This window comes from Chitinophaga tropicalis, assembly GCF_009758205.1.
In the GTDB taxonomy this organism is placed as follows: domain Bacteria; phylum Bacteroidota; class Bacteroidia; order Chitinophagales; family Chitinophagaceae; genus Chitinophaga; species Chitinophaga tropicalis.
In genome coordinates this window covers 173,014-230,684 of sequence record NZ_WRXN01000003.1, presented here as the reverse complement: position 1 = coordinate 230,684, position 57,671 = coordinate 173,014, and the positions used below count along the sequence as shown (strand labels likewise).

Here is a 57,671-nt window from a genome sequence, read left to right as displayed (position 1 = left end):
AAGCCTCAGACCTTGAGCTGCAGGGACTTGGCTGGAGCAACAGCTATGGCTCCGGTAAAGGTGCAGATACCATTACCAGCGGACTCGAAGTTACCTGGACAAAAACACCTACTCAATGGAGCAATAACTTCTTCGAAAACCTGTTCGCTTTTGAATGGGAATTGACCAAAAGCCCAGCAGGCGCACACCAGTGGGTAGCTAAAAATGCAGAAAGCATTATTCCCGATGCGCATGACGGTTCAAAGAAACATCTGCCCACCATGCTTACGACCGACCTTTCCTTAAGGTTCGATCCGGCATATGAAAAAATATCCAGGCGCTTCCTGGAAAATCCCGATCAGTTTGCAGACGCATTTGCCCGGGCCTGGTTTAAATTAACACATCGTGATATGGGCCCCCGCTCCCGTTACCTCGGCCCCGATGTACCGGAAGAAGTACTGATCTGGCAGGATCCTGTTCCCGTAGTTGACCATGCATTAATAGATGCAAATGACATTTCAGCATTAAAGGCAAAAGTACTGGCATCCGGTCTAAGCGTATCTGAACTGGTATCCACCGCATGGGCTTCTGCTTCTACCTTCCGTGGTTCCGATAAACGCGGTGGCGCTAATGGCGCACGCATCCGCCTGGCTCCCCAGAAATACTGGAAGGTGAACAACCCCGCACAGCTGCAGAAAGTATTGGATGCACTGGAAAATATTCAGAAAGAATTCAATGCTGCACAGTCTGGCGGTAAAAAAGTCTCCCTGGCAGACCTCATCGTACTGGCTGGCGCCGCAGGCGTTGAAAAAGCAGCAAAAGACGCAGGACAAACCATCACAGTTCCTTTCGAACCCGGCCGTACAGACGCTTCACAGGACCAGACCGATGTTGAATCAGTAGGCTACCTGGAACCTGTTGCCGATGGCTTCCGTAACTATCGCAGATCACAGTCTTCAGTCGCCACAGAGGCCCTGCTGATAGATAAAGCGCAACTGCTCACACTGACAGCGCCTGAATTAACTGTGCTGGTAGGCGGCATGCGCGTACTGAACACTAACTTCAACGGTTCCCAGGACGGCGTTTTCACATCCCGCCCCGGCCAGCTCACCAACGACTTCTTTGTAAACCTGCTGGATATGAGCACCTCATGGAAAGCCATATCTGCAGACAAAGAACTCTACGAAGGTATCGAGCGCTCCACCGGTAAAGTAAAATGGACAGCCACCCGCGCAGATCTCGTATTTGGCTCTAACTCAGAACTGAGAGCCATTGCAGAAGTATACGGAAGTGCCGACGCTCAGGGCGCATTTGTGAAAGACTTCGTCGCAGCCTGGAATAAAGTGATGAACCTGGACAGGTTTGACCTGGTTAAATAAATAATAAAAAAGCCTCCTAAAAACGGAGGGCACTGAAAAAGTGCCAATAAAATCAGGGCTTGTACATTTTTATTTGTACAAGCCCTTTTCCTTTCAATATTTGAGAAATATTATACTTTTTCTAAGAAATAAGCGATTCTCAGAGCCTTTAGCTCGTGTTTTTCTTCCTGCTTTTTCTAAAGGGAACTTTTTCAGTGCCCTCTAAAAACGGAGGCTTTTTTTATACGCTTAACAATCCCCTGAATCCCCTTGCAGCATAATAAGACTCTGCGCCATTATGATATAGGAAAACATGGTCGTAACGCCGGTCACAAAAGAGAGCGCCTCCAAGTTCCCTGATGGCGGCAGGAGTTCTCACCCAGCTCGACGTTTTCATATCGAAATTCCCAAGCTCCTGCAACTCCCTGTACTGCTCTTCCGTTAAAAGCTCAATCCCCATTCCCCTGGCCATTTCAATAGCGCTATTCTGAGGCTTATGTTCCTTCCTCGACTCCAGCGCGTCCTCATCATAACAAACACTTCTGCGTCCCTTAGGGCTCTCCGCTGCACAATCACAAAAAATGTATTCGCCCGTCTTTTTATCATAGCCAATAACATCCGGCTCTCCACCAGTCATTTCCATTTCGTTGAGAGACCACATTTTCTCAGCACTACCTTCCAGCCTTGCCTGAACTTGCGCCCACTCAACACCTTTATGACGTTTCATGTTCTTCTCAAAACGGGTCTTTAATATACCAAGTAACTCTTCAGCTTGTGAAGCCGGTAACTTTCTTTTATTACTGCTCATATGCTTATTGATTAACAGGAACAAGTCTTCTGTCCGCAGGCCTGAAATACCAGGATACTACAGTCAGCGCTATTAATAACAATGAAGGGAATATATCTTTCACCGGGCCGCCCGATGCTATATGCGAGAACATGGCGCCTGACATGGCAAAGAAAAAGCCCGCATAGGCCCATTCCTTCACTAAGGGGAACTTAGGGATAAGCACTGCCACAACTCCTAAAAATTTCCAGATGCTCAGTATTGTCAGAAAATAAAGAGGATAGCCCAAACGTGTAATAACATCCACTTCATCTTTCATTTTGAGGAACTGCACTATCCCGGTAGATACCATTCCCAGTGCAAGCCAGAGAGTGGCAATCCAATAAATAATTTTATTTCTTTTTCCTGACATGTTCTTGGTTTTATAGGTTATTTAATGAATACTAGTCTTCTAATCCTTTTCCATCAAGGATCTGCGGCACATATTTCTCAATCCTTGATATACGGGTTTTCGCTTGTTTGGCTGATGAAAAATAAAGGAGATATCCTCTCTGACGTCCTGGCGTTAATCCTTCAAAAGCGGTTTTCAAGGCAGGGTCCTTATCTAATTTTTCCCGGAACTCTTCAGGCATATCAAACTCTTTCGTCTTTTTAAATACCACTTCCAGGCCGGATTTCTCTATTTCAATAGCTTCGAAAACATAGGCTTTCAGGATAGATTCCATCTTCGTTATTTCCCGTAGACTGGTAAACCGTATCTGCCTTGCTGCCTGCACATTCTCCGTCTGTTGTACCAGGATACTGTTAGGATCAGGTAATAAAGCGCCTTTGAAAAACAGCAATGCACAGTATTCCTTAAAACCATGTATTAAAACAATATTTCCTCCCTGGTACGCATAACAGGGAACACCCCACTTCAATTCTTCGGTCAGTCCACAGTCAAGAACTATCATCCTCAGTTTCTCAAATTCTTCCTGCCACTTTTCCGATCTGTCCAAAAACGCATCAACCTTAGGATTCATGAAAACATTCTTTGCCATAGTACATTATTTTAGTTTGCTTACTACTTCCTGCAAACGGTTATGTGCCATATTGATGCCCTGTTTGAAAGGTAACTTCAGCATCTGGTCCCTGAGAGCAACAGACCTGTACACTATATGCATAGTGAGCTTGCTGGTATCCTCAGTAAGTGGTTCAAATTCCAGGAACTCAAGCTGCACATCGAAAGGAGCATTTCCCATTTCAAATGTCCGGGTTATCTTCCTGTTCGGCACAAATTCATGATATACCCCATTTGCCTGGAATACCACATTCCCGTTAGGATCGCTCGTTTCAAACTGCCAGCCGCCATGCTTTTTATTCTCCAGCTTCACCACTTTCGTTCCCATCCATTGCTCTACGATCTCCGGCTCTTCATATGCTTTAAAAAGTAACTCCAATGGCAGATCAAATTCCCTCGTTATCACCAGGTCATGTTTACCCTCCTCAGCATTAATTTTGGTTTTCAGTTCCATACTATTTTCTAGGTTTGTAGTTCTTCATAATAGCTTCCAGCTTGTTAAACCTGTCATCCCACATTTTGCGGAACGGCTCAATAAAATCGGCTACTTCTTTCATTTTTTTTGCATTTATGTGATAGTAGATTTCCCTTCCGTTTTGCTCCTGCGCAAGTAATTCACACTCAATAAGTATCTGCAGATGTTTAGATACTGTTGGCCTTGCCGTATCAAAGTTCGCGGCAATGGCGCCGGCCGTCATGGAATGTGAGGCCACCAACAGAAGTATGGCCCTTCTTGTCGGGTCTGCTATAGCTTGAAATACATCTCTCCTTAAATTCATTATGTAGCTATTTGACTACAAATATATGTGTAGTCATTTAACTACACAAATTTTTCTTTTGTGCAGGGCCTGGTCCTACATACATATGTATTACACGTAAAAAAATTTTTAGTTCAGGGGAATAAGCTCACTTCATTTTCCGGTCAATCTTGTCCTTCGTGGAAGCAAGGAGGCTGATAGCCTGCTGCAAACGGTCATACGCCAGGCTGGCATCCAGCGCCATATCCTTCTTACTTACCTCAAGGCCTGACAGAAAAGCCTCCAGGTATGACAGGAACCGGGCGCCATCGCTATTCAATACATTATAGATCTGGTCGTTCAGACGGTCTCCTTCCGCCCTTAATTCGTTATTGGTAAGATCAGTAACACCCCGCATCTGCCCAATGATCTCCCCCATCTGTGTCTTCAGTAATTCCAGGTTTTTCTCGTCTTTTTTACCCGGGGCAACATTCTTCCGGTAAATGCTGTCAGAAAGGTTCTTCCTGATCTTAAAGTAAATGGTGATATCCCGTTTAAGCGCTTCTATATTACGGCTAAGCTCCTTCCCTTTATCACGGGTAAAGTATTTATCTACATTCGCATCCAGGTGCTTGATCCAGTTCAGCAAATTCGCAGAAACATCCACCACAGGTGCAGATTGCGCAGAAACATATGTTGCAGACAACAGGATGATAAAGAGAAATAAAAGACGGCGGAGCATCATTTTTTTATCTGAATATAAGAAATACCGTGCAGAATGAGAAAAGAGTACAAATATTGCTCCCCCAGGCAGGGTTGGACTGTATTAATCAGGGAGATAGCCGATGATCTGTATCCGGAAGCAGAAAAAATAAAATAATATTTTAATGATTAAGGATTCCGAGAGATAAACCAATAATATGTAAAATCAATAGTCCGGTAACATTTTCCTCAGCACAACAATAAGCATCGTGCCAATAATCAGCATTTTTAACACGAACAACTTCATTACGCCTATGCATCGATGTTTTAACAAACTATTCAATTCTCCATTCTTGAGCCAAAAGCAAAAAAGCATTAGAGAAAGTATGCCGAATACTATTCTTAATGTCTTTAAGCAGGACGATTCATCTAGCCTGCTTTCTATATTAGCATTCTTCTAAAATGAGCACTTCGGAATTTTAAACATGCTCTTATACCGATTTAATATTTAAACAGTTTTTAAGATAATGGCCTTTTTGAAATATTCAGCCCTTATATACTCTAGCTAGAGAAGACAGAGAAGGAAATAATCCCCTGCTGTCTTCTCGATTTGACCTAACTGTTGAAACAAATGGGATAGTTACAAATAATGACTATCTGTAATCAATAGAGGATGTCTTCAATTAGACACCTCTTTTTTTTTCTCATTTACATCTTCCACGATTTTTGTCAGCGTCTGCCAATCCCAACCGCTAAAAACAGAGGAAATAGAAACAAGAAGTTCATTATCAATAAAAAGTTTAAAAACATCTCTTTTCCCGAACCTACCTGCAGATTCTTTTTCAATTAGAACCTCTAATTCGGATAATTCACATTTATAAGTATCAATTATGAAGAACCATCGATTGGTTTCAATAGTTACGGCTGATTGCTCAGGTATTATTGAAATACTTTTTAAACTGTTACGAGATGCTTGTAGTACTATTAGGACTAAGTTGATCCCTAATAGGTATGAAGCTGTTGGCAAGCGATGGCCCAGCGAAACTGATAAACCAATAATGAAAATAAGAAGGACATTAAATAAAGCCCAATAGATAAAAAAAGTGCGTTTTTTCCTCTGGTATACTATCATCTGTAATAATGACGCAAATACTATCTGTCCGCTTAGCCATCAAAGCAGACTCTCAAAAGCAATTTAAATTGGGTAGTGTATACTCCACAATGAATTCTTAATTAAAGCATATTAGGTGGCAAACATTTTCTTCTTATGAAGTCTGAGAGAAGCCTATTTACATAAAATGCGTTTGTTTTTTTATCAACAAAAATCCCAAATCTATTCATACAATATTCATATTGCCAATGCTCGAATTCAAATCTAACTATTGCTCTTACATCAATCGGCTTTTCATTAGATCTGATAAATCTACGGCTGGAAATAAACAAAGTATTTAATTCTTTACTATTAAGAATCTCAATCGTATCAAGGGTATTCTTGAACGTTGCTCGGAAATATTCGCAATTGACCCCTTCTGAAGTTGTAGTCATGAAATCTTCAAACTCTATTATAACCCTTTTAAGTCTATTTTTTTGAGTTTGACTGTATCCAACTACTGGTGGAATCAAAAAAATACCTAATAGCATGCATATTAAAACTTTCATTTCTTTATTTTGTAAGATACATTTATTTTTTTTTCTTCTTAGGTGCCGTTATATTAACACCGCCAAGGTTATAGTAAGGATTAATGATAGCGCCTCTATTTAATCTTGGATCATTGACAATAGTTTGCTGTTGAAACGTATGAGTCCTTCTGGTTGTTTGATCGCTTCTTATTTCATGCAGGCCTCTAGCGGTCCGTTGTTCAGTGCCTTCGATAACACGTTTCTCCTCTTTATTTTCATATTGTTCATCTGGTGTGACTTGCCGTCTTGCAAATGCTACCGGATCTGCATCATATGATGCCGCATGACCCAATTCATGGTTCAATACCGTTGTAGGAGACAACTCAGCCCCTATTTCGCTTATTTTGCCGTTTGAAGGATTCCAATATATAGTTCCTCCATTTCCTCCAACAATATTTCCTTTTTCATCGCGGACAAAATTGCTTTGGAAAGCAGAATTTGTCCCATCGAATTCTTTAACTACGTATTCTTGCTTCGAAAAGAACAATTGTGCGAGTTCCTTTCCTTGGCCATTAACAATTAAATGAATAGCTGCAAGCGCGAATGCTTGCTGGAACTGCTTTGATGTCGATTTATCGAAGATTATTGTGTCACCTAACGGATCGAAATTGCTTATTGGATTATTTTCCATCATAGCATAAGGAGACATTTCAACATTGGGTTTAGGATCAATTTGCCACCATCTTCCAATTTGAGGTCCTAGTGTTCGATAAAAAGCATCATATTGATTCATATCAAGTTCGGTTGTATGTTCAATACCATTGAATTTTAACCGATTTTCAAAATAGTCTTCCCCCTTCAACGCATTCGCACTTATCCCCGCCATCGTCAACCCAAACGGATAATAATGCGTCTCTTCCAACAACGGCCCACTATTATGCACAACAACCAGATTATCAAAAAACACATCCTCCCCACTCTCATTACTGGTGTAAATATATAAAAATCCGCTTTTTTTGATCACAGCTTTATCAGCAGACAATGTCTGCAGCTCATCCGGGCTTCCCTGTACCTGTCTAACCCCGCTATTCTCACTAACCATCTGGAACTGATCATCAAACAGCGCAAAATTGAGATATGCTTTCGGCTTATTACTCAGATTCTGGGAAGGATCAGCCGCTTTTAACGCCGTGTAATCACTACTTGTAAAGTTGTTGGCAATAGGAGAGTTGCTTCCGGTGGCAGCATGGGCACCATCACTTACATCACCACCACTAAAAGCCGAAACAATCGCTGCCAGCATATTATCCGGAGTGGTATTGGATGTACTGGTTCCTGTGCTCTTATAAAACGCTTTTACCCCTAGCTGGATAGTATCTCCTGCCATTACCCTCAGCACAAGAGACGACCCTATTTTAGCCCCATTCACAGCATTCAGACGGGATACATACGCATTAGGATTAGTAGTCGCATCGGCTGGATAGCCTGACGGCAGAGCAGAACGGGTGGCATCTATATTACTGAACAAGGCATTTTCCTTATCTGTAGCAGCCGTTTCCATAGTAGCTGCGTAAACACTGGTATCTGTCTGAGTGCCTAAGACAACCCTGATATTGCCGAGGTGGTCCTTCTCAAAATAGTCATAGGCATAATGTACCGGCTGACCGGATTTATACACTGGCCGAATACGGCCTTCTTCATGACCAGTAAATTCAAGCGTATCCTGCCGGTATACAAAACCTGCCACGTAATCAGTAACAGTTGTTTTAGAAGGAGTTACAGTATTATCAATTACCGTTTTCTTCAGCTTATTACCTGCCGCGTCATATTGATAGCTAATGATGCCTTTACCGGTGATAGTAATCTGCACAGGCAGGTTTAAGTGATTGTAAATAATAGCGCTGATCCCCTTATTCTGATCACTTACCAGGTTACCATTTACATCATAGTTATAATCATCCCCTGTATTAGTACCATTATTAAAATCACCCAGCTTGGCCGTAGCTGTATTGCTGGGATCGGCTACTGCCAGCAACTTGTTACTACTGGCCTGGTAAGAATAGTTAAGCTGATCAACAGTAGCGATACTGGTGCCAACCATACCTTTCTGCGTCATGGAATTAATATTGCCATTGGCATCATACAGTAGGTTACTCACTGAAAAATCTACTTTATCCTTCGTCCAGGCAGTACTTCCACTATTCTGTTGAGTGAAATCAGCCACTGTAAGACGGTTTACCTTATCATAGTTGTAGCCATAAGCCCGGCTGATACCATCACTTCCACTTTTCCATTTAATACCGGATATATTCCCGTTAAACTGTTTGGCAATAAATCCTTGGTCATAGTTCAACTCCTGCCCAAACCAGTTAAAAGTACTGTTAGGAGTGTTCACAAAGGCCTTATTGATACCAGATACCCAACCACGGATATTATAACTATATGTTACAGTATCCAGCTGAGTGCTGGCTCCCGTTACTCCCAGGCGCTTCTGCTTTAATTGCCCCAGTTCATCATAGCTATTAACAGCTACGATCTGTTCTGCTTCCTCATTAATTTTCTTCTTTACCTGAACCAGCCTGCCGCCGGCATCATATAAATTAGTTGTCAGCACCTTGATCTCTGGTGTCAGCATACTTCGGGGATTCTTATGACTTATATAAGTGCTCAGCACTTTCCCGCTAAAATCATAAAGACTGGTAGCCACATCACGACCACCAACACTATTTTCACTCACTACCTGGATAGTACGTCCTTTATCATTGTAATATGAACTGGTAGTTAACCATTGATCTGTTCCCAGAACACGCACTTTTGAACCGGTCACCAGCCCGCTGGTCATACTACTGGGCGTGCCCGGTAATACTTCTGCATAAGGGTTACCGCCAGCCTGCGGCTTACTGATATCACCGCTTTCAAAAGGAAGTTTGCCTGTATAATTGTAATTATCGTAATAGGTATATGTCAGTGGTGTCATATCTGCTGAAGATATACCCGGCAGGGGATTGGTTGCCATTATTGTTGTTGATCCCGATGTACCACCCGGTTGAATATTTGCATCAAAAGTTGCTCCTTCTCCTGAATCGAATCTCCCTGAAAAATTTACACTGTTTGTAGCGATAAACTGACTTTCTCCTGCATATTGACTAACATACAGGTCCGGTTGAACAGGAAAAGCATAAGTGATGGTCTCGCTGGTGGAAGTAGCAGTATTCATACTCTGTTGCAGCGTTTCCCTGGTGCTGGATGATTTGTATATGGCCGTCATAACAGGACGGTTCAGCTCATCATAAAACGTAACCAGCCATTCAGGTGTGGACTTGGAACGCTGTACAGCATCCTGCGTAAATACTAACCTGTCCCGTACATCATATACCATATGAACAGGCCCGGCACCGGGCACCTGCTTTACTATCATCCTGTTACGATTGTCATATTGATAGCTGAAACAAAGTTCCGTTGCAACATCATTGCCTATTGTCCAGTTACCCGCAATCAATTGTACCGCTTTGGGAGGGATCACAAATACAAGATTTCCCAGGTCATCATACACATAATATGTACATAACCATCCTACATGTGCAGCGCCGGGAGAATCAGCCACCTGAGATTTCTTAAGGACCACTTTCCCCTCTTTGTTTTTATATTCAATTACCTGATTCCCAGCTTCATCAATTGTAACGTTTTTGTATAGTTGATTTCCAGCATATGTACCGGTGCTTGTTGGAACAGAGGCATTCACTTTCCATACGCGAACAGAATCTGTTGAAGTATTGGAAAGGAATTGATTGATAACTGGTTTATTACCACCCTCCAACGCCCAGCTATTTCCCGGAGCGTAAGTCTTTAATATCCTGTTCAGCGGAGAGGGTTCATATTCCACCTGGCTGTAATAAATCTTCTCTCCCGCAACACCAGGATTGAGATTATTATCCTGGTAAAAGGCTTGTTGCGCCGCAAACGGATCAGTTTTGAACTTACCATCATTATTATTTCCAACCTGCTGAACATAAGGCAAATACTTATATTTTTCCCTCCCATAGGCGTCATATATCACTGGTGCCACAACATCCCGTCCCTCGGGACTGATAGCCTTCTGCACTGTCTGCAACGGCCGGCCAAGACCATCAAAATACTGTGTGCCTTGTTTTACTTCAGATAATGTACGGCTGTCAGATACCACAATACTAATATCTGAAGTGGGCATACTGGGCTCCCAGGTCCGGATATAATTAAGGGTAGATCCGGTGTAAGCAGAAGGAAGAGCTACTGCTGTCGCGGAAGTATTTCCAGTTGTAACAGGAACGTTCTGCGCAGAAATATCTCTGCTACCAAACGTACAGAGAATCAATATAGAAAAGATAGATTTTGTTACTTTGGGCATCATGGGATTGACTATTTATAAACTTCAATTATAACACGGGAAGACACAGTCCATGTCTTACTTCCGGTTACAGTTTGCTCTGTTCCATTTACAGTTGCCTTAAACTGCTGCATACCTTCCAGTTTTACAGTATAAGTGCCATTTGAAACGGATACCTTAAATGGCAATGCAGGGGCGCCTAATTCTTTAAATGTCTGCTGGAACAAAACAGTACCATTAGGAAGCGATATAGTTGCCGTAAACGGATTAACACCCGCATTAAGACGTTCTGATATAAATACATTGGCGCTGTTATCGTCAATACAGGAACCGTTTGTATTTGCATAATTCTGACCTTTGGCATTGATATCATTCTGCGCTAAAGCATTTGCAGCAGCCTGACTTGTAGCAGAAGAGTATCTGTCCGCAGGGACAGAATAAACAATTGCCGCTCCTGTATAGCCCCAGCTACAGTTATTCCTGGTAAAAGACTGATTCATCGCCACATTGTAAAAAAGGCAGGTGCCATTTGTATTAGCGTAGTTCTGTCCATTATCATTGATATCCTGTTGTGCCTTGGCATTAGCATCTGCTTTACTTATGCTAGAGGTATATTTACCTGCTGCGACGTTATAAATCATAACAGATCCCCGGGCACCATTAGTACACACAGTTGTAAAAGAGCCATTTATCGCATCATTTGAATAAGTACATGTAGCATTGACGTTTGCATAATCCTGCCCGGAATTATTGACATCCGCAAGCGCCAGGCTATCTGCAATAGCCTGACTTTCCGCAGATCTGTATCTTCCTGCTTCTACTGTGTATGTCACAGTGGCGGGTACGGCTCCCGATTCACAGTTATTCCTGGTAAAAGAGCCGGAAGCCGCACTATTGCTGAATATACAGGAGCCATATGTATTTGCATATTGCTGCCCATTGGCAGTTATATCTGCCTGTGCTTTATTATCGGCATCTTCCTGGCTGATATAGGAAAAATATTTTTCAGCTGGAACTACATATGTAACGACTGCAGCCGTTCCGGCAGAGCAGTTATTCTTTGTAAAGTCCTGCCTTTTTTCAACATTAAAGAAAGTAGAAATGCTATTTTCTTTAACAGGATTAACATATTCATAATCAGTTCTCTTTAAAATATTCCTGTCAACATCTCGTATGTTAACAAGCCTGTTGAACCCGTCATATTCATATAAGGCAATCTCATTATTCTCACCACCCTTAGCTATCATTCCAACCAGCGGGTCATAAGTAAAGGTAGACATCCTGGAATTCTGAGGATATAGCCTCATCTCGTCTATGCCGGTAGTTCCGCTGATTGTAACTGTTGCATTACCGGATGGTAGTAAGTGCTGATAATATGTCCAGCCTCCGGCTGTACGGCCAACCGTGCCGGCACTTCCGTTAGCCATGGCGGAGCCGCCATTTGACCAATAGGAGATAATGTAGCTTAAAGATTGATCAAGACCAGATTTTGTAATATTTCCATTGCTTAAATTATAATAATAATTTCCTGTGAAAGCATTTCCGGCTGTACGTAACCCAGCCAGCTGCCAGTTGCCATTTCCAGTCGATTCAAACCCTGAATACGCAATATTACCAGAAACTGCATTACTTACTTTTGCAATTGGAAGACTGTTAGCATGATCATAGATAAATGAACCGGTTATGCCACTACGTTCCTTATATTGAAGAATATTACCGGCTTCATCATATTGTTGGATAACAGCTTGTTCCTCAAGTGGATTGCCATTTAAAGCTGTTTCCAGGCGTCGTGGAGCAATTAATGACGACGAAACTGATTCATAGTTTATTTTCTTCCTGGTAAGTTCCCTGGTATCATTCTTTACCACCTTTTCCTCAACTACAGAACTGATCATATTACGAGCCACCATTTCACTGTAGGGATCAGTTACTCCACTGTTAACCAGCTCATGGGGATAAGTATAATAAGTTGTAAGAACATCTCCCTCACTATCACTGGTTTCTGTCCGGCTAACGGAAAGATGTTTATTATTGTCATAGTAATACCTGGTCAGGTTTGTCAGACTATCTCCACTCAGCATGTCATATGTCGTTTCTTCTGTAGATACTTTTTGCACCCATGAAGTTACAAGGTTATAAAATCCATAACCATAATCATATTCGAAGTGCTCTGTAGTCGGTATCGGCTCACCATTTATTTCAGTGAAGCAAGGATAAATAACTGATCTCAGTTTCTTTACACGAAGCCCTTTCAGCCTCTTGTAAAGCCTTGAGGTGTCGCCATCATTAAAGGCATATTCATCCTTTATGCTGGAAACGATCTTATAACCATTTGCAGCTCTTGCATAAACAGTTTTCTGAGACAGCAATCCCCGTTTATAACTATAATCATTTACCGGTATGGAAGTGGTTAAAGACTGAATATCGCCGCTGCTCCAGTATGAGTGATCAAAGTAATAGTCATTGGTTGAATCGGGTGCAAAGAGAAACTCGTATTTGGTATAGCCATTATCTATGCCTTCATTGTTAACGCTGTACTCCCGTACGGTACCATAACCAACACTGGAACCCTGGTTAACTCCCAGAATGGCCTGGCTGGAGCTTGTCGTCTCTTTATATATTGCGAAATCAGTCATGCATGGCCCTATTCCCGTTTTGCTTTCATAGGAGGCTACATCCTGGCCATAATAGTGAAGATATTTAGGATAAGTTAAGATATTGCCGGTTCCATACTGAAAGAGTCGTGTTGTCACCGGGAGAGGACTCTGATTGTCATAATTCGTAATAGTCTTGATACGTAAACCGCCTGCAACCGGGTCCGGCTGTGTTGTGCCTGGTACCTGTACATATCTTTGGAAATACATGTCTGCATAAATCGCGGCTTTCGTTGAGTTATCATCCGGACATCTGAATCCTGAACAGGTATTGTCGGTAGTCAAACGATACGTGCCCGCTGTTAGCGGCACCGTAATAGGCGCTATAGAAAAATCAAAAGTGCCATCGGTATTGGCCGGTATGTTTCCTCCCGGAAATTGGTCATAGGCATTCCATTCCTGTTGAAGTACATAATTGCCATCTCCATTCAGGCGCTCAAGCCGTATGTAAGGAAGCCATCCTTCCAGCTTCGAATTCGGACGACTATAATTTGCATAGCGGATAGAAATGTTTGAACCATTTTGCGCAAATGGAACATCGAAGGTTACAATACTATCATGTGCAATTGGAACTTTATAATTATAGGTAGAAGCATAAGCTCTTCCAGTACCTATTTCCGTAGTGGGAGCATTGGGAATTGATCCTGCCTGATAACGGTGCAACTCATAGTCAAAATCAGTGTAACCACCAGTAGGATATTTAATACGCCTGAGTGTTCCGGATTTAGCGGCAGATTCATTCGGTTCTCTGTTAGCAGATGTAGGAGTTTGCATCACAGAACTATTAGGCAATAAATTATTGTTCGCCGAAGCGTTAAAAAAGCCCCAATGATCCTGGGAATTAGAGAACCTGGATGGCAATCCTGTATAATAGTAGAAACTATGTAATTGCTTTTCTGTTCTTTCCCTGTTAAAATCTGACAGGGAATCCAGGTAATATCTGTCACCTTTATAAGAATATTGCAAAACAGTTTTCTTTATAGCTTTCCCGGTTTCTGAAGCTGTAACAAGGATGCTATCTAGTAATAGCCCTTGTGAAAGATCCTGTCTGGCGGTACCTGCAAAGAATCTCACTTCCCCTTGTGCCCAACTGATCGAAGAAAGCAGCCCCTTACCACGGGTAATATGCCGGGTATTCATTGGGTCACTGTTAGGAGTACCATTGTAACAGACATTCTTTAAATGAAGAATTTCTTCCCAGGTCTGGTTATTGGCAGGATATCCTCCTGGTTTCACATGAAATTCCTTTATTGACTGAGTACTTTTCATTGTATAAGCCTCAGATTTGTCGGCATATTGTAACTTAATGGTATCACTTTTATCGTTTGATACAATACGTGTGAGATACCATGCATTATCCTCGAAGTTTGCAGATGCAGGTGACTCTGTATTAATTACTTCAGATTGTTCTATACCACCTGAGACGCCATCTGATGAGCCAAATGTATAGGTCGTGCCATTTTCATCTACAATTTCCCAGATATTCAGGGCATTAGGATCAGAAAGTGGATTCCGGGTAAGTTTGAGTACATTTGCAGGAATACAGCGAAAATTACCTTGCTCATCGAAAAAAAACTTGCCAGATCTGCCGTTGAAATTGAAGAAATAAACATCCGGCTCTGTATCTATATCACCTTCTGCAACTTTCCTCAAAAAAACGAAGTCGTTTATGTCTGTAAAAGTATAGGAAGACTTGAAATATTTACCCTCACGCAGACGGGTATAAAAGCCATTCACTTCATTATCAGCCTTCCCTACAATTGTTTTTGTTATAACGCCACCAGCGTTTAATGTCCAGCCAACACCCGTCCATCCGCTGATTTCTTCAATTTTCACACCGGACGCATGATACGACAAGGATATAGGAAGAGACAGTTTGCGGCTTTTAACCTCATATACAGGTATCGAAATATCCGGTACGCCAGTATAATAACTTACCGGCCATTCCCCGAATTTTCCCAATGAGGCAGCAGTAGGAGAAGGCGGCACCACTTCCGGAATAAATCCATTACTTAAACTCCCGGGATTTGCCTGTCCGTTTGCATAATTGCAGAATGAAAAGCAGAACCCCATTATCATAGTCAAAGACAGTTGGTACTTCATGAAGAATTCTTTGTATTTGTCCACTCTTTTGTCATTTATATTTACCTGGAAGAAGCCTGTTAAGACTTTTACTTATTTCTTTTCTGTTCTGATAATGATTTTGGACGTATATAGCCCCATAACAGCCCCCAAGCGGTGAAAATTTGCTCTTATAGATAAATATTATCCCCTTAAGATTAATGCAGGAGTCACATACACACATATACGGGCATAGTAATTTTTAGCAGCAGATACCCTTCCGGGAACAAACATCTTGTCATCCCAATAGATTACGAACCAGAACAATGCCGGTTAAATTACAGTTGAATATGAATTATACAGCCAGGGCAGAGTATGTATAGGAACATTCACAAAGATTAGGCTATAAGGTTATTCTCACATTTAACTGTCGAACAAAAGTAAAAATCATCTTATAGATGAAGCTAACACTTTTGTGTCATGTTTGAATGATTAATAAAAGTTATAATGAAGATAGCTTTTCTCGTATAGGCTTATTATTTACAAAAATGAACTCCAGTTTTGCAGGCGGAGCATTCTTTCTTTATCTGAATATAAGAAATTACAGGATATGCTGCTAAACCTGGTGCCGCTGTTTAAACAATGGTACAAAGAATATCAATATTGATCCTCCAGGGTTCTTAACCCCGGAGAATCATAAGATCATTAACTACTCAACCCAGTACACTAACGTCACTTCAATAAATCCATCCGCTCCTGCCTGACCTGGGTCCAGGGTCACTGTCTTTGACACAGCGCCTTCCCAGTTACCCGGATATGCGCCGAAAGTATACGTGCCGTCAGGCAGTCCTTCAAACTCATATCCTTCCCGGTCAGTAGGATCATAATAGACACCGGTCTGTTCATTACGGGCCCAGAATCCGCGTAATCCTATGCTTCCCGTAACAGGACTGCCATCAGTGCGTACCAGCCTGATACGTACATTGTAGGTAGTGGCAATTTCGTTTTGCTTAAGGTCTTGCACTAAGAGGGTACGTGCAGGTGTAATGGCATAGATCTGTGAAACAAACAGTAGTGACAGCACACAGAAAATGAGGGTTTTTCTCATGGGTTAAAACGGGTTTTTAGGTGAAGTATCGAATTTAATGATATTACCTTATATCATCAAACAATATAAAGTTATCAAATCCTGAATTAATGCCTTCGCTCCATTAATGCTTCCTCTATATCTGAAGGATACACTGCATCCGGCATCTCACAATAAACATCAGACAGGTGAAACCCTTCCTTATACAAACGTGCCGCATTTTCAAACTGCTTTCTCGCCAGCTTATGTTTCCCAAGAGAACGGTAAACTATTCCTTTATAATAACTGGTCTCCACATAATTCCTGCACAATTTTTCCTGTTGATCAAGGTCCGATAAAGCACCTGCATAATCCTGCTGTCTCAGCTTCAATACAGCCCTGTGTAAAAAGTCGAACAACCCTATAAAATCTTTCCCTTTTGTGTAGAAAATACTATCAATACCTTTAGAGAAATAAAGCGCTGCACTGGAATAATTACCTAACTCCCGCTCACACAATGCCATTACAACATACAAGCTGTAAGTACCATCTCCCGTATGTTTGGAAGCAAAGTGAGTTAAGCTGTCAAACCTCTTCAGGTCCTCAAGAGCGCCTTCATAATCTCTCAGGAATTTGAACCGGCACCATCCCCTTACATCCAGCACCCTGCCAGGCTGCAGTGCTACTGCTTTATCAAGATACTTACGCCAGGTCGCAAAATCCCCCCTTTTCAGGTAAGGAACACTTATTTCACGCCATGCCTCTGCCCTCTCCGGGCATAACCTTATAGCACTGTCAAGATATACCTGGCTGTTCCGGGAACCCTGCGGAAAACTGCTGGCCAGGCCGGATAATTTACAGGCAAGCCTGCAGAGAGAATCCGTATAAATATCACAATTTTCCTGTGCCCTGGAAGTAAGGCTTACAAAACAGAAAAGCAGGAGCAGATACATATTCTTCATGGGCTGATACTTATTATTTTACCATTCCGTATACGGAAAGTGATATACTGATAACTGTCATATACCTTCTCCTTATAAACCGCCGGCTGCCACCCTCTCACTTGTTTTACCAGGCTGAGTAACTGCTGTGATAACGCTTCCCTGAAATGAATAGGCTGATAATCATTATCTATCTCTAACAGGCGAAAACGACCGGTATGGCCATTACAATTAATAATAAACCTCACGGTAAGAAATCCGTTCTGGTCATTGAAACTATCCTCCGTCCTGAAATTATCAAGCAGGTATTTTATGATCTCCTTTTTATGATCTTTATAGTAAGATCCCGTATTATAATATTGAAACACCTGTTTAGGATTACATACAACAAACGACGGATCGTCCTGCAGGCTGTCAAAAGGTATATCACCTACATTTTCAGGGAAAGTTTGCGCATAGGCTGATATAATAAGGACTAAAAGGATAAAGGATAATACAATGGCTTTCATGGCTGAATAGAGTTTTATGATCAGGTCACTCTAAAATCAATAGCGGCGAAGCACTATTGTGATAAAGCCTTTCAATTTGAGCTCTCCTTTAATAGTAATGAAATAATAGTAGGTACCTTCTCCTAGCGGATTGCCATTCACCCTGCCATCCCAGTCATTACTGTAATTCTTCCGGTTGTACACCATACGCCCTGCACGATCGTAGATCTTCACCTCATTGTCCGGGTACAATTCCAGGTTCTTTACCACCCATTTATCATTTATGCCATCACCATTTGGGGTCAGGATATTTGTTGCCTCAATGCCAAGTGTACCGGATACCTCCAGCGGAAAGGCTGCCGTATTGATACAACCCTCGCTGCTGGTAACTGTCACATGGTAAGTAGTACTTACCAGTGGCTTTACTTCCAGTACAGGCTCCTGCTTACCGCTTATAATACCAGCTGCATCTGCCCAGCTGTAGGTATAGTTCCCCACTCCTGCAGAGGCCGTAAGATGAACCACTTCTCCTCCCGTAATTGAAGCACCTTTATCACTGCCAATCGAAATGACAGGAAGGCTATTTACAGTAATCGTAAAAGTGCGGCGCAGAACATCTGCTCCGCCGCTGGCGGTGCCACCATTATCCTGTATGGTAACGGTGACGGTCGTACTACCGGATATCACATTTGGTTTCAGCTCGTAACTGAGTACAGCAGAACTGTTGACGCTCAACGCATCAAAGAAAGGCTGGTCCGCAACAGCGGTGATCGTATAGGTTTGGCCTGGCTCAGTAGCAGAGGCGCCGGTCAGCTGAATAGTATGGGTAGCTGTATTCGCACAGAGTACTACATCCTGTACCGGGTCCAGCGTCGGCGCCTGGTTCACCAGCTGTACATCAATAGTCACTGGTACTATACCGCTGGTATTTAAGCCGTCGCTTACAGTAACCCCTAGTGTAACAGTAGTACCTGCCAGCGTATTAAGGATAGTGCTGTTCTGTACTTTGATCACTCCGCTGGCATCTATAACAAACGCACCGCCAGCGCCATCTGTCGCAATGGTCCAGTTCAGCAACGGAGCTGGCGTTGCACTTACAGTACCCACATTTGTACCGGCAGCGCTGACCTGAAGTATGCTGAAATGCTGACCTCCGGCAATCTGCGGCGGTGTTCCGTCATAATTAACTGAAATGGTATTGGAGGCAGTGTTACCAGTGCTGGCAGAATTTACTGCTACTCCTGCCGGCAATGACACATTCACCGGTCCGTCTGTAGTTGGTGTGATCAATGCCGTATAAGTGAGGTTATCGGAAGTTTGAAGATTGCTGACGGTAGCGCTCCCCGCGCTGATCTCTGCTACGTTCAGCCCTGTCACAGCTTCTGTAAAAGTGAGGATAACAGTAAATGGTGAATTGACAACTGCCGGGGCAGTAGTGCTCAGGCTAACACCCGGCGTCGCAGTATTCACGAATACATTGGAAGTACTACCCACATTATTCACCGTGGTTATTAAGTCGTTGCTGGTAACGTCGGTGAAGCGATCTCCATTCATTAAAATTGCACTCCCCACAGCAATACCATCAAGGTCCATTTCACCACTCTGCACAGTATAGGCGAAAGTAAAAACACTTGTACCCTGCCCGCCTGTATAGGCTGCCTCTACCGGGGTCGAGCCAATGATCAAAGGCAGTGTGGCCCTGACAGGTGTACGGAATAGCCGTACTTCCTCACTGAAATGTACGGTAAAGTTTAGCACATCACCAGTCTTGTAAGCACCGTTTGCCGGTACATCTATTGATGTGATAGCAGGTGGTGTGGCGTCATAATAATAACTAAGCCTGACCTGTGTATTACCAAGGCCGGCAGCATTAAAGGCAACATCAGCAGGAACCTCCACACTCACTCCTCCATCAGAGATCGGTTTTACCAGCACCGTATACGTGATATTGTCGCTGGTCTGTAAATTACTGTAAGTAGCGTTGGAACCCGTTATGTCTGTTATGTCAAAACCCGTTACAGGATCTCCGAATGTAATAGACGCCGTCCAGGGGGCGTTCAGTTTTATCGCCCCGGATATGTTTGTAGCAGGACGGTCCAATATGAGCACACCGCTGGTACTTCCCACATTCTGCAATCCAGGTTGTACAGCATTCCCCGCTATATCTACGATAGTCGTCCCATTTAATACGATAGTATTGCCAGGGGTAATACCATCTACGTCCCTGTCAGCGCTTGCCACCGTATACCTGAATGTAAGCGAGTTGCCTGTTTGGCTGAAAAGCGTAGCCCGTACCACGGAGCTGCCTATCGTAACTTCTATATAAGCCCGGCCGCTGACAACACTGCTGATAACATTTTCGCTAAAAACCACCTGGAAACTGAGGATTTCTCCCGCTTTATAATAACGGGGGGCCGGCACATTTACCGCCACCACTGATGGAGGAACAGCATCCACATAAACAATATTACTATCCATGTTCACGGGCACTACATCTGCATTGTTGCCGTCAACATCCTGGATAGTACCGCCATTCAATTCTAATATGGCGCCCAGGCTAACCCCGTCAGCATCCAGGTCATTATTAACTACTGTATAAACAAATGTAAGGCTGCTGGAACCGCTGCCGCCTGAGTAAACTGCCCGCTTCGTCTGAGCACCAATGAGCAACTCCAGGTAAGGAACGCCTCCCCCGGTATTCACTATTACAGACTCACTGAAATTTACTGTAAAGGTGAGGACATCTCCCTCCTTATAGATGGCCGTAAGAGGCTTTTTCACGGATGTAATTGAAGGGGACTGCGCCATTACCTTCCCGGCCTGCAACGCACAGGCAAAGAGTAACAGCAGCAACAGCCTGAAAATATTAAAATTTCTTATGATAGTTGAAAAGGGATTGATCCTACGCATAGGCGATTTATTGGTATAAGCCAGGGTTGTTGAAAAGAGACTCAGAATTCACGAACTGGCAAAGCTATAATATCTATACGAAAAGAGCAATACGCAATTTAACAGATTTCGTATAACCACATGATTTTAATTGCCTGATCCTTTATAATGCTTCGCTCCAATTCATCAATCTCCCCTTTCAGTACAGTAGCTTTATCCTCTCCCCATGAGAAGAGCGGCAACTGATCTGCCTTTAACATCTTGTTTCCTGACTTCACAGGTATTCATAACGGCTTGATTTCATTTAAATATAAAGAATCTCCCTGAAAGTTATATCATCACATTTAGCTATTGCCTGAGTGACTTCTGACCCTTACTTTTGCCGGAATTACATAACCTCCTGAACATATGAAATTGCCTGCTGCCATACTTGCCATTGTAACCATTATACTATTAGGTGCATGTACACAGTCTGACAAAAAGAAGACCATCGTTTCCAACGGTAACAATGTCTCAAAAACTACCATTGATGAAGAAAAGCCGCAAAACATTGACAGTATAAGGCTTGACAGTATCTTACAGGAAGCCGTAAAAATTTGTGCGCAGGACATACACAATGAAACATTCAAAAAAGAGTATATAGCTACGATGCCTGATAGCTCCTTCCAGGTACATATCCGCATAAACAGCGGCTTTATATTTACAAAGGAACATCCTCATTTAATCATCAGAAGATATACACCGGATTTAATCTATATCAACATTTTCGCAAAAACAGGCAATGGCTTTCAACAGGTGCTTTCACACAGCGAATCACACCTTGAATATACCGGCGATACCATCCGCGACATCAACGGAGATAATTTAAAAGACTTCGTTGTAAACAGGTATGGTAGTTCCGGCTGTTGCCTGAAAGCTTTCAGCAATGTTTATTTACTGAGATCAGATAACAGGTCCTTTTCCAACAACATCGAATTCATAAATCCCACATTCTCTCCTGAAGAACATATTATCCGCGGAGTATGTTACGGACAACCGGGTGAAACAGATCTCTACAAATACAGGTGGAATAATGAAACAGTAGATACTGTGGAATATATCTCTTATGAGAAAAACAATAAAGAGCAAAAAACCGGGAAACTCATCGTATCTGACCACAGGCCATATGGCAGCAATTATAAAGTCTTAAGGCAACTTAACTCCGTTCCTGCTGAATATAAAAAGATAGAAGGCTATAACTGGTTCACGGGCAAGGGTTATTAAATTTATTCCTTGCAGTATATTGTTATTTTTTAAACTTCTCTGTCAATTCTATTTTTCTACCATCACAATCATGAACAATAACAGTATATCCCCACTCAGTTTGAGCAGGTTCAGATATCCTAATGCCGCTTGACTTAAGATTGCCAATTACCAGGTCCAGGTCTTCGACCGTAAATCCCAGCCTGGTTGTATTATCCGGTTCTGAAACACCTTTAGGTAACGGGTATATTTCAAGCACTGCCTTACTATCATGACTGGTATAATGATAGGGACCACTACCATGCTTATGATATTCAAACTGAAAACCCAGCATGGAATAGAAGTCATGCTGTTCCTGTAGTTTATCAGTTTTAATTACTATTAGCGCAATGTCAATCATAATTTTTTTTTACATATATCAAAAGTAATTAAATGTCGCCTTTAATTGTACAGCCTTAATGACACATGCTTTTGCGACGAACAAAAAGGGAATCTTATTAAAAAAAAGTACAGTACTCCTCTTCTAATACATCACGCCATAGGGTTTATATTGAGGTTTATAAATAGTTGCTGATTAACCAGTTTCAATTGCGCCAGTTACAAAGTTGTATTCAAAACAAATTAAAAAAATTCGTTTTATAACAAATAATCCTGTCTTTTTTTCTCAGCCCCGAACTATGCAAAATTTAACAGGGTTAAACAATACTATCAAAAAATGAGTTATTATTATGTAATAAAAGTTCGGGGCTATATTCTTTCTTTGAACTGCAATCTCAGTTTATTATATTTCTTAACATCTTACGGGGGAACAATGAATTAGTAAAAACGTTTATTTATATATGCTAAAATTGGGCTAACAACCACATCATCAATTATTTTTCATCTCTGATGGAACGATAGTTTACGTTATTGCAACTGCCCTATCTATGAGATTTAACGACCAAAATCTATTGAACAATGAAAAAATTAACCATGCGAATGGCCATGGCGGCAATGTTATTATTTGCCATGATATTGCCCTTCTCATTATCTGCGCAAACAGATATCGACGCGCTCATGATGTCGAAGAATGAATTTTGCATAGGCCCTATGTATAGCTACAGTAGCTGGAAAAACTACTGGGAAGGGACAAGGAAAAGAGACAATAAAAACCTGGGGACCATATCCACACAGATGGTTACCGTAATGGGCAACTATGGGATCACGAAGAAGTTAAGCGTACTTTTCGGCGCCCCATATGTAAAAACAAAAGCATCTGCCGGAACTTTGCAAGGCATGGACGGTATCCAGGATCTTAGCCTCTTCCTCAAATGGCGGCCCTTTCAAAAAGAACTGGGTAACGGAAAATTATCTGTCCTGGGTATTGCCGGAGTATCTTTCCCTTTAAGCAATTATACGCCTGATTACCTCCCGCTCTCCATCGGGCTGCATAGCAAAACAGCGCTGGCAAGACTGATGGTAGATTACAAGTGGAAAGGCTTTTTTGCCACAGCTTCTGCCACATACCTGCTCAGGGATAATATTAAAATAGATCGCGAATCTTATTATACTACCGAAATGCATAATACCAATGAGGTAGAAATGCCCAATGCCGCCAATTATAATTTCCGTGCCGGCTTCAGAAATCAACGGTGGATAGCGGAAGCTGTAGTAAACCAGTGGACCACCCTGGGCGGCTTTGACATTACCCGCAATAACATGCCTTTTCCCAGCAACAGGATGAACGCAACTACGGTCGGTACAAACTTTAAATATGTCCTCCCTCCCCTGCCGCAAATGTCAATTGTAGCAGGTGGCAATACTACTGTTGCCGGTAGAAATGTAGGACAGGCAACTACAGTCTACGGCTCCGTTTTTTATATTCTTGACTTTTCACGGAAGTCAAAATCTCCTGTACCAACCTCAAACGCTAACTGATATGAAGAGGATAAATTTTTACGCCGCTATCGCTCTGGCACTGGCAACTATGGTCTTTATCGCCTGTAATAAGGATATAGAAGGACGAACAGATAATATTCCATCTCTTTCGCCCTCCAACATCGATCTCAATGCCGGAACATGGAAGCCGGTACTGCTTACATCACCATCAGAATTTGCAGTAGCCGCTCCGGGAGCTACTACAACCCCTGATTATATTGCGCAGGTCAATGAAATAAAAGACTGGCAGGCAAACCTGACCAGCGAAGAAAAAAGAATAGTAAAATACTGGAGTGCAGGCGCCGTACTACGGTGGAACGAGATCCTGCGTGAACTGGTAGCCAAACATAACCTGCCTCCTTACCAGAATGAAGATGGCACCTATCCGGTACCCAGCGCTGCCAATCCCCTGGCATATCCCCAATTCCCGTTTGCCAATCCACCCTATGCAGCAAGAGCCTACGCTTACGTAGCAGCTGCGCAATACGATGCGCTCATCGCAGCCTGGTATTACAAAACTTTATACAACCGCCCTGCTCCTTATAAAGTGGATAGTACATTGAATGTACTTATCCCTAAATCCGATCTTCCTTCTTATCCTTCGGAAGATGCAGTACTGGCAGGAGCAGCAGCAGAAATGATGAAGCTGCTTTTTCCCGGCGATCAGGATTTTATCCAGCAAAAGGTCGAAGAGCACAAACGGTCCCGCATTATTGCAGGCGCTAATGTTCGTAGCGACATAGAAGCCGGCGAAGCTCTTGGCAAAGCAGTAGCGCAGAAATTTGTGACAAGGGCAAGAGGCGACAGGGCTGGTGCCGCTGTCGGCAACGCTGCGCTATGGCAACAAATGGAAGACGATTGTATCGCAAAAGGAGAGATCCCATGGAAAAGCCTTGAAACACCCAAACGTCCTCCTATGCTGCCTTTATTCGGAAAAGTAAAACCCTTCCTTTTCGATTCACTGACAGTTATCGCATTGCGCCCCGGTCCCCCACCCTCAACCTCCGGCGATGAGATGAAAGCAGAAGTCGAAGAAGTATATAACCAGACTTCAAATCCAACCCGGGAAGAGATACGTATCATACATTTCTGGGCTGACGGCGTCGGTACCTATACACCGCCCGGTCACTGGATGGCAATCGCAGCTGAAGACTTCATCAAAAAGGACTTCAGTGAAGTTCGCTGGGCGCGCAATATGGCGCTTCTCGCCATGGCTGAAATGGATGCTGCCATCGTTTGCTGGGATACCAAGTTTTACTACTTCAATCCCCGCCCCTGCCAGATGAATCCCAAAATAAAGACACTTACAGGCGTTCCGAATTTCCCATCATATATATCAGGGCATTCAACCTTTAGCGGCGCGGCTTCCAGGCTGCTGGGACATATTATTCCCGAAAGGGCCGCAGCTTATGATGCCATGGCGGAAGAAGCCGCTAAATCCAGGTTCTATGGCGGAATTCACTACAATAAAAGCGATTGCGGAGTAGGACTGGTAGTAGGAAGAAATGTGGGCGACTATGCAATCCAAAGAGCAAAGACAGATGGAGCAGAATAACCTCCCCACAACAAAAAAGCCGCATAAATCGTACGATTTATGCGGCTTTTCTAAATCTGCCACTCCGTAGGCGCCTTGCCATACCTCTTCTTAAAGGAATGCGAAAAATGAGACAGGCTTTCAAACCCCAGGTCCAGGTAGATCGCAGACGGCTTCTTGTTCTTTTTCTCTATAAGATGCCGCGCCTCCGCTAACCTCTTTTCCAGCAACCACTGCCGGGGCGCTATCCCGAATATTTTCTGAAAATCACGTTTGAACCCCGCAAGACTCCTTCCTGTCAGCCGCGCAAATTTCTCAACAGGGATGTTGTAATGGAAATTGCGGAGCATGAATTTCTCCAGGTCTATCTTATAGGGCTCCGAAAAATCGAATAACAATTCCTTAAGCTCAGGCATCGTATTCAGGAGAAGATACATCGCCTCTTTCACCTTTAAGATACCCACCGCCTTTGTTACTTTTTCCTCCGGGTGATGAACATAAGGAAGCACCGATTGAAAGAATGCGCGCAGAAAATCGTTCCCGGGAATAAGAATGTTACTCGGACCCGAGTACTTCCGTCCTATCTCAATCTGCTCCTCAAGCGCAATCTTCCTGAGCAGATCTTCCTGCAAACTGATGACAATAGTTTGATAATCCCCGCCATCCAAAGGAGTCTTGGTAATTTCTGCCAGTTGATTCTTTTGTATCAGCAGCATTTCTCCTGCTTCCATTGAGATGCTCCCGTTGGCAGTCTCAAGTGTAAAACGGCCCGCAACCTGCATCACCAGGGTATTATGCTCCAGGAAGGCAACCTTTTCCTTTCTCATAGTTGAGTAATACGAGAAAAAGAAGACCCCGGGAATTATTTCAGCTGGATTTGTCATTATACAAAGATATAAAACAGCCCACTACCTTTGCAGGTATGTACCTCCCAGTATCGCCCCCTGTGAAAAATGCGTGTTAAGTGTATTCATCTCTTCAGGAGTGAACTCAATTCCCATAGCCTGTATGTTTTCCGGCAACCGGGTTCTCCTGCTCATACTCACCAATGGCATAATATGATCACCCTGCGCATTCACCCAGGCAATGGCCAGTTGCGTTGCAGTATGCCCTTTCTCCTTCGCCATTTGCTTTAATACTTCCACTTTTTCCAGGTTCTTTACAAGGTTCTCTCCCTGGAAACGCGAAAAGTGATTTTGGTAAGCATTGGCGGGAAGAGGAGCTTTCATCTCCCCTGTTAATAATCCTTCTGCCGTATTAGCAAATGCCACAACCCCTATACCCAGTTCTTTAGCCGTAGGAAGCAGGTCTTTCTCTATCTGCCGGTCTGCCAGCGAATAAGCTATCTCCAATGCCGCTACAGGATGAATACTGTTTGCCTTACGCAACTGATCTGCAGTTATTTCAGAAACGCCCAGGTAACGCACCTTTCCTTCTTTGATCAGGTCAGCTATAGTGCCGATCACATCTTCCACCGGAACACTGTTGTCAAGCCTGCACGGCTGATAAAGATCGATAGTATCTATACCCAGACGTACCAGGGAATAATTGATGAAATTCCTGATAGCCATAGGACGCAGGTCCAGGCCAAGCCATTGGCTACCATAAAAGATCCCTCCAAACTTAACACTTATAAAGGCATCATCCCTTCTCCCCTTAATAGCTTTGCTGATAAGCAATTCATTGTGACCGCTGCCATAGAAGTCCCCTGTATTCAAAAAATTAATGCCATTGTCCAATGCCTCCTGTATAGTGGCAATACTTTCATTTTCATCATTTGCCTTGCCTCCCCAGGTAGGAGACATGCGCATACATCCTAATCCCAGTTTAGACACAAGCGGTCCGTTCTTACCCAAAGCTATCTTTGTTATTGTTGTCATCGTTTTTATTTTAATGATTAACAACACAAAGATCAGCTTCTACACCCTATAAGCACTTTCCCTTATGGCTCAATTTACTTGCCTGGACGGCTCACCTTTATTCATTAATGTGCCCGCCTGCTATAGTTCAATATCTTCGAAGTATAATTTACCCATTCATTCTCCGGGATAGACTTATCCAGATAAAAATCAGGGTGAATGCCCATATCATCTACAGGGAATTCCGGGATGCGCAACGAGCGTGAAATACAATATTCAAATACAAAATTGCCCTGAGGCGCAACAGCCTCAATCATATTGGAAACATCCAGCGCTCCCCCCGTCTTACGTCCGAAGAATTTGACTTTCTTACTTTGCTTGGCCTTTAATATAAACTCCTCTGTCGTACTGAAGTTATTCTCATGAATAATGATACCAACGCTTCTGGGATTTTCGTATATCGTATCCAGGTTCGTCTCCTCCACATCCTTTCCGAAAATATTTACAAACTGCCCAACTTTGCTCTTCATTAAACTGGCTATTTTCCCATATGTTTCCTGCTCTTCTTTATCCGCATCAGCCCTTTTGGACAACTCTTCCCATATCCGGTTATTAAGCGGTGTAGAATAGAATTCCGCCATAACAGACCTCATCGGATTAGTATACAGGTATGGAATGATCTTCTCCATGCTGACATCTGACCCACCCTGGCAATCTCTCAGATCAATGATGAGATTGGGGGTTGAAACGATAGTATTATGTAAAGCCTTCAGTAAGCTGTCAATGGCCTTCTTATTCTCATAATTGAACGAATTAATATGAACGTAGACGGTACTACTATCACGTTTATATCCAAAAGGAGACGTAGCCGTTTTTACTAAATAATATTCCTCCGCACCCTTATCGTCAGCTACACCAGGAAGCACTCTTTTTAATATGAGGTCGTCAAGTTGCAAAACACTTTTCCCCAATACACGGACCTTATCTACCTGCTTCGGTTGAAAATTGCTCAGGTAGCGGGTACCGGACTTCAGGTCAGCTTTAATTACAAACTTCGTATCTCCGGCTTTCCAGGCAGGAGCAACAGCGCTTAAAGTGATCCCCCTGTATTCGCCATCATGCTTTTTTATAGCAACAGTACTTCCTCTTGTTTCCCAGATACCTTCAATGTCTTCAATTGTCTTTTTTCCTGACAGATACTTTTTAAACTCTTCAGGGCTGAATTGACTATCCCTGACAGGCTTAGAGTTTCCGGCAGCTTCCTGGACGCTGATCGCCTCTTTCGTCTTTGTAAACCGGAAATGGTCAGTTCTGAAAAATCTGACCCAGTTTTTCAGTTCTTCCAGGCAATCGTCCAGTTGAGTTATCTTCTCAACCTTTTTTAAGGTCAATCCATTATGAAGCTCATATGCCTGCTGTCCCTTTGTTTTAAGAATATAAGCATATCCTGCATCATTCTCTTCAAAGGTCTTTTTTACCCATTGATAGCTTTCTTTGCAGTTACATGTTTGTGCCTGAACGTTAGTGATTAAAAAAAGCGGGAATAACGGAAGAATTTTTTTAAGCATAGGTTAAGTGGGTTATTTTCGATTTTCACGAATATATAAAAAAATCACCCACTTATTATAACCCGGACTTTAACGATGTAAACTATTTCTTTCAAACCAGCGGGCAACAGCCCGTTGAAACTCATTGCAATCCGGGTCCTTGTCAGAAGCCCAGGCAATGATCCCATCAGGACGTATCAGTAAAGCGCTTACACCTAACCTCTCTTTTACACTGCCCGTAATATACCTGACACTGTCTCCATATTCACCCGCCTGTATTTTAAGTGAAGCATTCATATCAAAATCAAGCAGTATCCCCCTGCCATCGTGCATTAACCCGCCAATCCTTACACCATCTTCAAATTCAAAATTGGGCACACTGTGTCCTGTCAGGGGGTGGCTGCCATCAAGGTTATAGTGTGTGAAAACACCAGATACCCTTCCCGCAATATAGGTAGCTCCATCGCGTGTATTTATGAGGTCGCGTATAATTGCATTCAATGCCCGGGCATGGGGGTTTGGTTTCATAATTACAACCTGCGCTCTTGACCAATCCAGGACCTGGGCACCAATGGAATGCCTTTCAGTCTGGTAGCTATCCAGCAAGCCTTCCGGCGCTCTGTCCCGGATAGTTGCTGCAAGCTTCCAGCCCAGGTTCATGGCATCGCCCAATCCAAGATTAAGTCCCTGGCCTCCTAACGGCGAATGGATATGCGCTGCATCTCCCGCTAAAAGTACCCGTCCGTTGCGGTACGTTGTAGCCTGCCTTGCCCTGTCCGTCCATGTGGTGGCAATATGCAGGGCGCTGATAGTAACATCCGTGCCTGAGATACGGCGTAATAACTCCTGCAGGTGTTCAAGGGTGACAGGCTTTTCTGCATGATGAAATGCCCCTCCATCAAAATCCTGCATGACCAGGTAACCCGGCTGGGATTGGAAATACATGCCTGTCGGCGTCATGTTCCTGCCCGGCTTGAGCTTCTCCGGGTCAGCAATGTCCACTTTGGCAGAATAACCGGTAAATTCCGGTTCTGTACCGGCAAATTCAAAACCGCCGGCCTTTCGCACAACACTACGGCTTCCATCGCATCCTACCAGCCATTTGCCTTTAAAAGACCTGTCGCCCGACAAAACAGTCACCCCGTCCCCTGTCTGATGAAATTCTGTAACGGCAAGCCCACGCCTGATCTCTGCTCCCAGAGCTTCTGCGCGGCGGGCCAGTACAGACTCCAGCTCTCCCAGTTCAGACAACAAATGGGTATCGGTCGAGCTGGGCAGGCGGTACCCCCATTGTGAGGTGTCAATATTCCCATAATGATATTGAATGCCTGCGAAGTGTCCTCCCGGGCGCGGAGGTGCCGGTGATTGTGCAGAAGCTGAATTACCAAAGGGGTCTTTCAGGCGCTTAGGCACCTCCAGTTCATCTAACAACCCGCGACGGTAAAGCGCTTCAATGGTAGGCGCTGAGAGTCCCCGTATGCCGAAGGGAAGTTGCTTTAATGGTGATTGCGGGTTTTCCGCCTTTTCCAGTATAAGGACCGAACATTGGGCCAGGGCCAGTTCGCAGGCCAGGAATAGGCCTACAGGTCCTGCGCCGGAAATAATTACATCATAAATAGAATGATCTTGTGCCGGTTCCGCGCTTTCGTGTATAACTTTCATATAAAATGATTGAGACACAAAGCTCCGGAAAGCATCAGCTTCAGGATTGTATAAACGCGACAAATTCTTTGCTCACAACCTTTTTCCCTTTCTTTGCTCTTCGTGCAAACGCCGCGGGCGTAGTGCCGCTGTAACGTTTAAACTCCCTGCTCAGGTGAGATTGGTCCGTATAGCCCAGCTCATGAGCCAGGCCGGCAATGTTTGAATCCGGGTAAAGCCATAATTGGTTTCGCGCCTGCTCAAAGCGCATCAGGCCTGACACATCTTTCACAGTATGGCCGGAAGATTGCTTGAAGTTCCTTTCCAGTGTACGCACCGTAGCATGAGCGGCTGCTGCCACCTGGCTTACCGGCATAGTGCCCTTTGCTTCCCTCATAGCAATCCCCGCTTTGAATAACATGCTGTCAACTGCAATGTGCGACCGTGCATTCAGAAAATACGCCTTTACCAATACCATCGCCTCCTCTATCCTACCGGCATGAATACACTCATCCAACGCAGATTGAAGCTGGGCTATAGGATGCTCAAATATGCGCACTCCGTCTTTACCGGATGGTAATCCCAGCAAGTCAAACACAGTCCAGGGAAAGCATCTTATACCAATGATCTCTAACCGGTTCTGCGTATAAAAAAGTACAGGCTGATTCAGCAGCCCCACCATAAATGGTGATGGCAATGACTGTAAGCCTCCATTATAAGAAATACTACAGGCGCTCCCGAAATGAAAAATAATTTCGGCATAGCCATCTGGTAATACCTCAAAACTTGATTGCACATCTCCAAAGTCCCTTCTGTCATACCAAAAGCACTTTATGGTATCCTGTAGCTCTTCAGGAGGTTCAAATTCCTGGTGTTGCATTTTGAGTATAATTATTAATATGAGACTGAATAAAACCCTATTTTAAGAATAGATAAAACGGAATAACATCTTACTAAATCGGATAAAGACCAGGAAAGTCTTTTGATAAAAAAATAAATAAATTTGCAGCTTTTCTGCAAAAAACATAAAAACAAATAAATAACGCTAGTAAAAATAAGTGTATTTTGCAGGAAATCCGTTTATATGCTTGTGTATTTCAAGGTAGGTAATTATAAATCCATAAAAAAACCTTTAGTTATCAACTTCGAGGCCACCAGTATAGGTGACCATCAAAATACCAACGTTATTGAAAAAATTGGAGCAAAATTGTTGAAGACAATTTTGCTCTATGGTGCTAACGCGAGTGGTAAATCAAAAATACTGGATGCTTTTGTGACATACAGATCGTTAATATTAAAATCAACATCTTATCACAGCACCAGTACTTTACCCATACAGCCGTTTAAACTCAATACGGAAACTGTGGGGCAGCCATCTATATTTGAAGCGGAGTTTATTGTGAATAACAAACGGTATAGATATGGTTTTGAAGCTGACAAGGAAATGATTCAAACAGAGTGGTTACTCGAAGTCAAAAAAACAACTCAATCCCCTGTATATCTCAGAATAAAGCAGGATTTTAAGATAAATTTTAAAAAATTTCAAAACTCGGAAGGGCTTGAAAACAAATGCAACGAAAACGTATTATTCCTTTCTGTAGCGGATCAATGGAATGTCCCTCTGGCAAAGGAAATATACAAATGGTTTCATGAAATGGTCACGATCCACGGATTAAATGATCATGCTTATAAAAACAGAACAAATGAACTTTTTGAAAAGCCTGAATATAAAGAACTGATCAATAGTTTAATGGCCCACGCTGACCTGGGAATTAAGTCAGTGAACGTGGTGAAATTCATGGATGCGCAAAAAGAAGATCTTCAGAAACGTAGGGTATTATCTACTAACAACTCAGATGCTGATAACCATAGCCGTGTTTTTGCTCGTCACCATGTTTATGATAGCGAAGGGAAAATAGCTGGAGAAGAGTCGTTCGATATGTCAACATACGAATCTGAGGGTACTAAGAAATTTTACAATTTTCTTGGAGCAATATTATATTCAATAAAAAACGGACATTTTGTTGTCATTGATGAACTTGACGCCCGGTTTCATACCTTGCTAACAAAAGCAATCATTGGTCTTTTCAATAGTGAACTTGTGAACAGTGGCTCTCAATTACTAGCTGCAAGCCACGACATTGCAGTGGTAGATCATGAATTATTAAGGCGGGATCAGATCTATATTGTAGAGAAAGACAATTTTGTTGCAACCAATGTAACAAACCTTGCTGAATACAAAACCGTTCGTAAAGAGACTCCTTTTGCTAAAAACTATCTGGAAGGCAAATATGGTGGTATTCCTTTTATTGAAAACCTTGAAAATTTTCTAAAGAATGGCAAAGAGTAAAAAGAAGGAATTAAGTTTCAATCAAATGCTTGCTGAACTTACTGCCTCCAAACCTATTGTACCAGTTGTCAACAGCAAGGAAGAGCGCAAGTATTACTTAATTGTAAGCCAGGGAACAGAAACAGAAGTTCTTTATTTCAATTATCTCGCAACACATCTTCCAAATAAGATGGTGAGTGTGGAAGCCAAAGGATACAGTAGAGATACAGTTGCTGTAGTAAAAAGGGCGGTAGAACTCCGCGAACAACGTAAAAAAAATCGGAATATCCCTCCATATAGTGAAGTTTGGGCGGTCTTTGATAAAGATGATTTTAAAGATTATGATAAAGCAATAGCTCTTGCCAGCCAAAAAGGAATTGAAAGCGGTCATTCCAATGAATGTTTTGAGCTTTGGTTTGTTCTTCATTTCGGAGATCTTGAATCTGCCCTTGGCAGAAGGGTATATTTCGAAAGGCTCACCAAAGTGCTAAAAACAGAATATACCAAAAATGATACTGCTATTTGCGAAATGATACATACAAAAGGGAATGTCAATAAGGCTATAACACGTGGACATTCTCTTGAAAAATATCATTCGGGGAAAAAGCCGGTTGAATGCAATCCCTATACAAGAGTATACATTTTAGTTGAACGTTTGATGGCGCATATAGAAAACCGGGAGCCGAAATATTAAATAAGCACCCAACGCTCAGGATCAGTTTATCAATTTTAGCGAACGCTTCTGAACATAAAAAAATATCTTAAACAGGAATAACAGGGCATACTTCCCTGAATTCCAGGAGTTCTTTCGCAGCTTCCAGCCCCCTACCCTCGTCATTTGGGGAAAATACGACGCCTTTTACAGCGTAGCTGAAGCGCCATGTTACAAGAGAGATATCCCCGATGCCGAGATCCATATCTTAGACGCAGGTCACAAATTGCTGGAAAGTCACTTCGAAGAGATCGCTCCTGTCATTCTGGATTTTTTAAAGAGAAAGATCATTTAAAAGATAGAGTTCTTTTATCACTTACAACACTCCTTTCTTTAATTGGTCTGCTGCATAGCTGGCAGCACGTGCAGTTAACGACATATAGAGAATAGAAGGGCTCTGATTACCGGTACTGGTCATACAGGCGCCATCCGTTACAAACACATTCCTGCAAAGGTGCAACTGGTTCCACTCATTAAGCAGGGAACTGGCAGGGTCCTTTCCCATGCGCACACCACCCATTTCATGAATATCAAGCCCCGGTGGCTGATGATTATCGCTCACCCGGATATTCTTCGCGCCGGCGGCTTCCAGCATAGCTCTGCCCTGTTCAAGAAAATCCTTCACCATTTTATCGTCATTCTCATCATAATCAACAGATGTGATCAGTAAAGGAATACCCCATTCATCTTTTTTATCTTTGCTCAGCCTTACATGATTGCTTTCCTTTGGTATAGTTTCTCCCTGCATATACATGTAAGCGCCCCATTTTCCCGGTTGACTGATAGCCTCTTTGAACGAAGCGCCCAGGGGAGCAGGGATATTACGATCGCTTAACCTCTCTCTGTATGCGGCACTGAAAATCACATATCCCCCCACAAAGTCAGTATCCTGTTTATACACGTTCCTGAAATTCGGAATAATACATTCTGCCGGCTTTGACACTTTATAGTACTTATCTTCAAAGCCATCAAATTCACCACTCATGCCCGCCCTGTAATTGTGAAAGCAGATATACTTCCCCAGCAACCCGTTATCATTCCCCAATCCTTTCGGGAAACGGCGGGACACAGAATTAAGCAGGATCAGATTTGTATTCAATGCGGAGGCATTCAGGAAGATCACCTTTGCATGAAACACAATTTCCTTCTTTGTTTTGGCATCAATCACTTTTACACCTGTTGCCCCGCCGGATGCTTCATCGTAAATAACAGAATGTACAACAGAATGAGGGCGTACTGTAAGATTACCCGTTTTCTCAGCCCACGGCAACGTAGAGGAATTAGAACTGAAATACCCGCCAAACGGGCAACCACGCATACATAAATTCCTGCTCAGGCATTGCCTGTTCTGTTCTTTATGTACTTCCCGCGGCTGTGTAACCTGCGCCCATCTGCCTGATTCGTAGTGCCGGTTAAATTTTTCGGCCAGCACCTGTTGCAGATGCTCTTCCACACAATTTAATTCAAAGGCAGGCAGGAACTCACCATCCGGCATAGTGGGTATGCCGGCTTTTGTTCCGCAAACACCAATAAATTTCTCTACATGACTATACCAGGGAGCAATATCATCATAGCCAATAGGCCATTCTATCCCATAACCGTACCTGTGGGGTGCTGTAAAGTCCATTTCACTCCAGCGCGCGCAGGCACGCCCCCAGATCAAAGATTTTCCACCAACCTGGTACCCTCTTATCCATTCAAACGGTTTCTCCTGGATATAGGGATGATCTGCATCTTTCACAAAAAAATGTGCAGTAGATGCATCATAACCCGCAGCCCTGCTTATATAGGGATTGGCTTCCAGCACACTTTTAGGCAACGCGCCCCTGTATTTAAACTCCCATACAGGAGTATTGGCAGTAGGATAGTCTTTTATATGCCTAACATCCCTGCCCCGCTCCAGCACCAGCGTTTTCAATCCTTTCTCACACAATTCCTTTGCAGCCCAGCCGCCACTGATACCACTGCCCACAACTATTGCATCGAATGATGTTCTCTCATCCTGTTCTTCCATTTCGGCCATACGTAATAACTGTTTTTAATTTGAGATATTAAGCCTCATTACCTGGCCAGCTTGTACATTCTCACATAATCCACCTCCATGGCAGAAGGAAAAACACTTTCATCAATTCCTTCCTTGCCACCCCAGTTACCGCCTACAGCTATATTCAGCAACAGGAAGAATTTCTTATCAAATGGCCATTCAGCATAAGTTTTATGCTCGTTCGCCACGTGGTAGTAAACCTTATTATCCAATAGAAAAGTAATAGCATCCGGCGTCCATTCTACTGTATAGATATGAAACTGATCATATGGATTGCTGATGAATACCCCCTTTGTCTTTTGCGTTCCAATAACGTGGTTATAGGATTTGCTGTGCAGGCTACCGAAAATACTATCCTTCATATATCCCACATGCTCCATTACATCTATTTCTCCACTGGCCGGCCATCCTCCGTATTTATTTTCCGTTGGCAGCATCCATATGGCGGGCCACAGTCCGCGCCCCTTCGGCAGCCTGGCTCTCACCTCCAGTTTGCCATATTTCCAATCACCCTTATACTGTGTAACCAGCCTGGCAGAAGTATATTTATTCTCACCTTCTCCCGTATTCCGGGCAGTGATGTACAGGATACCATCTTTCACATTGGCATTACCGGTATCCGCATTGGTGTAGTGCTGGAGTTCATTGTTACCCCAGCCGGACCGGCCGGTCTGGTAACTCCACCTGCTGCTGTCAGGAAGGCCATTGTAATTAAACTCATCTTTCCAGGCCAGTATCCATTTCTTCTTGCTTTTAGATGCCTGCGCCTGCACTACTCCACACCACATGCACCCGGTCAGGATGCATGTGGTAATTTTAAACAAAACACTGATCTTCATTATAAATTTATTTAAGCTTTGGGTTTACATCTTCCTGGGCCTGCGGAATGGGAATATAGTCACTTGGGCCCTTTACGAATCCTGGTAATACAGCAGCTGCCTGATCAGTTCTCAACAGGTCGTTGAACCGCTCTCCCCACCACTCGCAGATCAGCTCTGCATGGCGCTCTTCCAGCAATTGCTGTAAAGTTACCTGCGACAATGGCGCCAGCTTCACACGTTGTCTCACTTCATTTACCTGCGCATCTCCGTTCTGACCTTTGCGTATCTTCGCTTCCGCATTCATTAACAACACCTCTGCATAACGCATAACCCTGATATTGTTATTCGCGCCATAGTAATCTACCCTGTCAGGGGTCATCTGAGAGCGTGGGAAATACGACTTGCCATTGAAATATTTCTTCCTGGACGCATTACCGGAAACGGTATCTCCATCCGGAGTAACGGCATATGTAGCAGGATCGCCGTTCACACCACAATACTGGATAGTGGTTTTTAAACGGATGCTGTCGTTGCGGGATTTAAGAAAATCCACCGCCTTTTGTGTTGGCACCATCCATCCTGGTCCCGTAATTACGCTGCTGTAAGTATTTTCAGGTCCCTGGAAAAAGAAGAAATTCCCCCATTCTTCACCTGGTCCGCCGGAAATAACTATATCACCGGTTGATTTACCGAAGTCGGAATACTGCAGTTCCAGCAGCGATTCATTGCACATTTTCCCGGGTTTCTTAAACAACTGGTAGTAATCAGCAAACAGGGAGAACTTACCGCTGTTGATGATCTGGTTTGTACTCTCCAGCACTACATCCCAGTAAGCGCTTCCATTATCATTACCCGCCAGGTCCATAGCTGCTTTGGCTTTCAGCATCAACGCAGTGTATTTTGTAACGCTTCCTACGCGTTTGGCAGCGGCAGGGCTGGCATCTTCCAGGTTAGCAATACAGAAATCCATTTCTTCTATGATATGCTTCTTTACGTCTTCAATACTGCTCTTGGAAGCATCTCCCAGGGTGGTGGGATCATTGCTCTCTATTCCCAGGATGGGAACAGCGCCAAAGGTCCTGCAAAGCCAGAAGTGCGCAAGCGCGCGGAAATAGCGTACCTCAGCCTGGTACTGGGCGAGGAGTTTGAGATTGGCAGCATCACTGGCAGATATATTCTTCCCGAACTTCTCCAGCTCATCCAGGGCACTGTTTGCCCCCAGCACAACACTGTACATGCTGATCCACATATCATTGATGCCCCAGTAGCTTTTCACCGTCACATCACTCTGATAATTATGAATGGCAACCTGTCCGGCATCATCATTACCCGGTTCTATATCATCACTACGCTCCGATCTGATAGCCACGCTGATCCACTTCGCAAAAGTACCGCTGGCCGCAGTTCTGTACACGCCAGACACTGGCTGATACATAAGCGACAGGTCTTTATAATCTATATTGGTAGCCTGGGCCTGGTTCTCCAGCGGGCGGTCCAGGAACTTGGAGCAACCGCTGAACATCAGGATAATCAGGGCCAGGAGTAATATATTGTTTCTCATGAATTCATTTTTATTTTTCTTCAATAAATATTAAGGCATTCAGACTTCCGGGATATTCCTAGAAAGTAGCCCTGACACCTAAACTGTAAGAGGATGATACCGGGTATACGTTTGAGTCGTAGCCGGATACGGAGTAACCTGCAGAAGTATTGGTACCAACTTCAGGAGTGAAGCCATTATACTTTGTGAAAATGAACGGTCTGTCAGCAGTGGCAAACACACGCATCGCAACAGGCGCTACTTTGCCCACATTGAAATTATATCCAAGCTGGATGTTCTGTACACGCAGATAGGCGCCGCTTTCCACAAAGAATGAATTGCTCACCTTGAACCAACCCTGACCTATAGCATAAGCTGATGGATATTTGTTCGTTGATCCCGGACCAGTCCAGAGATTGCTGGCAAATTTCTCATCCAGGTTCAGAGAGGTAGACGCTTTGTAAAGACGTCCCCTGTTAAGGTTTAAGATCTTATTACCTGATACACCCTGAAATGCAGCGCTGAAGTCAAATTTTTTGTAGGTCAGCCCGATGTTGAACCCATAAGTGATTTTTGGCAGATAGCTGCCCATGTTGATACGGTCTTTGTCGTCCAGGACGCCATCGCCGTTTTGGTCCTTATATTTCGGGAAGCCCGGTAAAATGGGTGATGAAGACGACTGGTTATAGTTGGCTGCAATCGGGTCCTTATCAACTTCCTGCTGGGTCTGATATACACCTGTAAATTCATAGCCGTAGAAGTAGTTGATCGGCTGCCCTACCACCGTGCGGTTAGGGAATTCAGCCGTCCACTCAGGAAACCCACTGGTAGAACTTGGCAGCGAACCCAGGCTGGTCACCTTATTTTTCAGGGTAGACATATTCGCGCCGATCTGGTATCCCAGCTCACCAATTTTATCGTTCCAGCTAAGAGACACATCCCAGCCACTGTTTACCATATCAGCCCAGTTGCCGTAAATAGTGGTATAAGTAAATGGGAATGGCCTGTAGAAAGCTGCTTTGGTAGTTTTCCTGTTATAATAGTCCACAGAGCCACTTAATTTTCCTCTCACCATTTCAAAATCAATACCTCCATCCCACTCTGTAACAACCTCCCAGGAAATATTCGTGTAAAATCTGTTCACTGTATAACCGGGAATATATTGCCCGCTGGCGCCTGCAGTACTTCCAAAAACGGCAGAGGTGCTGTTGCCGGTCTTCACTACGGCATATCCTGCATTTGCATTTACACCGTCGTTACCCAGTTGTCCCCAGCTTCCCCTGAGCTTCAGGAAATCAAAGATCTTCTGATCTCTCATAAACGCTTCCTTACTGATCACCCATCCCAGGCCTACAGAAGGAAAATACCCCCATTTCGTCTGGTACTTCGAGCTGCCATCTGCACGGAAAGTGGCGGTCAGCAGGTATTTATTATCATAATCATAAGTACCACGGGTAAAGAAGGAGATCCCTGCATTGCGGGTACCATTTTCACCATAATATGCTGCATTTGGAGTACCCTGGCTGGCATACCATGCTTCTTTAACATTTGGTACGTTGTCAGCGCCGGCCCAGGTCTGGCGCCATCTTTCCTCCCTGGTGGATTGTCCGAGCAACAGGCTCCAGTGACTGGCGCCCCTGCTGTCCCTGTATGTAAGGAGGTTATCGAGAATGTAATTGGTAGTACGCTCCTGTGTGGAAGTCAGATGCGACACCGTGGAACCAGGCCCGGGCCCCAGGTTCATCTGCGGACGGTACTGCGTACCCAGGAGAGAACCATACACCTGGCTCAACTGGGACTTAAAGGTGATTTTATTCCGCCAGAAACTTGCTTCAACAAACAACGTTGGCAGGATCTGGAATCCCTTGGAATTGTTATAATTATAATAAGCAGTGGCCATCGGGTTCTTATCGTCCGATCTTCCTATTACAGAAGCTGCCGTGAATTTCACGGGAAACGCATTCACGTTGGTACTGTCGTACACCGGGAACAGCGGACTGGCAGTATAGGCATCCAGGAATGCTGAATTATTGGGACTATTCGTAATGGTATTATTGAATACAGCGGAAAAACCAACCTTCAGCCATTCAGTTGGCTTGGCCTCCAGTTGCACACGCCCATTGTACCTTTTAAAATCATTCACAGCATTGAGAATACCATTCTGGTAGGTGTAATTAAGACCTACGGAATAGGTCACCTTTTCACCACCACCCTGTATATCTATACCATGGTTGGTTATAAGCGCACTTTTCCTCAGAATAACATCATACCAGTCTGTACTGGTGGAAGGATTAAGTCCGCTGCCGCCAAATTTCTGCACTGACAACAGAACCGTGCCGCTGTCGGCGGTAGACTTCCTTCCCAGGGAAAACGCCGTATACTGCTCCCCGTTAGCCATTTTCAGCACGTTAACCGGCTTCTGTATACCAACATAGGCATTATAGGTGATACGCGGCTTCATATTGAGCTTACCCTTCTTTGTAGTGATCAGTACTACCCCATTGGCAGCCCGCACCCCATAAATGGCGGCGGCAGATGCATCTTTAAGAATAGACATTTCCGCAATGTCATTCGGGTTCAGGAAGCTGATGTCGCTGACAAACATTCCGTCCACCACGTATAACGGGTTCTCATTATTAAATGACCCTACTCCCCTGATCCGCACATTGGGCGAACTGCCGGGAGCACCGTTGGTAACTACCTGCACACCAGGCACACTACCCTGTATGGCCTCCATAGGGTTGGCAGTAGTTCGCTTTAGCATGGATTCTGTGTTTACAGTCGAAATGGGAGCAGTAAGGTCTCCTTTCTTCTGCGTACCGTAACCTACTACCACTACTTCATCCAGTTTGGTCCTGGAGGTGGTGAGATGAATGCTCATATTCCCAGGCGTTATCGCAATCACCTGGCTTTCAAAGCCTACAGCAGACACTGCAATAGAATCTGCACCGGCCGGAGCAGACAAGCTGAAAGTACCGGCCTCGCCGGTTATCGTACCAATAGAGGTACCTTTTACACCAATTGTTGCTCCGATTACAGGCGCATTTTTATCATCGGTAACAGTACCTTTGACAATTCTGCTTTGTGCGTGGATTTTTAGATGAGTAATAACGGAGAGGACAAATAGTATAAAAATTCTCAGGAATTTTTTTTTCATACGTAAAATTTAGTTTTTGGTCTCATACCCGATAGGGGATCGTGGAAAACAAATGTAGGTTCGTCGAAAAGAAAATATTAAGAAAATACCCCTACAATACCTCATCATATTGAGCAATTCTCTATTTTTATATCATTCATGACTACTACAATACTACTACAACACATGTAGTACCCACATTATGACTAGGATTCTGCGTATTATTCTGACATTCTGTGCCCTGTTAGGAATAACTGACCTCCCAATATATGCGCAGGATGGATTGGGTATCCCTGCTGTAATTAATTACACCAAATCAGACTACAGGGGTGGCAGCCAGACATGGGGAATAAGTCAGGATACCCAAAAGAGGATGTACTTTGCCAACAATGATGGCTTGCTGACCTTTGACGGCAGTCACTGGCAACTGTTCCCATTACCCAACAACACCATTATACGGTCGCTGGCCATCAGTCCCGCTGGCAGAATTTACGTTGGTGGTCAGGATGAAATAGGCTTTTTTTCACCATCTCAGGATGGTACGCTCACTTACACATCTCTTAAAGACAAGGTCCCTCAGCAGTATCATAAATTTGCAGACATCTGGAATATCGCCCTGGTTGATAATAACGTCTATTTTCAGACGGACGACCGGATATTTGAGTACAATGAAAAATCCATACAGGTACATGAGGCCAGGTCAAAATGGACTTTTCTTGGCAGAGGCGCCGGTAAAATTTATGCCGCCGACAATATCGGCGGACTGATGGAACTCAACGGAGGCCAGTGGACCCCGGTAAAAGAGGGTAACAAACTCGCAGGTATACTGATTGCCGGTATGCTTTCCATGGGGAAAGACAGTATATATATAATTACCAGGACAAAAGGCATCTATCTTCTGAATAATGGTTCCATCACACCGCATCAAAGCGGCAACGGCCTGGGTAATTACTATATCAATAGCGCTGCTAAGATCAGCAATGCAGAATTCGTAATCGCCACTTCTTCTGCTGGCTGCCAGGTAATTAATATTAATAACAATACCAGGACCAGCTATTCAGGTGAAACAGGACTGCAGAATAACAATGTTATAAGTGTTTACCTGGATGCCAATCATAACCTGTGGACAGGCCTTAACAGCGGTATCAGTTATATTACCAGGAATTCACCCATCAGGTACCTGAACATCGCTAAATCAAATAATGTATCCGGTTATTCCGTCCGCATACATGATAACAATATTTATGTAGCTACCTCCAACGGGTTGTACTACTCTCCGTTAACTGATCCCAACAATTTCACAGGAGATAACTTTTCGCTGGTAAAAAATACCGGCCACTTCGAAGCATGGAACCTGGCCGTAGTAAACGGGCAGCTGCTTCTCGGCAATGATAATGGCGCTTATGTAGTACAGGGTAATGTAACCAGGCCAATTTCAACAGGCGCAGGAAGCTGGGTGTTCCTGCCCACCTCCACAGTGCTCCCGGCCGAAGATATTATTGTGGGCACCTATTTCGGACTAAAACGGCTGCATTACGAAAACAATACGTTTACAGACCTTGGAAAGATCCAAGGTACTACAGACTCCTACCGGTTCCTGACAACAGACAACAATGGAGATATCTGGGCTTCCCACCCTTATCGCGGCATTTACAGGTTCAACCTCGCACAAGACAAGAAAACTTACAACTGCCACCTTTACACCATCCACCACGGGTTGCCATCAACCATAAATAATTTTGTCTTTAAAATAAGAAACCAGGTCATATTTGCCACCACACAGGGCCTGTATGAATTTGACCACAACACGAACAGGTTCATACCTTCCGGGTTTCTCTCCGCTGTTTTTAAAGGCTTAAAAGTGAGATACCTCACAGAAGATAAAGACAGCGACATCTGGTTCTGCACTGAAAAAGGCATGGGAGTAGTTCATTTCACATCTGCCGGTTCCACTAACAATTACGCAGTCACCTATTTTCCGGAACTGGATAAAGAATTACTACCTGGCTTCGATAATATTTACCCATACAACAAGGAAAATATCTTTATCGGCTCCGTCAGGGGAGTGATCCGTCTTGACTATAAAAAATATACCTCAGGAAGACCCGCTGTCACTGTATTACTGGGCCAGGTGAAAGCAATAGGTAAGAAAGACAGTGTTATGGCCGGAAGCTTCCTGCAAACTATCCCCGGAACAGGTCCGGCAATGACATATCTCCCTGGTGGATACAACTCTCTCCACATCGAATATAGTTCGCCGGCGTACGAATTCCAGCAGAATATTGAATACAGCTACCAGCTGGAAGGTTATAGGGATGAATGGTCCGGCTGGGATACCAGGTCTGAAAAAGATTTCTCCAATCTGCCGGACGGAAAATATACGTTCAAAGTAAAAGCCAGAGATAATCAGCAGAATGAATCAGCCGTTGTTTCCTACAGCTTTACCATAGCCGCCCCCTGGTACAAAAGCTTCTGGGCAATTGCCGGATACATCTGCATCTTTGCAGGACTGAGTTATTTCCTGTACAGGCAACACCGCAAAAAACTTGCCTCACTGCAGCAAAAACATGAGGAAGAACTGAAAAGACAAGCATATATCCACCACCTGGAAAAAGAGAAGAACGAAAAAGAAATTATCAGGATGCAGAATGAAAAGCTGGCCCAGGAAGTGCTGCTCAAGAAAAAGGAGCTCGCAAATACCAGCATGCATCTGATGGAAAAAGAAGATACTATTATTAAAATAAAGGAAAAAGTTGACCGTCTCAAAACAGAGGCTGACAATGATGATATTAAGAGCATTACCGACCTTATTAAGGACACAGAAAAACTGAATGCAAACTGGGACCAGTTCGCCGCCCGGTTCGATGAATTGAACGACGGATTCCTGAATAAGCTCAGGAAGAAATATCCGCAGCTTACAAATTCAGATCTGAAAGTCTGCTCCTATATAAAACTCAATCTCTCTAATAAAGAGATGGCCCAGATACTGAATATCTCCGTACGTGGCGTAGAAGTCAGCCGATACAGGATAAGAAAGAAAATAGGCCTGCAAACCAGTGAGTCATTAAGTAGCTTTCTAAATCAGATATAAATTACGGTAAGCGTGATCGATCTTGCACCTTTAAATTATTTTTGCTCCATGAGAAAGATAATACTAAACTTAGCTACAACATTAGACGGCTTTATCCACGTACACGGAACAATTAACCTATTAAAACCCAAATAATATGAAACGCAGAAAATTCCTCCAATCTTCGCTTGTGGCAGCTGCAGGTGCAGCAGTAACGATCACTCCGGCAATAGCGGGCCATAAGTCTCCGGCACAAAAGGAAATATACGAATGGCGTGAATATGAAATACGCTTCGGTTCCGATCTGGCACAACTGGAAAATTATTTTAAGACAGCCCTTATTCCCGCATTGAATAAATATGGAGTAAAAAAGGTCGGTGTCTTTAAAGAATGGAGACAATCGGAACCAGCTAAAGTCTACTTACTGACGCCTTATTCTTCTCTTGATGAATACCTGTCCGTAAATACAAAAGTAAAAACAGACACAGACTATATTAAGAACAGCGCTGCATATAACAGCATACCGGCTGATAAACCCGTATACAATCGCTTCACCTCTTCCCTGATGATTGCCTTTGATGGCTTTCCTGCAATGGTCGCCCCTTCAGCTGGGCCACGGATCTTTGAACTAAGAACATATGAAGGCTATAGTGAAGAGGCCGTAAGAAGAAAAATAAAAATGTTCAATGACGGAGAGTTTCCCATTTTTAAACGAGCGAAACTGAATCCTGTATTCTTTGGAGAAGTGATTGCCGGCGACAAGCTACCTCGCCTTACTTATATGCTCACATGCAATAACATGGAAGAACGGGATAAAGGATGGTCTGCTTTCGTAGCCGATCCTGAATGGAAAAAACTAATAGCAGATCCCCAGTATGCAAATACTATTTCTAAGATCAGTAACACCTTTTTAGTCCCAACATCATATTCGCAGGTATAGTAGGGACGAACTCAACAAAAAACATGTCAACCAATTGTTACTGTGCTACCGTTTGCACCTGGGTATTTCTTCTCCGGTGGACAACTAAATGGGGTTGATCATTGTAATAATAAGGTAAACCAAACCATTCTTGTTATGAAAAACAAACATGTACTTGCCATGACGGCTTTTGCGCTCACTGGCATTGTCTCCTTCTCTTCCTGCGATAACAATGATGACAACAACCTCATACTCTCGTTCGAGATCCCACTCAGCACTAAAATGGAGAATCCGGCGCCTGCTGGCAGATCTGAAACAGGTTTACTGACCATGCAGCTTAAAGCAGATAATACTCTCGACTATACTTTCAGGGTAGACAACCTCGCCTCCGGCGACGCGCTTACCATGGCCCACTTCCATACGGGCGATCCCGTAACCAACGGCCCTGTCATTGTTCCATTCCCATCATGGACAGGCAATACCAGCAGCGGCACACTCACACTGAGACAATCGTTTGCAGACAGCCTGAAGAACCGGAGTAATGACATCTATTTCAACGTTCACTCCACTCAATACCCCGCAGGACTGGTACGCGGTACAGTAAACAGCGATCTCGTGTTGGCAGAAACTATAAATATGTCCGGTGCAAACGAGGTACCTCCGGTAGTGACCACCGCTACTGGCGTCGCTTTGCTCCGTCTTACTGTAGACAGGAAGCTGTATTCTAAGGTAACAGTAACAGATCTCCCCGCGGGCGATGCACTCACCATGGCACATATCCACCGTGGCGCTACCGGTGCAAATGGAGATGTGCTCGTATCCCTCTGTGCTACAGCGGCTGACTTCGGAATGTCCAAAATGACACAGTTGGACGAAGCTACTGCCAACCCCCTGCGCACAGAAGCATTATATGTGAATGCACACTCCACCATCTGGCCCAACGGTATAATACGGGGGCAGATACGTTAACTGCCCGTATCGGTTTTTTCATAAGAAAGGGACAACCTCGTTTATCCCTTCCAATTCTTATAGCTAAGCTCTACGTCCTGGCACATCAGCTTAGGAACAATTGTAGACAAATTCATAATCTCTGATAATGCTTTTATCAAGGCTGTTGCCAACATGGCATGCTTCAACCAGACAATTGGCAATATCTGTACGATCTTAAATTCAGGCCCCTGGGTTCAGATACAAGTTAATATCATTTGATTATCAGCTAAAATAGACTTATAGGAATGTGAGGATTCTTCATAGCTTCATACATTATTATCAAATAATGTACTATCAATCCAAACACCTTGAATTTTAAATATTTAGCCGATAAAAATATGGTTTTACAGGTAGATCGATATAAGGTTACTGACGAAAATTACGCAAAAACAAAAATGTGCAAAGTATTCATGCGTGTCATCTTGTTTGTGTTTATTCTGATCGGGGGCATTAACTCCGCTCAGGCACAAAATGGAGACCAGATACTGGATGGGATCGGAGAAACCGAAATGATCGCACGCTATGTCTTTAACGGAGACCTCAAAGACTGGTCCCGGAATAATTTGCACGCCAGGTCCCGGAGCAACGAAGTCAAATTTGTCAATGACGATAGGTTTGGAAAAGTTTTGTCGCTCCCTGGAACTGACAACGCTTTTATTACGCTACCCGGAGAAGCATTGTCAGATATGGAATCGCTCAGTATATCAGGATGGATATACCTGCGTTCTAAGCAACCCGGCCAGCACTTTTTCGATTTCGGAAAAGATGCCGGCAAACATTTTTTTGCGGCCCCTGTTGGAACAAGTACGCAGGAAGGCTACCAGGCGTTGATAACAGCGGAAAAAGGTAATAAGAACGGCGCTGTTTCTCCGGCTATTGAAGTGAATAAGTGGGTTCATCTTGCCATAGTGATAGATATTCCTTCAAAATCTATGATCACCTATGTGGATAGTAAACCTGTAGGTGAGACCAAGGATATTCCTGCTGAGTTAACAACCGTATTCGGCCAGCAAAAACTGCTCTATATCGGGAAGTCGCTGCTACCGGGAGATCCTTATCTCAATGCCATGATACATGATTTCCGTATCTATCGCGTTGCCCTGAGCAGAAGACAGGTTGCCGGGATCTTTGACAATTCCCGGAAAGGCATTAATGAAGGCTCAGTGAATACAACAGGTAAGCGTGAAGATGATCTTCCTCATTTTCCTCCAACCGAAGCACAGCTGTATAATAGCTATTTAGTTCATGTATCCGATGTGGAAGTGGAAACAGAAGTAGGAAATTTACCACGACTACCTGCTTATGTACAGGGAACTTACCGCAATGGTATAATAGGTCCGGAGGTACGTGTGCTTTGGCCCGCTCCGGTCGATAATAGCACCGTTCTCACCCCCGGACGCTATGCCATTACAGGGCGTGTTGCTGGAACAGATTTTCAACCAAAGGCATTCGTCACGGTAAAAAAGTCCGGCAAATCAGCTACACCAGGTTTAAAGCTGGAGACGTTTAATTTGGGCCAGGTGTCTCTGAAAACCGATTCTCATGGCCATGCAACCCAGTTTATCGAAAATCGCGATAAATTTATCAGTACACTGGCAACAACCGACCCTAACTCCTTTCTCTATATGTTCCGTCACGCTTTTGGCCTGAAACAACCTGAAGGTGCAAAGCCATTGGACGTATGGGACAGCAAGGACACTAAATTAAGGGGACATGCTACCGGTCACTACCTTACCGCTATTGCACAGGCTTATGCCAGCACAGGATATGACAAGGCGCTTCAGGCCAATTTCTCCCAAAAAATGGAGTATATGGTCAATACGCTCTATGAGTTATCACAATTGTCCGGAAAGCCGAAAGAAGCAGGTGGGCCCAATGTATCCGATCCTGCAGCCGTGCCATATGGTCCCGGAAAATCAGGTTATGATTCAGACCTGAGCGATGAAGGCATCCGTACCGATTATTGGAACTGGGGAAAAGGATTCATCAGCGCTTATCCCCCGGACCAATTTATTATGCTGGAACACGGAGCTAAGTACGGCGGACAGAAAACCCAGGTATGGGCGCCATACTATACCCTGCATAAAATCCTGGCCGGCTTAATGGATGTATATGAAGTGAGCGGTAATAAAAAAGCCCTTGAAATAGCTACCGGCATGAGTGACTGGGTTTATACCCGCCTGAGCCGGTTGCCGGAGGATACCCTCATAAAGATGTGGAATACTTACATCGCCGGAGAATTTGGAGGTATGAATGAGGCAATGGCCCGTCTGTACCGGATTACGGGCGAACAGAAATACCTGAAAACAGCACAGTTATTTGATAATATCAGGGTGTTCTTTGGCGATACCGCCCATTCCCATGGGTTGGCCAAAAATGTAGATATTTTCCGTGGCCTGCATGCCAATCAGCATATACCGCAAATTGTAGGTAGCATCGAAATGTACCGGGCCTCCAATAACCCGGAATATTACAAAGTGGCCGATAACTTCTGGTATAAGGCTGTCAATGACTATATGTACAGCATCGGAGGAGTGGCAGGTGCACGTAATCCCGCCAATGCGGAATGCTTTATCAGCCAGCCGTCAACATTGTATGAAAACGGCTTCTCTTCCGGCGGACAAAACGAAACCTGTGCCACATACAATATGCTGAAATTGACCACAGACCTGTTCCTCTTCAATCAGCGGGCAGAGTTAATGGATTATTACGAACGTGCATTGTACAATCACATTCTCGCTTCCGTAGCGAAAGATAATCCTGCCAATACCTATCACGTACCGCTCAGACCAGGGTCTATCAAACAATTTGGTAATCCTGATATGACCGGCTTTACATGTTGTAACGGTACATCAATAGAGAGCAATACCAAACTGCAGAATTCAATTTACTTTAAAAGCAAGGATAACCAGGCGCTTTACGTCAATCTGTACATTCCCTCCACACTACAATGGACGGAGCGCCAGGTAACGGTAGAACAAACAACAAATTTCCCGAATGAAGACAATACCCGCCTGACTATTAAGGGTAGCGGAAAATTTGATATCAATGTACGGGTACCAGGCTGGGCTACCAAAGGCTTCTTTGTGAAGATCAACGGTAAAGAACAAACGCTTCAGGCTAAGCCAGGCAGTTACCTGAAAATAAGCCGTCAATGGAAAGATGGCGATATTATAGAATTGAAGATGCCTTTCCAGTTCCACCTGGATCCGGTGATGGACCAGCAGAACATAGCCAGCCTGTTTTACGGACCAGTATTACTGGCTGCCCAGGAGCCAGAAGCAAGAAAAGATTGGCGTAAAATAACCCTGGATGCTGAAGATATAAGTAAGTCAATTAAAGGAAATCCTCAGCAGCTGGAATTCACCATTGATGGTGTTGTTTTCAAACCATTTTATGAAACATACGGGCGTCATTCTGTTTACCTGGATGTTAAGTTAAAATAAGCCATTCAGCTTAAAAGAAGAACCCGTGCAATGTAGTGCACGGGCTTTCCTTCTCTAGTGGCCCCTGATATGAAAACCTTGAACCACATTATGCAATTGGCTGATTTGGGTGACACTCAATAAAATATAGGAAAAGTCTGAGATTGATTGTTGGGTTACTTATATAAAAAAACACTATCCCGGCTTGATTGAGATAGCGTCTTCTCTTAAAAATTTATTTATCACTTATAATGTCTTCAAAGCTGACATTAAAGCATCTGCCTGATCTTTAGTTTTAATGATTTGACTTAATGACGATCTGCGACGTGCAGAGGTTCTACCCTTAACAGGTTTTCCAGCTGTCCGAGCTTTTTCAATTAAGCTCTTTATTCTATCTTCCACCTTTTTATCTTTCATGTTATTGAAGGTACTATTTTTCGTCAAAGTTTGCAAATTGCTAGTTTTTATCCTTTCTAAGATTGAAAATAAAGTAGTTATACATAAAATCTAAACTACGGGGACTTTCCCTTGTTATTTTCACAAGTCCAGGCATAATATCTTGAAAATCAAATGGATTCTCATACTGATATTTTCCAAACCGGGTTATTCTGACATAATACTTTAAGGCCCCCATGCTAAAATAACTGCTTAAGTAACCAAAGTTGTTTAATATAAATCGATAGTACAGAAATGCCCGGGAGTTGTCAGATCCATCAATCCCGAGATAGTGCTCAGGATGAATGGTCAAATACGCCTGAGCATGTAAAAGAATTGTAGAGAACACCTTCGAATAGTCTTTGTGCTTTAATTGCGCCTTATCATCAATCTCTCCATTAACATCTGGAGGACCAAAAGCCAGATTATAAACGTTCGGCATTAGTTCATGCGCTTCCGGACTTATTTCGACAATTAACTTCTCCTTACTTCCATCTATAAGCTCTGTTTCGAAACTAGCTGATGTCATCTCATTCGATGCAATATTAATGTCGTAGACGTTGTTGAAGTTTATCTTAACTGAAATAGCCATTTATGATTATTTTATCGGAAATAGTTAAAGCCAGTGAGCAATGCGTGTAACTTCAGATTCTTTTTAAATCTGTGGCAATTCACATAACAAATGACGATATAGCAAAAAAGCAAAAGTCAAATAATAATTGTGCAAATAGGTTAATGGAGAAAAAAAATATTTAGTTGAATAAGCGATTCCAGCTAATAGACCCGGTTCATACTTCTTTCCTTTCTATCCCATCAAACTGAACCTGGAAGAATTTCGCATACACCTCCATTTGTTCCGGTACAGACTCACTATTATCCAACCAATCCAGTTGGATCTCTAACGGCTCTCTCCCATCATTAAAGGATAATATCAGGTAAACGAACAAGCTGCTTTCCCCCACCTCCTTCCTTATAGCATAACTGCGCAGGGAATTCCAGGCATAAATAGCTTTCTTGTACATGATACCTTCGTGATTCAGTTCCATCACCAGGGATTTCCGAATTGCAGTCCAGCTACAGCCACAGAATGCCATCAGGCCAATAATCAAAAATATCCAGCCCAAAAAAGAACTGACACTTCCAGTCGCGAGCCAGTAATAACCCTGGCATGCAGCAAGAAAGCCGAAAACTGCTGCTACTGAATAAGCCAGGCGGTGCTGCCTGTATTGTACTGTTGGTAATTCCATATGAGTTAACTTTCGGCAAATTACATAATTTTCACAAACAGGAATTTGATTTCAGGAAGAGGAAGTAGAGATACTCATTTTTTGTCGTTACTTTGGGGCAGGTTAATGTTATATGAAATTACGTGATGAATTATTGAAAGAACACAGCAAAGCGAATTGTATGCGGATCGTAAGCTGGATCGGCAATTCTGAAAAACGGTTTGCCGAATTGGTTCATTTATTTCTGAATGATGAATACCGTGTAGTACAAATGGCCGCATGGCCGCTAAGCTATGTCTTAGAAGCCAATCCCGGGCTCGCCGGAAAACACCTGCCGCTTTTATTGAACAATCTCGATAAACCGGGACTGATACCTGCTGTCAGAAGAAATACGATCCGTGCTTTACAGAATTTACCTATTCCGGAAGCGTATCATGGAATAGTAATGAACCATTGCTTCAACTATATCAGCGATCCCACGGAAAAGCCGGCAGTGAAGGCGTTCTCTCTTACGGTACTGGAAAATCTTTCGAAAATTTACCCGGACATTAAGGGAGAGCTCAAACTTATTATTGAAAGCAATATGGAAAACGAGAGTCCGGCATTTGTATCAAGAGCAAAAAAAATACTTAAAAGGATGCACTGAATAATATGTAATAAAAGTAACGACTAGATATTACCGCGTTTAACCTTACGCAACCTGTATGTCATCTCATTTCGTATACCTTCATTCGCACTTTTCGAATATTCTTCCATAAGACTGATAGCTTCCTTAGTATTGATTGAGGATAAGATCCAGCTAAACCATTTTGCAATAACTTCATGGTCTGAACAGGTATACTCCAGATAATCAAAGTTGCTATCTAAAGCCCTCTTTACGAATGGAATAGTTGATGGGCTTTTTATACGCTGAAGAGTCCTGGCAACCATCTGATGCTGGTTATGTTCCGTATTTACAAGCAATTCATTTAATAAGTAAATAGTAGATTCGGTAATAACAACTTCACCTTCGTCTATATCCTGTAGTAATTTGATTTGTTCTATAGTCATAAAATATTTATCCGGATAGGGTTTGTCAATATTGCAGTAAAAGGTCAATATAGGCATAATCAATGGTATGCCTTCGGATACTGCTTATAACCGCTCAACCTTTTCTATCATTTGCTGTCATTATAATTTCGCTAGTAAACGGCAAGGTCCGGATTTTCCAATCCGAACGAAGCCAGCTTATCGATAATCGGCATTGTCTTTACTCCCAAATCTGTCAATTGGTATTCAACCCGCGGTGGTATTTCGGAATACGATTTCTTGGAAACCAATCCGTTCCTTACCAAAAAATTCAACTCCTGTATCAATACCTTTTCACTGATTCCCGGAATACACCTCTTTAGTTCACCGTACCTGATTACCCTCTTATTAATCTGGAACAATATCAGCAAAGTCCACTTACCACCTAATAATGCCAATGATTTCCTTACCGGGCAGTTCTCATCTGATTGCTTAATTATTTCTTGATTTTTTTCCATTTGATAATCAATATTTCTAACCTGCAGGTAGGTAGGCTACCATCAGGTAAGTACTTGTGCAAAAGTAGGTAATGTCATTATTTTGGCACAATAAAAACCCAAAAAAGGCTTATTATGGCAAAAGAAGAATACAACAAGCAAATAGCTACTACGGCGTACCAAAGAATCTTTGGTGACCTGGATACCACAGCGGTAGACGATTATATAAGTAAGGATTTTATACAACACAATCCTACAATAGCTGATGGTCCCGACGGAATAAAAGCCCTGGTACAAATGCTCGCTTCACAAGGAATACCGAAACAAAAAATCACCTTTAAGCATATTGTTGCAGAAAATGATATCGTCTTCCTTCATTCACGTTATGAAATGGCTGGAAAAGAATGGAGGTTTATTGATATTTATCGCGTGAAAGACGATAAGCTAACTGAGCATTGGGACGCTATGATGCCGATGCCTGAAGAACGGGCAAATAATAACCCTATGTTCTGATAACATCCTCCCATTAAGAGATTTCAGGTTCGCTTATTAATAATTATAAATAGAAGGAGAAATGACAGTAAAAGAAGTAGTACAGGCATATGCGGAAGCCTTAGGAAAAGGAGATGTTCCTACCGCATTTTCATTTTTCAGTCCAGGTGTTCAGTGGTATCAACCGGGAGCCAATCAGTTTTCGGGAATAAAGCATGGAGCCGATGAAATCGGTAAAATGCTTGGTGGCATGATGGCAGCTACCAAAGGCACGTTCGTTCTGACACCTGGTGGAAATTTAATGGTTAATGGCAATATCGTGATCATGCCTGTTCGCTTTAGCGGCACTATTGAAGATCGAAATATTAATATGACGGGTGTTGATCTATTTGAAGTGAGTGAAGGGAAAATTACCGGAGTTCGGTTATTTTCCGACGACCAGGAAGCTGAAGATGCTTTTTGGGGGAAATAATCCCGAAATAACGTGCATCATTAGATAGAGCACACAGGAAGAGAATCCAGGTCTGCCGGGATCTCTTCCTGTCCGGTTAGTTCTCCGGAAAGCGATCCAGAAATTTTACCAGGGAATCTCCACTGCTTCAGGATTAGTTTCTTCACTGAAAAATTTACCGGTAGGACCATTCCGGTCAATCAATACATACTTTATAATTCGACGTGCAGCAGTATCCACCGTACCTCCGTTGTTAAAGGTGAAATCAGTACTGGTATACCCAGGGCAAACTGCATTTACTTTGAAGGGTGTGTCACGCAGTTCGTAAGCCAGATGAACAGTATACATATTCAGCGCTGCTTTTGATGCTCCATAAACTGCATATTTCGCATAATCGTACGCTGGCCAATCCGGATCACTTTGCAATGAGAGAGAACCTACACTGGTACTTACATTGACAATCCTCGGTTCATATGATTTATGTAATAAATCAATAAATGCCTTCGTCACTCTTGCTACGCCTATTACATTGGTATCTAACGCAGCCATAAATTGTTCTGAAGTTGCTTCCAACGCAGTGTAAGGTGGTTCACCTCCGTTAATGCCTGCATTATTAATGAGCACATCTAATACCTTCGTTTTCTTCCCGATTTCCTCGCGGGCCATCTTTACAGATCTCTCATCTGTCACATCCAATTGTACAGCTTCTGCATGGGATAGTCCTTCGGACTTTAATTTTTCAACCGCATTCACACCATTTTTTAAATCACGACTTCCTATATAGACATAAAACCCTTTTTGTAATAAGTGCTTTGCAGTTTCAAAACCTATTCCCTTATTGGCTCCGGTAATTAATACTTTCTTCATTTTTATTCCTTTAATTAACGAAGCAAAATTGCATCATATAAAAAGGAAACCATTTACCATTTGGTAAAAAGCAGTTTTAGCGGATGTTTTTCCTTATCCTGCTTAATGATTGCTGGGTAACACCCAGGTAAGAAGCAATGTATGCCAGCGGAGTACGATTAATAAGCGATGGATGGTTTTCCATGAACTCCATATAACGGGTAGTAGCGTCCTGTGAAATGACCGGACCTTTTCTTGACTTTTGGTACATGCATATTTGCACCATCTTGTTTTTGATATTATCCCAGCCTGCAATGATCTGAGAAAGCTCCTCCCAATTTTGCTTTGAAAATACGATCAGTTTGCAATCTGTACATGCCTGCAAATATTCTGAAGAGGAAGTATTAGCTTCAAAATTGACATAATCAGCCACAAGGCTGTTTTCACTTATAAAACAACGCGTAACTTCTTCTCCTTTGTTATCGTAATAATAACCGCGCATAACGCCTTCCACAATAAAACCGACCTGTTTGGGAATTCGCCCCGCTTCTGAAAAATGCTCGCCTTTTTTAAGATTCAATTCAATTGCTCTGCTTATAACAAGGCCGGTTTGCTGTTTATCCAGATTTCCAAATTGCAATATATAATCGATCAATTCTTTCATACCGGCAAGTTAGTAAAGATAGTTGTATGGGAGTACAGTTATGTAGTTGCATTGACCCCCTTTTTACAAACAGGCTACCCCGGATATAACCGCATCTCACCTTTGTGATCTTCAGATTGGACGGAGATGAAGCTTTAGGTGTTTGATCAATTGCTTTTTCATAACCTTTTCCGAAAGTGGATAAAGGGACAAGGGCAGCAGCCATAGCAGCTTGCGCTATAAAGGACCTCCTGGAATTATAGTTTATCATTCATAAGTAATTTATCCGGATGAGTATACTTTTGCTGCAGATTTGCTATCGCCTCGAATTCATCAGAGAGTTTAGCACTTAACCTCTCAAATATGCGGAAGTAATCAGCATATATTCCGTGATGCTGCTTATTGGGTTTAAAAACATCAGGAGGGTCTATCGGCTTTGTGGCGGCATCGTCCAGGGATGTATAGATCCCCATCTCTGTAGCGCTTAATATATATGCTCCAAAGCTTATACTGTGAAATTCCGGCCGTACCTGCACTGGCTTATTGAATATGTCAGCAATCAGCTGGCTGCAGAAAGGAATAGTGCCGAAACTTCCATTCACCGAAAGGTTTTCGATAGAACGCTGTTCTTCCAGCGTCTTGCCAATACTATAGATCTCGTATAAAATACCCTCTATTGTAGCACGTATGAAGTGCTTTCGCTCATGTTTAATGTTAAGCCCGAAATATGCACCTCGTGCATTCGCGTTCCAGATAGGTGCGCGTTCGCCCAGCAGATAAGGCAGGAACACCAGCCCATCTGATCCCGCCGGGACGTTAGCCGCTTCTTCCAGCAGCTGCTGCATACTATCCTCCATATCGAACTGACTGGCAAATTCTCCGAACTGCCTGGTAAACCACTCAAAAATATTTCCACCATTATTGGTTGGCCCTCCGGATATATAGTAATCATTCGTCAGCAGATAATTAAAAAAACGCATTTGTTCATCTTTCAATACGCTGGTTCCCATCACGCGCACAGCACCACTGTCTTCAATCGTGATACAGGCTTTAGCTTCTCCTTTTATGATGCCATCTCCTAGTGTAGCCAGACACCCATCACTGGAACCGATCAGGATTTTTGTATCTGCCTGCAACCCTAATGATTGCTGATACGCTTTTTTCAATTTGCCGGCCTTCGATAATACAGGCGCCACTACCGCTAACTGGTCTGCCGTAATACCTGCATATTGCAACGCGTCTCCTTCCCAGCTTACAGTATGAATATTCAGCAACCCCGTGGCGGAAGCAATGCTGTAATCTATCATATATTCCCCCGTGAGCTGATGAATAATATAACTTTTGATAGACAGAAATTTGCTGGCGCTACGGAATCGTTCCTTATCATGATCCCTGATCCATGCAATTTTGACGAGCGGCGACATAGGATGTATAGGTGTCCCTGTTTCCCTGTACAGCTTTTTTCCCAGCGGTGAATTACGCAACTCCTGCGCCTCTTTTTTAGCCCGGTTATCAGCCCAGGTAATGGCATTGCCAAGCGGATTTCCTTTCGCATCGACAGGGAGTACGCTGTGCATAGAGCCGCAGAAACATATACTGGCCACCTTGTATTTCCCCGGGTGTATATATTCATTCAATATGTTCTTCAATACATATAAGGTTGTAATAAAGATCTGCTCAGGGTCTTGTTCGCTATAGTCAGGTTGTGTATGAAATGTAGGATAATGCCCCTTCATTGATCCTATTACCCGGCCACTAAGGTCATATATAAACACGCGTATCCCGTAGGTGCCTAACTCAACTGTTATAATGCAATCCATATCTATGACTATTTATATATTACGCAAATGATTTTTCCTGAATTCACTTGGACGATAACCGGTTAACTTTTTAAAGGTGGTTGAAAAATGCTGTGACGAATAAAATCCTGTATCCAGGGCAATATTCGTTACACTTATATCAGCCCGCTTCAATAATTTGATAGCTTCCGAAATACGGATATTGATCAGGTAATTAATAGGCGAAAAACCGGAAAAACTTTTCACCTTTTCTGTAAATAAAGTAGTACCCATACCTACCAGCCCGGCCATTTCCTCAACAGTCCACTGATGCGAGAGATCCTGTCGCAACGCCATTTCCAGGTTTGTAAACGCCTGGGGAAAGTCGCGGGTTGAATGCGTTTGCCGCGTAATTTTACGGGTAACCTGTATCAGTAATTCGTCTATATGCTGATTGATGCGTGTCTGATAAGCTACTTCCATCTCTACCAGCTCTGTATAAATACATTTGATAATACTGCACACTTCATTGAACCGGCTCAATGCAGGCAGATTGTTCACAAATAATATTTTCCCAATGGCAGTGGCTTCACTATCAGATAACCTGCTCCATTTTCCAGGTAGGACATGTCCGTTATCCAGCTTCTGCACGGCCAGTTGTATCCAGATAAAAGAGCCGATCGTCAGTACGCTGTTATCAGAGCTCAGTTGAATTCCAGGCATTATCAACGCTACATCACCAGGATAAAAAACATGAGGCTGATGATTAATATACCATTCAAACCGGCCTTCTATTATATGATAAATGCGTAATCCTTCCGCTACAGTGGCTGGAAAACTATTGGCCTGAATAGAGCCATTCTT

The 57,671-nt window shown here is 43.2% G+C and carries 47 protein-coding genes (2 of these 47 only partly in view); 13 read left to right on the top strand and 34 right to left on the bottom strand.

Annotation, left to right across the window (positions count from 1 at the left end; translation table 11 throughout):
• Positions 1-1,358 carry the 3' portion of a catalase/peroxidase HPI gene (gene katG, locus GO493_RS09070; RefSeq protein WP_157305828.1) on the top strand. The gene continues 922 nt to the left of window position 1, outside the view, so 1,358 of the gene's 2,280 nt are visible here — the last part of the coding sequence; its start codon lies off the left edge, out of view; the stop codon is at positions 1,356-1,358.
• 220 nt (positions 1,359-1,578) lie between these two features.
• Here katG and GO493_RS09065 read toward each other — a convergent pair whose 3' ends face one another.
• From GO493_RS09065 to GO493_RS09000, 14 genes are all read right to left on the bottom strand, one after another.
• Positions 1,579-2,145 carry a DUF4256 domain-containing protein gene (locus GO493_RS09065; protein WP_157305827.1) on the bottom strand — a complete coding sequence of 189 codons (567 nt, stop codon included), beginning with the start codon at positions 2,143-2,145 and terminating at the stop codon, positions 1,579-1,581.
• Between the two features lie 4 nt (positions 2,146-2,149).
• Positions 2,150-2,536, bottom strand: a complete 387-nt coding sequence (locus GO493_RS09060) for a DoxX family protein (protein ID WP_157305826.1) — start codon at positions 2,534-2,536, stop codon at positions 2,150-2,152.
• A gap of 31 nt (positions 2,537-2,567) precedes the next feature.
• Positions 2,568-3,164 carry a YdeI/OmpD-associated family protein gene (locus tag GO493_RS09055; RefSeq protein WP_198315652.1) on the bottom strand — a complete coding sequence of 199 codons (597 nt, stop codon included), beginning with the start codon at positions 3,162-3,164 and terminating at the stop codon, positions 2,568-2,570.
• A 6-nt stretch (positions 3,165-3,170) separates the two neighbouring features.
• Complete coding sequence (locus tag GO493_RS09050) at positions 3,171-3,638, bottom strand: SRPBCC family protein (protein ID WP_157305825.1); 468 nt, start codon at positions 3,636-3,638, stop codon at positions 3,171-3,173.
• A gap of 1 nt (position 3,639) precedes the next feature.
• A complete protein-coding gene (locus GO493_RS09045) occupies positions 3,640-3,963 on the bottom strand; it encodes an ArsR/SmtB family transcription factor (protein WP_157305824.1) in 324 nt (107 codons plus the stop codon).
• Between the two features lie 127 nt (positions 3,964-4,090).
• Positions 4,091-4,666: a hypothetical protein gene (locus GO493_RS09040; RefSeq protein ID WP_157305823.1), complete on the bottom strand. Its 576-nt coding sequence runs from the start codon at positions 4,664-4,666 to the stop codon at positions 4,091-4,093.
• A gap of 636 nt (positions 4,667-5,302) precedes the next feature.
• Complete coding sequence (locus GO493_RS09035; RefSeq protein ID WP_157305822.1) at positions 5,303-5,755, bottom strand: hypothetical protein; 453 nt, start codon at positions 5,753-5,755, stop codon at positions 5,303-5,305.
• Between the two features lie 101 nt (positions 5,756-5,856).
• Positions 5,857-6,282, bottom strand: coding sequence for a hypothetical protein (locus GO493_RS09030; protein WP_157305821.1), 426 nt, complete (start codon positions 6,280-6,282; stop codon positions 5,857-5,859).
• A 22-nt stretch (positions 6,283-6,304) separates the two neighbouring features.
• Positions 6,305-10,630 (bottom strand): DUF6443 domain-containing protein, encoded by a 4,326-nt coding sequence (locus tag GO493_RS09025; protein WP_157305820.1) that lies wholly within the window; start codon positions 10,628-10,630, stop codon positions 6,305-6,307.
• An 8-nt stretch (positions 10,631-10,638) separates the two neighbouring features.
• A complete protein-coding gene (locus GO493_RS09020) occupies positions 10,639-15,363 on the bottom strand; it encodes a DUF5977 domain-containing protein (protein ID WP_157305819.1) in 4,725 nt (1,574 codons plus the stop codon).
• Positions 15,364-16,030: 667 nt separating this feature from the next.
• Complete coding sequence (locus tag GO493_RS09015; RefSeq protein WP_157305818.1) at positions 16,031-16,429, bottom strand: hypothetical protein; 399 nt, start codon at positions 16,427-16,429, stop codon at positions 16,031-16,033.
• A gap of 86 nt (positions 16,430-16,515) precedes the next feature.
• Positions 16,516-17,349 (bottom strand): tetratricopeptide repeat protein, encoded by an 834-nt coding sequence (locus tag GO493_RS09010; protein ID WP_157305817.1) that lies wholly within the window; start codon positions 17,347-17,349, stop codon positions 16,516-16,518.
• Positions 17,346-17,837 carry a hypothetical protein gene (locus GO493_RS09005; RefSeq protein WP_157305816.1) on the bottom strand — a complete coding sequence of 164 codons (492 nt, stop codon included), beginning with the start codon at positions 17,835-17,837 and terminating at the stop codon, positions 17,346-17,348. Before GO493_RS09005 ends, GO493_RS09010 begins: the two co-directional genes overlap by 4 nt.
• A gap of 36 nt (positions 17,838-17,873) precedes the next feature.
• The gene (locus tag GO493_RS09000) at positions 17,874-20,726 is read right to left on the bottom strand and encodes a T9SS type B sorting domain-containing protein (RefSeq protein WP_157305815.1); all 2,853 of its coding nucleotides are present in this window, start codon (positions 20,724-20,726) and stop codon (positions 17,874-17,876) included.
• Between the two features lie 387 nt (positions 20,727-21,113).
• Between GO493_RS09000 and GO493_RS08995 the strand changes: the two genes are divergently transcribed.
• Positions 21,114-21,968: a hypothetical protein gene (locus GO493_RS08995; protein WP_157305814.1), complete on the top strand. Its 855-nt coding sequence runs from the start codon at positions 21,114-21,116 to the stop codon at positions 21,966-21,968.
• A 22-nt stretch (positions 21,969-21,990) separates the two neighbouring features.
• On the opposite strand, the gene GO493_RS08990 is transcribed toward GO493_RS08995, so the two are convergent.
• Positions 21,991-22,347 (bottom strand): VOC family protein, encoded by a 357-nt coding sequence (locus tag GO493_RS08990; protein WP_157305813.1) that lies wholly within the window; start codon positions 22,345-22,347, stop codon positions 21,991-21,993.
• 557 nt (positions 22,348-22,904) lie between these two features.
• On the opposite strand from GO493_RS08990, the gene GO493_RS08985 reads away from it, so the two are divergent.
• A complete protein-coding gene (locus GO493_RS08985; RefSeq protein WP_157305812.1) occupies positions 22,905-23,864 on the top strand; it encodes a transporter in 960 nt (319 codons plus the stop codon).
• A gap of 1 nt (position 23,865) precedes the next feature.
• Positions 23,866-25,419 carry a phosphatase PAP2 family protein gene (locus GO493_RS08980; protein ID WP_157305811.1) on the top strand — a complete coding sequence of 518 codons (1,554 nt, stop codon included), beginning with the start codon at positions 23,866-23,868 and terminating at the stop codon, positions 25,417-25,419.
• Positions 25,420-25,469: 50 nt separating this feature from the next.
• Here GO493_RS08980 and GO493_RS08975 read toward each other — a convergent pair whose 3' ends face one another.
• The 5 genes from GO493_RS08975 to GO493_RS08955 form a co-directional block, all read right to left on the bottom strand.
• The gene (locus tag GO493_RS08975; protein ID WP_232538797.1) at positions 25,470-26,225 is read right to left on the bottom strand and encodes a helix-turn-helix domain-containing protein; all 756 of its coding nucleotides are present in this window, start codon (positions 26,223-26,225) and stop codon (positions 25,470-25,472) included.
• 81 nt (positions 26,226-26,306) lie between these two features.
• Positions 26,307-27,278, bottom strand: a complete 972-nt coding sequence (locus GO493_RS08970) for an aldo/keto reductase (protein ID WP_157305809.1) — start codon at positions 27,276-27,278, stop codon at positions 26,307-26,309.
• 104 nt (positions 27,279-27,382) lie between these two features.
• Positions 27,383-28,825 (bottom strand): S41 family peptidase, encoded by a 1,443-nt coding sequence (locus GO493_RS08965; protein WP_157305808.1) that lies wholly within the window; start codon positions 28,823-28,825, stop codon positions 27,383-27,385.
• Between the two features lie 69 nt (positions 28,826-28,894).
• Positions 28,895-30,466 carry an FAD-dependent monooxygenase gene (locus GO493_RS08960; RefSeq protein WP_157305807.1) on the bottom strand — a complete coding sequence of 524 codons (1,572 nt, stop codon included), beginning with the start codon at positions 30,464-30,466 and terminating at the stop codon, positions 28,895-28,897.
• 40 nt (positions 30,467-30,506) lie between these two features.
• Positions 30,507-31,325: a helix-turn-helix domain-containing protein gene (locus GO493_RS08955; RefSeq protein WP_157305806.1), complete on the bottom strand. Its 819-nt coding sequence runs from the start codon at positions 31,323-31,325 to the stop codon at positions 30,507-30,509.
• 204 nt (positions 31,326-31,529) lie between these two features.
• Here GO493_RS08955 and GO493_RS08950 point away from each other — a divergent pair, with 204 nt between their 5' ends.
• Together GO493_RS08950 and GO493_RS08945 are read left to right on the top strand one after the other, a co-directional pair.
• Positions 31,530-32,795, top strand: coding sequence for an AAA family ATPase (locus tag GO493_RS08950; RefSeq protein ID WP_157305805.1), 1,266 nt, complete (start codon positions 31,530-31,532; stop codon positions 32,793-32,795).
• Entirely contained in the window at positions 32,782-33,468 is a 687-nt protein-coding gene (locus tag GO493_RS08945) for an RloB family protein (RefSeq protein ID WP_157305804.1), read from the top strand. The genes GO493_RS08950 and GO493_RS08945 overlap by 14 nt, the downstream gene beginning before the upstream one ends.
• Positions 33,469-33,535: 67 nt before the next feature.
• On the opposite strand, the gene GO493_RS08940 is transcribed toward GO493_RS08945, so the two are convergent.
• From GO493_RS08940 to GO493_RS08920, 5 genes are all read right to left on the bottom strand, one after another.
• Positions 33,536-33,691, bottom strand: a complete 156-nt coding sequence (locus GO493_RS08940; RefSeq protein ID WP_157305803.1) for a hypothetical protein — start codon at positions 33,689-33,691, stop codon at positions 33,536-33,538.
• Between the two features lie 111 nt (positions 33,692-33,802).
• A complete protein-coding gene (locus GO493_RS08935; RefSeq protein WP_157305802.1) occupies positions 33,803-35,509 on the bottom strand; it encodes a GMC oxidoreductase in 1,707 nt (568 codons plus the stop codon).
• Between the two features lie 38 nt (positions 35,510-35,547).
• Positions 35,548-36,369: a glycoside hydrolase family 16 protein gene (locus GO493_RS08930; RefSeq protein ID WP_157305801.1), complete on the bottom strand. Its 822-nt coding sequence runs from the start codon at positions 36,367-36,369 to the stop codon at positions 35,548-35,550.
• A 7-nt stretch (positions 36,370-36,376) separates the two neighbouring features.
• The gene (locus GO493_RS08925) at positions 36,377-37,912 is read right to left on the bottom strand and encodes a RagB/SusD family nutrient uptake outer membrane protein (protein WP_157305800.1); all 1,536 of its coding nucleotides are present in this window, start codon (positions 37,910-37,912) and stop codon (positions 36,377-36,379) included.
• A 58-nt stretch (positions 37,913-37,970) separates the two neighbouring features.
• Entirely contained in the window at positions 37,971-41,048 is a 3,078-nt protein-coding gene (locus GO493_RS08920; RefSeq protein WP_157305799.1) for a SusC/RagA family TonB-linked outer membrane protein, read from the bottom strand.
• A gap of 181 nt (positions 41,049-41,229) precedes the next feature.
• Between GO493_RS08920 and GO493_RS08915 the strand changes: the two genes are divergently transcribed.
• The 4 genes from GO493_RS08915 (at position 41,230) to GO493_RS08900 (ending at position 49,452) form a co-directional block, all read left to right on the top strand.
• The gene (locus tag GO493_RS08915) at positions 41,230-44,118 is read left to right on the top strand and encodes a ligand-binding sensor domain-containing protein (protein ID WP_157305798.1); all 2,889 of its coding nucleotides are present in this window, start codon (positions 41,230-41,232) and stop codon (positions 44,116-44,118) included.
• A 136-nt stretch (positions 44,119-44,254) separates the two neighbouring features.
• Entirely contained in the window at positions 44,255-45,037 is a 783-nt protein-coding gene (locus GO493_RS08910; RefSeq protein WP_157305797.1) for an NIPSNAP family protein, read from the top strand.
• 135 nt (positions 45,038-45,172) lie between these two features.
• The gene (locus GO493_RS08905) at positions 45,173-45,985 is read left to right on the top strand and encodes a CHRD domain-containing protein (protein ID WP_157305796.1); all 813 of its coding nucleotides are present in this window, start codon (positions 45,173-45,175) and stop codon (positions 45,983-45,985) included.
• 431 nt (positions 45,986-46,416) lie between these two features.
• Positions 46,417-49,452 (top strand): beta-L-arabinofuranosidase domain-containing protein, encoded by a 3,036-nt coding sequence (locus tag GO493_RS08900; protein ID WP_232538796.1) that lies wholly within the window; start codon positions 46,417-46,419, stop codon positions 49,450-49,452.
• Between the two features lie 225 nt (positions 49,453-49,677).
• Here the strand turns inward: GO493_RS08900 and GO493_RS08895 are convergent, their stop codons facing one another.
• The 3 genes from GO493_RS08895 to GO493_RS08885 all read right to left on the bottom strand — a co-directional run bounded on the left by GO493_RS08895 (position 49,678) and on the right by GO493_RS08885 (position 51,113).
• A complete protein-coding gene (locus tag GO493_RS08895; RefSeq protein WP_157305794.1) occupies positions 49,678-49,848 on the bottom strand; it encodes a hypothetical protein in 171 nt (56 codons plus the stop codon).
• Positions 49,849-49,888: 40 nt separating this feature from the next.
• Positions 49,889-50,458, bottom strand: coding sequence for a DUF6934 family protein (locus GO493_RS08890; protein ID WP_157305793.1), 570 nt, complete (start codon positions 50,456-50,458; stop codon positions 49,889-49,891).
• 196 nt (positions 50,459-50,654) lie between these two features.
• The gene (locus GO493_RS08885; RefSeq protein WP_157305792.1) at positions 50,655-51,113 is read right to left on the bottom strand and encodes a hypothetical protein; all 459 of its coding nucleotides are present in this window, start codon (positions 51,111-51,113) and stop codon (positions 50,655-50,657) included.
• 112 nt (positions 51,114-51,225) lie between these two features.
• On the opposite strand from GO493_RS08885, the gene GO493_RS08880 reads away from it, so the two are divergent.
• Positions 51,226-51,738: a hypothetical protein gene (locus tag GO493_RS08880; protein ID WP_232538795.1), complete on the top strand. Its 513-nt coding sequence runs from the start codon at positions 51,226-51,228 to the stop codon at positions 51,736-51,738.
• A 23-nt stretch (positions 51,739-51,761) separates the two neighbouring features.
• On the opposite strand, the gene GO493_RS08875 is transcribed toward GO493_RS08880, so the two are convergent.
• Positions 51,762-52,199: a HEAT repeat domain-containing protein gene (locus GO493_RS08875; RefSeq protein ID WP_157305790.1), complete on the bottom strand. Its 438-nt coding sequence runs from the start codon at positions 52,197-52,199 to the stop codon at positions 51,762-51,764.
• 74 nt (positions 52,200-52,273) lie between these two features.
• Positions 52,274-52,618 (bottom strand): winged helix-turn-helix transcriptional regulator, encoded by a 345-nt coding sequence (locus GO493_RS08870; protein WP_157305789.1) that lies wholly within the window; start codon positions 52,616-52,618, stop codon positions 52,274-52,276.
• Positions 52,619-52,732: 114 nt separating this feature from the next.
• Here GO493_RS08870 and GO493_RS08865 point away from each other — a divergent pair, with 114 nt between their 5' ends.
• The gene (locus GO493_RS08865) at positions 52,733-53,110 is read left to right on the top strand and encodes a nuclear transport factor 2 family protein (protein ID WP_157305788.1); all 378 of its coding nucleotides are present in this window, start codon (positions 52,733-52,735) and stop codon (positions 53,108-53,110) included.
• A gap of 61 nt (positions 53,111-53,171) precedes the next feature.
• Entirely contained in the window at positions 53,172-53,561 is a 390-nt protein-coding gene (locus GO493_RS08860) for a nuclear transport factor 2 family protein (RefSeq protein WP_157305787.1), read from the top strand.
• Between the two features lie 105 nt (positions 53,562-53,666).
• Here GO493_RS08860 and GO493_RS08855 read toward each other — a convergent pair whose 3' ends face one another.
• From GO493_RS08855 to GO493_RS08835, 4 genes are all read right to left on the bottom strand, one after another.
• Positions 53,667-54,407 (bottom strand): SDR family oxidoreductase, encoded by a 741-nt coding sequence (locus GO493_RS08855; RefSeq protein WP_157305786.1) that lies wholly within the window; start codon positions 54,405-54,407, stop codon positions 53,667-53,669.
• 76 nt (positions 54,408-54,483) lie between these two features.
• Positions 54,484-55,050, bottom strand: a complete 567-nt coding sequence (locus tag GO493_RS08850; protein WP_157305785.1) for a Crp/Fnr family transcriptional regulator — start codon at positions 55,048-55,050, stop codon at positions 54,484-54,486.
• 236 nt (positions 55,051-55,286) lie between these two features.
• Positions 55,287-56,849 carry a gluconokinase gene (locus GO493_RS08840; RefSeq protein ID WP_157305783.1) on the bottom strand — a complete coding sequence of 521 codons (1,563 nt, stop codon included), beginning with the start codon at positions 56,847-56,849 and terminating at the stop codon, positions 55,287-55,289.
• 12 nt (positions 56,850-56,861) lie between these two features.
• A protein-coding gene (locus tag GO493_RS08835; protein WP_157305782.1) for a helix-turn-helix transcriptional regulator crosses the window boundary here: on the bottom strand, positions 56,862-57,671 show its 3' portion. 78 nt of this gene lie beyond the right edge of the window; only the last 810 of its 888 coding nucleotides appear in the window; its start codon lies beyond the right edge, outside the window — the gene reads right to left on this strand; it ends in the stop codon at positions 56,862-56,864.

Bases quoted from the DNA above. Each gene is read 5' to 3' on its own strand.
- GO493_RS09055 (WP_198315652.1), bottom strand. From the start codon at position 3,164: ATGGCAAAGAATGTTTTCATGAATCCTAAGGTTGATGCGTTTTTGGAC.
- GO493_RS08870 (WP_157305789.1), bottom strand. From the start codon at position 52,618: ATGGAAAAAAATCAAGAAATAATTAAGCAATCAGATGAGAACTGCCCG.
- GO493_RS08890 (WP_157305793.1), bottom strand. From the start codon at position 50,458: ATGGCTATTTCAGTTAAGATAAACTTCAACAACGTCTACGACATTAAT.
- GO493_RS08925 (WP_157305800.1), bottom strand. From the start codon at position 37,912: ATGAGAAACAATATATTACTCCTGGCCCTGATTATCCTGATGTTCAGC.
- GO493_RS09025 (WP_157305820.1), bottom strand. From the start codon at position 10,630: ATGATGCCCAAAGTAACAAAATCTATCTTTTCTATATTGATTCTCTGT.
- GO493_RS08995 (WP_157305814.1), top strand. From the start codon at position 21,114: ATGAAATTGCCTGCTGCCATACTTGCCATTGTAACCATTATACTATTA.
- GO493_RS09020 (WP_157305819.1), bottom strand. From the start codon at position 15,363: ATGAAGTACCAACTGTCTTTGACTATGATAATGGGGTTCTGCTTTTCA.
- GO493_RS08950 (WP_157305805.1), top strand. From the start codon at position 31,530: ATGCTTGTGTATTTCAAGGTAGGTAATTATAAATCCATAAAAAAACCT.
- GO493_RS08900 (WP_232538796.1), top strand. From the start codon at position 46,417: ATGCGTGTCATCTTGTTTGTGTTTATTCTGATCGGGGGCATTAACTCC.
- GO493_RS08875 (WP_157305790.1), bottom strand. From the start codon at position 52,199: ATGCCTATATTGACCTTTTACTGCAATATTGACAAACCCTATCCGGAT.
- GO493_RS08905 (WP_157305796.1), top strand. From the start codon at position 45,173: ATGAAAAACAAACATGTACTTGCCATGACGGCTTTTGCGCTCACTGGC.
- GO493_RS08930 (WP_157305801.1), bottom strand. From the start codon at position 36,369: ATGAAGATCAGTGTTTTGTTTAAAATTACCACATGCATCCTGACCGGG.
- GO493_RS08840 (WP_157305783.1), bottom strand. From the start codon at position 56,849: ATGGATTGCATTATAACAGTTGAGTTAGGCACCTACGGGATACGCGTG.
- GO493_RS08860 (WP_157305787.1), top strand. From the start codon at position 53,172: ATGACAGTAAAAGAAGTAGTACAGGCATATGCGGAAGCCTTAGGAAAA.
- GO493_RS08895 (WP_157305794.1), bottom strand. From the start codon at position 49,848: ATGAAAGATAAAAAGGTGGAAGATAGAATAAAGAGCTTAATTGAAAAA.
- GO493_RS08970 (WP_157305809.1), bottom strand. From the start codon at position 27,278: ATGACAACAATAACAAAGATAGCTTTGGGTAAGAACGGACCGCTTGTG.
- GO493_RS08910 (WP_157305797.1), top strand. From the start codon at position 44,255: ATGAAACGCAGAAAATTCCTCCAATCTTCGCTTGTGGCAGCTGCAGGT.
- GO493_RS09050 (WP_157305825.1), bottom strand. From the start codon at position 3,638: ATGGAACTGAAAACCAAAATTAATGCTGAGGAGGGTAAACATGACCTG.
- GO493_RS09015 (WP_157305818.1), bottom strand. From the start codon at position 16,429: ATGAGAAAAACCCTCATTTTCTGTGTGCTGTCACTACTGTTTGTTTCA.
- GO493_RS08965 (WP_157305808.1), bottom strand. From the start codon at position 28,825: ATGCTTAAAAAAATTCTTCCGTTATTCCCGCTTTTTTTAATCACTAAC.
- GO493_RS08915 (WP_157305798.1), top strand. From the start codon at position 41,230: ATGACTAGGATTCTGCGTATTATTCTGACATTCTGTGCCCTGTTAGGA.
- GO493_RS09065 (WP_157305827.1), bottom strand. From the start codon at position 2,145: ATGAGCAGTAATAAAAGAAAGTTACCGGCTTCACAAGCTGAAGAGTTA.
- GO493_RS09040 (WP_157305823.1), bottom strand. From the start codon at position 4,666: ATGATGCTCCGCCGTCTTTTATTTCTCTTTATCATCCTGTTGTCTGCA.
- GO493_RS09045 (WP_157305824.1), bottom strand. From the start codon at position 3,963: ATGAATTTAAGGAGAGATGTATTTCAAGCTATAGCAGACCCGACAAGA.
- GO493_RS09035 (WP_157305822.1), bottom strand. From the start codon at position 5,755: ATGATAGTATACCAGAGGAAAAAACGCACTTTTTTTATCTATTGGGCT.
- GO493_RS08935 (WP_157305802.1), bottom strand. From the start codon at position 35,509: ATGGCCGAAATGGAAGAACAGGATGAGAGAACATCATTCGATGCAATA.
- GO493_RS08920 (WP_157305799.1), bottom strand. From the start codon at position 41,048: ATGAAAAAAAAATTCCTGAGAATTTTTATACTATTTGTCCTCTCCGTT.
- GO493_RS08880 (WP_232538795.1), top strand. From the start codon at position 51,226: ATGAAATTACGTGATGAATTATTGAAAGAACACAGCAAAGCGAATTGT.
- GO493_RS08945 (WP_157305804.1), top strand. From the start codon at position 32,782: ATGGCAAAGAGTAAAAAGAAGGAATTAAGTTTCAATCAAATGCTTGCT.
- GO493_RS08990 (WP_157305813.1), bottom strand. From the start codon at position 22,347: ATGATTGACATTGCGCTAATAGTAATTAAAACTGATAAACTACAGGAA.
- GO493_RS08980 (WP_157305811.1), top strand. From the start codon at position 23,866: ATGAAGAGGATAAATTTTTACGCCGCTATCGCTCTGGCACTGGCAACT.
- GO493_RS08955 (WP_157305806.1), bottom strand. From the start codon at position 31,325: ATGCAACACCAGGAATTTGAACCTCCTGAAGAGCTACAGGATACCATA.
- GO493_RS08850 (WP_157305785.1), bottom strand. From the start codon at position 55,050: ATGAAAGAATTGATCGATTATATATTGCAATTTGGAAATCTGGATAAA.
- GO493_RS08940 (WP_157305803.1), bottom strand. From the start codon at position 33,691: ATGGATCTCGGCATCGGGGATATCTCTCTTGTAACATGGCGCTTCAGC.
- GO493_RS09000 (WP_157305815.1), bottom strand. From the start codon at position 20,726: ATGCGTAGGATCAATCCCTTTTCAACTATCATAAGAAATTTTAATATT.
- GO493_RS08865 (WP_157305788.1), top strand. From the start codon at position 52,733: ATGGCAAAAGAAGAATACAACAAGCAAATAGCTACTACGGCGTACCAA.
- GO493_RS09060 (WP_157305826.1), bottom strand. From the start codon at position 2,536: ATGTCAGGAAAAAGAAATAAAATTATTTATTGGATTGCCACTCTCTGG.
- GO493_RS08985 (WP_157305812.1), top strand. From the start codon at position 22,905: ATGAAAAAATTAACCATGCGAATGGCCATGGCGGCAATGTTATTATTT.
- GO493_RS08885 (WP_157305792.1), bottom strand. From the start codon at position 51,113: ATGGAATTACCAACAGTACAATACAGGCAGCACCGCCTGGCTTATTCA.
- GO493_RS08855 (WP_157305786.1), bottom strand. From the start codon at position 54,407: ATGAAGAAAGTATTAATTACCGGAGCCAATAAGGGAATAGGTTTTGAA.
- GO493_RS09005 (WP_157305816.1), bottom strand. From the start codon at position 17,837: ATGAAAGCCATTGTATTATCCTTTATCCTTTTAGTCCTTATTATATCA.
- GO493_RS09030 (WP_157305821.1), bottom strand. From the start codon at position 6,282: ATGAAAGTTTTAATATGCATGCTATTAGGTATTTTTTTGATTCCACCA.
- GO493_RS09010 (WP_157305817.1), bottom strand. From the start codon at position 17,349: ATGAAGAATATGTATCTGCTCCTGCTTTTCTGTTTTGTAAGCCTTACT.
- GO493_RS08960 (WP_157305807.1), bottom strand. From the start codon at position 30,466: ATGAAAGTTATACACGAAAGCGCGGAACCGGCACAAGATCATTCTATT.
- GO493_RS08975 (WP_232538797.1), bottom strand. From the start codon at position 26,225: ATGAGAAAGGAAAAGGTTGCCTTCCTGGAGCATAATACCCTGGTGATG.